Raw genomic sequence first — 57,671 nt, 5'->3', positions numbered from 1 at the left:
CATCGAGGCGCCGCCAGATCTCCGGGACGTCCTCCACCCTGATCCAGTGGTACTGGATGTTCTCCCGGTCGGAGATATCGGCCGTGTCGCGGGCAAATTCGGTGGAGATCTGGCCCAGCGTTCGCAATGCGGCGGTCGAGATCGCCCCACCGTCGCACCGCACCCGCATCATGAAGTACTTGGCCTCGAGCAGATCGGCGTTCTCGTCACCGGTGAACGAGCCGTCGTAGCCCTGCTCTCGCTGGGTGTAGAGGCCCCACCACCGGAAGCGCCCCCGCAGGTCGCTCTTGTCGATGCTGTCGAATCCGCCCTTGGCGTAGACGTTCTCGATGCGTTCCCGCACCTCGAGCGGCGCACCGGCCTTCTTCATCTCCTCGTTGGGGTTCAGTGGCTCGCGATTACCCAGCGCCCACTGGCCCTCATTGCGGGGCGCCTTTGCGGGGCGTGCAGTGGTCATGGGGCAGTTCTCCTTCGGAACATGCCGACTGGAACGCGCGCAACTCACCGTTGATTCCGGCGGCGCAGATCCGGCAGCCAGCAGGTGGTACGGGTGGGCTGGGTCTACGACATCAAGGCAGACAGCAACAGCTGCAAACGCGCTTGAGGTCGATATGACGTCGCACCACCAGCGCTACTCGCGGGCTCGACTTGGCGACGGTCACGGCTGCCATTCTGCCATGGATCCACACCACCGGTGCTACCAGGTCAAATTTCTTCTCACAGTGATTAAAACTACGGGGCGAACCTGGGTTCTTCGGTAAACAAACCAGGGAAGAGCCTGGGAAAACGGCCCGGGTCGGGCCGTCGTGCCAAGATTTGGCATGGCTCCTGTCGAGGTGCCGGTGGAACTGCCGGCCATCCAGCCCACGCCCGGACGACCGTTCGGCCTCTACGTCCACGTCCCGTTCTGCATCACCCGGTGCGGTTACTGCGACTTCAACACCTACACCCCGGCGGAACTGGGCGGTGTCAACCCGGACGCCTGGCTGACGGCGCTGCGCACCGAACTGGAGCGGGCCGCCGTGCGACTCGGTGGGCCGACCGTGGACACGGTGTTCGTCGGCGGCGGTACCCCGTCATTGCTGGGCGGCGCGCGGCTGACGACCCTGCTGGGCATGGTGCGCGACCACTTCACGCTGGCACCGGATGCCGAGATCACCACCGAGGCCAATCCCGAGTCGACGTGGCCGGAGTTTTTCGAGGAGATCCGGGAGGCCGGATACACGCGGGTGTCACTGGGCATGCAGTCGGTGGTGCCCCGGTTGCTGGGCGTGCTGGACCGGGTGCATACGCCCAACCGCTCGGCCGCGGCCGCCCGGGAGGCGCTGGCGCTGGGTTTCGAGCACGTCAGCCTGGACCTGATCTACGGCACCCCCGGAGAATCCGACGACGACCTGCTGCGCTCGGTGGACACGGCGGTCGAGACGGGCGTCGACCACGTGTCGGCCTATGCGCTGGTGGTCGAGGACGGCACCGCGATGGCCAGGCGGGTCCGCAGCGGTGAGCTCGAGCCGCCGGACGACGACGTGCTGGCGCACCGCTACGAGTTGGTCGACGCCCGGCTCTCGGCCGCCGGTATGGGTTGGTACGAGGTGTCCAACTGGGCCCGTCCCGGCGGTGAGTGCCGGCACAATCTGGGCTACTGGGACCGCGGTCAGTGGTGGGGCGCCGGCCCCGGTGCGCACAGCCACGTCGGCGACCTCCGATGGTGGAATGTCAAGCACCCCAACACGTATGGATCCAGAATCGCCGACGGAGCGTTACCCGTGGCCGGTTTCGAGCAATTGGATGCCGACGCCCTGCACACCGAAGAGGTGTTGCTGCAGATCCGGTTGCGCCAGGGTCTGCCGCTGGCCCGGCTCAGTGCCGCCGAACGGGCGCGCGCGGAGGAGGTGGTCGCCGACGGGTTGCTGGAGTCTGACGGCGACCACCTGGTCCTCAGCGACCGGGGCCGGCTGCTTGCCGACGCGGTCGTGCGCACCTTGCTGGACTGACGGACGTCACACGCCGAACCACTGCTCGAAGAGGCGGGCGATCTCGATGTAGAGCGGAATCCCGACGGTGACGTTGTAGGAGAACGTCAGGCCGAGGGACGCGGCCAGCGGCAGCGTCGGACTGGCTTCGGGAATCGCCAGCCGCTGCACCGCCGGGACGGCGATATACGACGCGGCGCCGCACAGCACGGCGAACAGCACGTAGGTGCCGGGCTTGAAGTCGGTGTGGGTGAGCGACGCGTAGCTGCAGGCGACCGCAATCCCAATCGTGGCAAAGAGATTGGGCGCCAGCAGACCGAAGAAGATGAAGCCGGGGCCGGCCGATCGCAGGTCCTTCAGCTTGCGTGACGCCGTCATGCCCATCTCCAGCAGGAACAGGCACAGCACGCCCTGGAAGGCCAGGACGAAGAACCGGTCGTCGTCGGCCACGACCTTCTGCCCCTGCATCCCACTGATCAGTCCGATGACGATGCCACCGATCAGCAGCACCAGTCCGGGGTTGAGGAACACCTCCTGAAACAGTTCGCGAGAGAAGATCGGCATCCTCTTGGCCCGCGGCCGCGGCGGGCTCTGGTCGGGCTCCCAGTCTGGATGGTCCAGTTTCTCCATCGAGAGTTCCCGCTCCAGATCGATCGCGGCCTGCGCCTCCTGATCCAGGCTCTGGCCGGGTGCCGGTTTGGCGGGAGTGCCGGGGCCGATCGCGGCCCTGACCGGCGGGGTGTAGCCGGCTTCGTCGGGCATGTAGCCCGCCGCGTCCAGTCCACGGTGCCGCAGGCGGGCCACCAGGTAGAGGGCGACCAGGCAGCCCGGGATCTCCATGACCGCGAGCATCACCGGCATGTAGGCGTTGAACGCGATGTTGACAGCGGTCAGGACCGCAACGCAGGTGGCGAACGTTCCTGCCGAGTCCGACCCGTAGTAGCCGGCGACGGTGGCCTTATCGACCGCGCGCATGGTGCTGAGCCTGCTCAGCAGCAGATAGGCCAGGCCGCCGATCGCAAAGTTCAGCACGAAGCCGAGCACCATGAAGCCCACGATGACCCCGATGCTGGAGGCGTTGATCTTGGCGAGTTCCTCGCCGCCGTGCCAGCCGATGGCCAGCAGCAGGTACATGGTCAGGCCCTGATAGATCACATAGGGAAACTCGAACCGCACCTTCAGAATCGGAATCAGAAAGCCGAAGTAGAAGAACAGCAGCAAAGGCTTGAACAGGTTATGGGTGAAGTTGTCCCAGAACTCGTGCAGCATTGAGCACCTCTCGAGCGTCCTGCGGCGATTCGAAGGAAGTACTGACCGTCACGGCGACCACGAACATTCCAGATAACGCTGCGAATTTAGCTTGGGCCGCTGGCCGGCCGCCACTCAGAATGTGCGTCTAGCAGCCGTTCTCGGTGCAGTTTTCCTGGTGTTGCGATTACTGAAACACCGGCGTAACGAGCGAAACCCAGAAGTGCGCTGGCTAAGGCGTTTTGGAGCCAATCTGTGTGGATCAGGTACCAATTACCTGTTAATTCGCTGGGAGTTCTGGTGTCGTTTCAGCGAACAGACGACAGGCGCGATGACTTGACATCGATGTCGCGCTTACGGTGGGTCACCGACAGCCATGCCGCCGGCGAGTAATGCGTGGTGGTTTCCTCGAACCCGTCGACGGTGCACACCGTGAGCACGCCGGTCTCCGCATTGAACGTCAAGTTCTCGACGTCGCCTTTGATCTCTTCACCGTCGGTCATCCGGATGACGAACATTGGGACGGTCCTCCCCTTTTAGTGGTGGCCAGTTGACGGCCGCGCCGGGAGACGGGTCCCCCCGCGGATTCCGATGAGATGCTAGGAGCGCACGGAGTTATCGACCCGTCGCACCGGCGGACGTGGGGTAAACGATCGGGAAACGTTTGGTGTGCGCCGATCACCGGGCGCTCCGCGCTCCGGCCTCGTTTGCCGTTCCTGCCAGCAAAAACGGATGCCGGCCGGCCCACGGTCCGGGCTGCCAAGATTTGCGTGAGATGTTAGTTCGGCATGAGGCCTGACGGGCCCCTGAAACGAAATGCACCGGGGGTCGCGCGGTCGGTAGTAGGTTAGGCTACATTTACTTACGTGACGGACGCCGGTGTGCAGACGAGTTCTGTCCTCGCCTCGCTGTGCCTGCCCCTTCCCGCCGGCGTCGAACCCGCCGACCTCGCCGCTGAACTCGCCGCCGTGCTGGTCGAGCCGGATGGCGAGGAGTACCTGCTGTACGAGCACGACGGGCAGTGGGAGCTCGCCGCAGGCGTGCAGGCGATGGTGGAGCTCGACAGCGACGAACTGCGGGTAGTCCGCGACGGCATCACCCGCCGGCAACAGTGGTCGGGGCGCCCGGGGGCCGTTCTCGGGGAAGCCGTCGACCGGCTGTTACTCGAGACCGACCAGGCATTCGGCTGGGTCGCCTTCGAATTCGGTGTCTACCGCTTCGGGCTGCAGACCCGGCTGGCGCCGCACACCCCGCTGGCCCGGGTCTTCTGGCCCCGGCTGCGCATCGTTATCACACGCGAGGACGTTCGGCTCTTCGGCGGCGGCACCCGCGAGCGCGAGGCGGTCGAGGAGTTGCTCAGTGCCGGGGTGCGCGAGTTGCGCGGCGCCCGCCCGGTGGATCTGTCTGCCGATCCGTCCGGCTATCGCAACCGGGTGGCGGTCGCCGTAAGCGAAATCGCCGCCGGCGGCTATCACAAGGTGATCCTGTCTCGCTGCCTGGAAGTGCCTTTCTCCCTTGACTTTCCGGCCACCTACCGGCTCGGCCGCCGGCACAACACGCCGGTGCGCTCGTTCCTGTTGCGGCTCGGCGGAATTCGCGCGCTGGGGTACAGCCCGGAACTCGTCACGTCGGTGCGCGCCGACGGCCTCGTGGTCACCGAGCCGCTGGCCGGGACCCGCGCGCTGGGGCGCGGTGCGGTGCCGGACCGGCAGGCCCGCGACGACCTCGAGTCGGACGCCAAAGAGATTGTCGAGCACGCGATCTCGGTTCGCACCTCGCTGCAGGAGGTCACCGAGATCGCGACACCCGGGACCGCTTCCGTCATCGACTTCATGGCGGTGCGGGAGCGGGGGAGTGTGCAGCACCTCGGTTCCACCATCACCGGACGGCTGGACCCGTCGAGCGACCGGATGGACGCGCTGGAAACACTGTTCCCGGCGGTGACCGCCTCGGGTATTCCCAAAGCCGATGGCGTCGAGGCCATCCTGCGGCTCGACGAAGGTCCGCGGGGGCTGTATTCCGGTGCGGTGGTGAAATTTTCCGCGGATGGTTCGCTCGATGCGGCATTGGCCTTGCGCGCCGCCTACGAACACGACGGCCGCACCTGGCTGCGGGCGGGTGCCGGCATCATCGAGGCCTCCAATCCCGAAAGGGAATTCGAGGAGACATGCGAGAAATTATCGACGCTGGCGCCATACCTGGTGGAAAGTCAGATTTAACGCGGCGTGCATAATACGCCCGGGTGCGACTTGATGTGATGTTCGACACGGGCGTCTATTGCTAATGCATTCGTTCGGGACTTTAGCCACTCCCGGTGGGACTTTCGGCTCTATCTGACGCTGCCGTCGAACGGCGAAGCTTCATTGCGCGGCATTCGGTGTCGCGAAATGAACAGAAAGGGTCGCCGCGGCGTGAAGGCACTCAAGTCGGTGCGGGAATTGCCGGACGTCGACGTGACGTCCGCGGGTCCGGTCACCGTCGCCCAGGCCGAGCGCGTGGCGCAAGCGGTCGGTGAGGTCCTGGCCTCTCACGAGATCACCGGGGGCGCTCGGGTACGCCTCAAGACGGGGATGTGCGGCCGCGGCCCGCTGGTCATGCAGGTGAACCTGTCGGTCGGCGAACTCCCGGCGCGCGTCGCCGCCGTCACCGCCGGCCTCGACGACCTGTCGCCGGCGTTGGAAAGACTTGACCGCCAGATCGTCCGCATGCTGGCGCCGTGGCGGCCGCGCACCTGGCCGGATCCGACACGCAGGATACTGACCGTAGGTTACGACGCCGTCGTCGCCCGCCGCAAACCCGTTGTGCTGCAACGCACGACACCACTGGATGCGGTTGCGGTGATGGACGGCATGGACTACGACGCCCACCTGTTCACCGACTCCGAAACCGGCGAGGACGCACTGGTGTACCGGGCCGGGCCGTCGGGTCTGCGTCTGGCCCGCCAACGGCACGTCTTCCCACCTGGGTGGGCCTGGTCACCGGGCATACCGGGCCCCCGGGTACCGCTGATCGTGAATTCCCGTGCCACACCCACCCTGAGAGAAGCCGACGCGGTACGACGCGCCTGCGAACACACCCTGCCGCTGCTGTTCTACACCGACCGGGACACCGGCCGCGGCCAATTGTTGTATCCCCGCCACGACGGCAACCTCGGCCTGCTGGTGCCGACCAAGTAACCCTGGAGATGCTTGTGACCAAGGAACTGACGAATCTGCAACTGCTGCAAGAACTTGAGCCCGTCGCCGAGCGCCTGCTCAACCGGCACCTGTCGATGTTCAAGGAATGGAGCCCGCACGACTACATCCCCTGGTCCGACGGCAAGAACTATTACGCCCTCGACGGACAGGACTGGGAGCCGGGCCAGAGCCAGCTGTCCGACGTGGCCCAGGTGGCGATGGTGCAGAACCTGCTGACCGAGGACAACCTGCCGTCCTACCACCGCGAGATCACCATGAACTTCAGCCTCGACGGCGCGTGGGGCCAGTGGGTCAACCGGTGGACCGCCGAGGAGAACCGGCACAGCACTGCGCTGCGCGACTACCTGGTGGTGACCCGCGCGGTGGACCCCGTTGAGCTGGAAAAGCTGCGGATGGAGCAGATCACCCGCGGCTTCAGCCCCGGCCAGAACCAGCAGGGCAGCCTGTTCGCGCAGAGCCTGTTCGACTCGGTCATGTACGTCTCGTTCCAGGAACTGGCCACCCGCGTCTCGCACCGCAACACCGGCAAGGCCTGCGACGACACCATCGCCAACCAGCTACTCGCCCGGGTTTCAGCGGACGAGAACCTGCACATGATCTTCTATCGCGATGTCAGCGCAGCCGGTCTGGACATCGCGCCCAACCAGGCGATGAAGTCGGTGCACCGGATTCTGCGCAACTTCAAGATGCCCGGATACACGGTGCCGGAGTTCCGGCGCAAGGCGGTGGTCATCGCGGTCGGCGGCGTCTACGACCCGCGGATTCACCTCGAGGAAGTGGTGATGCCGGTCCTGAAGAAGTGGCGGATCTTCGAACGCGAAGATTTCACCGGCGAAGCGGCGCGAATGCGTGACGATCTCGCGTTGCTGATCAAGGAACTGGAGCAGGCCTCGGAGAAGTTCGAGGAATCCAAGCAGCGCTATCTGGACCGGGAGGCGCGCAAGGCCGAGGGGATCACCGCCGCGCGGGTGCTGAAAACCCAAGGGACGCTGACACTCAGCGGGCACTGACGTCGGGTTCGGCCGCCTTCTCGAGATATTCCGACAGCAGTCGGCTGACCAAAGTCTCGATGTTGGACTCGATCGATGACGCGAGGGTCGCGGTGACGGTCGCGACCGCCTGAGTGCGGAAGCGGACCAGCATGGTGATCAGCTCGGCGACTTCCGCGTCCGCCGGCAGCGCCTCGCCAGGCTTGATCCGGTCCGCGACGTGTTCGAAGCCGGCCCGCACCAGCAGGTCGCTGATCTCGTCGACCTTGGGCAGGATCTGCTCGTGCAGGTCGATGAGCTTGTCGATGCTTATGCCGTAGCCGCGGACTTCGTTGAACGCCTCGATGAGCTTGGGTCGGGTGACGGTGGCCTGCTCGCCGTCGACACGGATGACATGCAGTGCCACCAGCCGATCGAAAGCGGTTGCGTCGTCGACGAGTTGGCGGGCTTGGGCCAGTGGCATGGTCTGTGACTTCTCGGTGGTCCAGGTGCCCACGATTGCGGTTTCCAGGCCCAGGACGTCGCCCAGATTCTTGCCTTCCTCCCACGCGCTGAGCATCTCCCGGACGTGGGCGATGTTGTAGCCGCGATCGAGCATCGAGGTGATCAGGCGGAGCCGGGTCAGGTGAGTGTCGTTGAACAGTGCGATCCGCCCCACCCGCAGCGGCGGCGGCAACAGGCCGCGGTCACGGTAGACCCGGATGTTGCGCGTCGTCGTCCCCGCGAGTCGGGCCAGTTCTTCGATTCGGTACTCGCCGGACGTCGCGGCACCCTGCGGGTGGCGCACCGCGGCGTCGAAAAGCTGTGTGACAGCCGTTTCGACGAAATCACGTGACTGGCGCCGCACGCGCTTCGGGGCACGCCGCACGTTGTGCAGCACGCTGGCGATCGTCCCGGGTTCGGGCCTGGGTGATGTCATGCGCAGACGCGGCGGGTGACCGCGTCGTAATGGCCCAGCCGGAAGTTGCCCATCTGGCGAAGATACTGCGTCGCGGTGCCCGGATACATGGACCCGTTGTACCCGTCTTTGGTGAGATACCAACTACGGCATCCCGACATCCACGTCGTCTTGGTCAGCCGGCGTTGGATGTGCTCGTTGTGGCGGCGCTGCACGTCTTCCCGCACATCGAGATAGCGCAGGTCGTTGTCCAGGATGGTGCTGATACCGCGTACCGCATAGTCGAGCTGGCCTTCGATGTAAACCAGCAGCGAATTGTGGCCGGGACCCGAGTTGGGGCCGGTCATGAAGAACAGGTTCGGGTATCCGTGCGCGTTGATACTCTTGTAAGCCATTGCGCCGTTGGCCCATTCGTCGTTCAGGGACCGGCCACCGAGGCCGCTGACCGGAAACGGCGGCCCGGTGAGGTGGACGTCGTAGCCGGTGGCGAACACGATGCAGTCCAGATGATGTTCGATGCCGTCGCTGGTACGGATCCCGGCCGGGCTCAGCGTCGCGATCGGCCAGTCGATCAGCTTGCAGTTGTCGCGCTGCAGGGCCGGGTAATAGTCGCTGGAGACAAGCATGCGCTTGCATCCCGGTGCGAAGTCGGGCGTCAGCTGGCGGCGCAACCACGGGTCTTTGACCTGGGCCCGGATATGGGCCTGACCCAGCCGGGCCACCACCGAGGTAAGCGGGGTGTTCCACACCATCGCCGTCGCCGTTGCCTCGTGGCCCCAGAACAGCAGTTGCCGGGCAAGTTGTTGGGTGGCAGGGACTTTCGCGAACAATGCCTGCACCGCCGGCGGCGTGGCGACATCCAGCCGCGGCAGCACCCAGCCGGGCGTGCGCTGGAAGACTTTGACGAAGCCGGCCTGCTTCACCAGTTCGGGGATGATCTGAATCGCGCTCGCGCCGGTCCCGATCACGGCCACCCGCTTGCCGGTGAAGTCGTAGTCGGAGTCCCACCGGGCGCTGTGAATCTTGTGTCCCTGGTAACTGTCCAGGCCGCGGATGGCCGGGAAGCTGGCGTCCGACAGCGGGCCGGAGGCGAGCACGACGGTGCGTGCCCGAAAGCGTTTGCGGTTCTTGGTTGTTGCGGTCCACACGCCGGCGTCCTCGTCGAAGCTCAGGCCGGTCACTTCGTGCTTGAACCGGATATGGCGGCGGACGTCGAACTTGTTCGCCATCTCCTCGATGTGCCGGTAGATCTCCGGTGCCGGCGAGTAGGTGCGCGACCACTTCGGGTTCTTGACGAACGAGTAGGAGTACAGCAGCGACGGGACGTCGCAGCTGGCGCCCGGGTACTGCGTGTCCCGCCAGGTCCCGCCGACCCGGTCCGAACGTTCCAGGATGACAACGTCTTCTGGCCCGTTCAGGCCGGCCTCGGCCAATCGGATCGCTGCCCCGAGGCCGGTGAAACCCGCGCCGATGATGAGAGTGGAGTGGATTGCCGCCATGGTCAGGCCGCCGGCTTGTGGGTGAGCTCCCGCGACCAACTCGGCATCGGCCGCAGCAGCGGCTTGGGATAGTAATCCGACAGCCACACCATGGAGTTGGCCAGCAGCTGGTAGGGGTGTCGCGGGTTGACCACCCACGAGGCGTGCCGCTTGAGCAGTTTGTAGGTGGGCACCCGCGGAGTGCGCGTGCCGCGCTCGCCGAGTTGCCTGAAACGGTTGACCGCATTGAACAGTCGCTCCGGCTCCATCCCCATGCCGGCCATCTCATTACGGACCCGGCTGAGCAGCGGCACGTACATGACCATCCCGAGGATCAGACCCGGTGACGCGAAGCGCCCGACGAGCTCGATGGCCAGCCGACGCGCGGTGGCGTGACCGATCATCTCGAGCACCTCGAAATCCACTGCGATGTGCCGGGATTCGTCGTTGTTGATCTTCTCGAACACCTGGTGACACACCGGGTCTTCCACCGTCTCGAGGAGGAACTTCAGTAACGCCCCGTCCAGTGCCACCTCCAGCATGGGAATCACGGTGCCCAGCACGGACAGCGGCATGTCGTCGGCGAAGGTGTCCAGCCACTCGATGGCCAGCCGGATATTGACGTTCGGGGTGGGGACCTCGCCGTCTTCGAGCATGCCCCAGCGCTTCATCAGCGCGAGTTCGGCGTTGGCGTGCCGTTGTTCCTCGGCATGGAAATACCGGTAAATCTCGGCGATGGTCGGGTTGGGCGCCTTCTTGGACAGCGCCGCGAACCCCCGGGCCCCGATGTTCTCGATCCAGCACAGATCGGCCATGAAGGCCTTGAGCTTGGGCCGGAACTCGGGGCGGATGGTTTCGGCCCCGGGCGCATCCCAATCGATGTCGGCGAGCGCCCATTGGCGGTCCTTGATCTTGGCGAGCATGGCTTCCATTTCGATGGCCACAACGTGTCCTTTCAGGTGGACGGGTGCATCAGTGCCCGGCGCGCGACACCAGACCGACCGCGCGCGTATATACGCCCGGTGCAAGGCGTTTGACATTCCAGCCGAGCTTCGCCTCGAGTTGGGGCATGCAGTACAGCTCGCCCCGGTCGTTGGCGTCCAGGCAGATTCGCGCGACCTTCTCGGCGGAGAATCCGGTCCACCGCATCAGTCGGGTGGCCAGCGCGCTGGATTCCTCGCTGATGCGTCCGGCTTGCAGGCCCGATTCGACGATGTTGGTCTTGACGAAGGTCGGGCACAGCACGGTGACTTTGATTCCGGTGCCGGACAATTCGGCTGCCAGCGTCTCGGACAGCGAGAGCACCCCGGCCTTGCTGACGTTGTAGGCGGCCATGCCGGGCGCGGCCCCGAATGCTGCCGCCGAGGCGACGTTGATGATCGCCTTCGGCTGGGACGCAACTGATTCCCGCAGGATGGGGGTGAAGACGTGACAACCGTGAATCGGTCCCCACAGGTTCACGCCGAGGGTGCGCACCCAATCGTCCAGTGGCACATCGCCGATTGGCTCGCCACCGGCACCGACGCCGGCATTGTTGATCACCAGAGTCGGCGCCGCGCCGAACCACTCCTGCGCCTGTTCGGCCAGGGCGTGCACGTCGTCGACCTGGGACACGTCGCAGCGCACGGGCGTGGCTTGGGCACCGTGCGCGGTGAGTTCATCGACCGTCCGCTGGGCGGCTACCTCGTCGATATCGCTGCAGACCACTTTGCCGCCCCGCCGGCCGAGTTCGACCGCGAAGGCGGCGCCGATACCGCTGCCCGCGCCCGTAACGACCGCCAGGGCCCTGTGACTCGGGGTCTTCCGGCCCAGCAGCTTGTCCAATGGTCCCAGCATCATTCGAACGTCCGCTCGGACCGCACCGCGATGTGCGCCATGTGATGGAGTCAATCGCAAATGGTGACATTCGTCAATGGCAGCTTTGTTTGAGCCGATCCTGACGCGCCCGGCCCCGCCGCTCTCGACCTCCTGGCGCGAGCGCCCGCGTGTTGCCGCCGGCACGCCGCGGCGGCCGGCATTTTGGGGACTCTCGCGCGCGTGACGGCGAACCTGCCGTCGCGAGCGCCCGCGTGTTGCCGCCGACACGCGGCGGCAGCCGGCGTTTTGGGGACTCTCGTGCGCGTGACGTCGAACCTGCCGTGGCGAGCGCCCGCGTGTTGCCGCCGGCACGCCGCGGCGGCCGACGTTTTGGGGACTCTCGTGCGCGTGACGTCGAACCTGCCGTGGCGAGCGCCCGCGTGTTGCCGCCGGCACGCCGCAGCGGCCGGCATTTTGGGGACTCTCGCGCATCAAAAGGGTTCTGCGATGCGGGTCGCTGTGACGTTGCAGACATCGTGACAACACACGCCGCTCAAATGTGTTGGACAGGACAGCTCAACATTGCAACCAGTAAGGGACGGCCGATCATGGCAACCAACGGCGATCTGAACCAGCTTCGATTTGCGCTGAACAACGGAAGCGGTGACATCCCTGCGCTCGGGTTCGGGACGTCGCTGTCGGACAACACCAAGACTCGGGATGCCGTCAAGGCTGCGGTTGACGTGGGCTTCCGCCATTTCGATGCCGCTGAACGGTACCGCAACGAAGCCGAAGTGGGTGCGGCCCTCGCGGAGTTGTTGGCTCCCGGCACGGTGCGCCGCGATGAATTGTTTGTGACCACAAAGCTGTGGAACAACAATCATCGGCCGCAGCGGGTCGAACCTGCGCTGCGGGCCAGCCTCGACAGGCTCGGTCTCGACCAGGTGGATCTCTATCTAATGCACACTCCGTTCGCATTCCAGCCCGGCGACGACCAAGACCCGCGCGATCCGGACGGAGCGGTGATCTACGACGACGGGGTCACGCTGGAGGAGACCTGGGCCGCGATGGAATCCCTTGTGGAAAACGGACTTACGCGGGCCATCGGACTCTCGGACATCGACTCGGCAGGCACCCGGCGGATCCTCGAAACCGCGAGAATCAAGCCGGCGGTGGTGGAGGTGGAATCGCATCCTTATCACCCGCAGTGGGAGCTGCATGAATTGTGCGCGAGACACGGGATCATCCTGCTGGCTTTCGCTTCGCTGGGACACGCACTGGAACCACGAGTGCTCGACGATCCTTTAATTGTCGCTATCGCAAACGATTTCGGCAAAACTCCGGCCCAAGTGCTGCTCGCGTGGGGGATCCAACGAGGCACCGCGGTGCTCACCGCTTCCGTGACGCCGACGCGGATCGGCGAGAACTTCGACGTGACCCGGCTACCCGAGAGCGCGATCGCGGAGATCAGCGAACGCCTTGACACCCGCTACCGATTCAACTCGGTGGTGGACGGGGGTGAACCGGGATTTGCCGAGGTGCCTTCGGGTCGCGGGTAGACGCTAAGGGGTGGGCACAGCGGCGGGCGGTCTTTGCCGCAGCGGACGAGCACGCACCAGCGTCGGCCACCAGAACCACGGTCCGAGAATCCTGATGAGGCAAGGCACTACGAACGAACGCACGATCAGCGTGTCGAGCAGCAGGCCGATGCACACCGTGGAACCCATCTGACCGATGGTGCGCAGGTCGCTGCTGAGCATCGCCAGCATGGTGAAAGCGAACACCAGCCCTGCGGACGTGACGACACCGCCGGTGCTGCCGAGCGCGCGGATCAGACCGGTGTTGATCCCGGCGTGGACTTCGTCCTTGACGCGCGCGATCAACAGCAGGTTGTAGTCAGAACCCACCGCCACCAGGATGATGAACGTCAGCGGCAAGATCAGCCAATGCAGATGCAGGCCGATGAGATGCTGCCAGAACAGCACCGAAAGCCCGAATGCGCCGGCGTAGGAGAATGCCACGGTGGCGGGAATAACCAAGGCGGCGAACAGACTTCGCGTGATCACCATCATGATCAAGAAGATCAGTACGAAAGCGGCGATCGCCGCGATGAGCAGATCGTTTGCGGCGTAAGCCTTGATGTCCTTGTCGTTGGATCCCGAGCCGCCGATATAGACCCGCGCGCCGGCCAGCGAGGTCTCTTTGAGGATGGTGGTGATGGCGCCGGGAAACTGGTCGACGTGTTCCACGCCTTCGGGGCCCATGGCATTGCCTTCGTGGGTGACGATGAACCGCGCGGCCTTCCCGTCCGGCGACATCAGCAGCTTCATGCCGGTTTTGACGTCCTCGTTGTCGAACCCTTCCCGGGGAATGTAGAAGAAGTCGTCACTGCGGGCGGCGTCGAAATCCAGGCCGACGTTGACCGAGTCGTTGAACGTCTGATCCGTCTGCATAGCCTGCAGGTCCGCCGAACCGTAGGACTTGACCAGGAGTGCGGCCAACGCCTCGGTGTCATCTGCGGTGAGTTTGAGTTGAGTGATGATCTGCGGCACGATCCGGTCGATCGCCTCGATGGAGGCTTTGGCGGCGTTGATGTCTTCCGCCAGCTTGTCGATGTTGTCGAGCGCGTCGAACACCGATCTGAACGCCCAGCAGACGGGAATGTCGAAGCAGTGCCGTTCCCAGTAGAAGTAACTCTTGATCGGCCGGAAGAAGTCGTCGAGGTTCGAGATCTGCGAGTTCATCTGGTCGGTGATCTGCTGCAGATCCGCGACGGTGAGCGCCGTCTGATGCAGCTGGTCCGACATCTGCTGGAAGAAGTCAATCTCCTTGCGTAACACCGCGACAGAGTGAGTTTGGATCTGGGCCTGTTCGTCGGTGTTGGCGTTCTGCTGCATGCTGAACGGGAGCTGTTGACCGTTCCCGCTGCCCTGGCTGGTGAACAGGTAGGGGATCTTGGCATGTTCCAATGGCCGGCCCATGGGTCTGGTGATGCTTTGCACCATCGCGACTCCCGGCAGTCGGATCAGGCTTCGGGCCACCCGGTCCAGCGAGATGAAATCGGCCGAGTTGCGCATGTCATGGTCCGTCTCGACCATCAGCATTTCGGAGAACAGCTTGCTCTTGGGGAAGTGTCGGTCCGCTGCCGCGAAGCCCAGGTTGGCGGGGGCACCGGCCGGCTGGTACTGGCGGTCGTCGTAGTTCTGCCGGTAGGTCGGCACGAAGACCGCCCCGATCATGACGACGGCGGAACTGGCGGCCAGGATCGGCACTGGCCAACGCACCACGCTCGCCCCGATCCGGCGATACAGGGTGGCCTTTGCCTTCGATTTCGGATCGAAGAGACCGAACAGGCTGCCCACGGTCAAGATGGCCGGCCCCAGCGTCATCGCCATCGCGATGGTGAACAGCATGCTGATGGCTACGGCCGGCCCCATCGTGTGGAAGTAGTTGAGCCGCGCGAAAGTCAGGCAGTAGCAGGCGCCCGCAATGGTCAGCCCCGAGCCGATGACGATGGGCGCGACACCCTTGTAGGCGATGTAGTAGGCGTCCTCCCGGCTTTCGCCGGCTTGTCGTGCCTCGTGATACCGGCCCAGCAAGAAGATGCCGTAGTCAGTCCCCGCCCCCAGCGTCAGCGCGATCACGATGTTCACGGCGAACGATGACAGTTCGATGTAGCCGAAGTGGCCGAGGGTTGAGATGACGCCTTTGGCGACCAGCATCTCGATCAGCACCCCCGCCAGCGGCACCAGCAGGGTGGAGAAGCGGCGGTAGACCAGCAGCAGCATCGCCAGGATCAGGAAGATCGTCACGATGGTGACGTTGTTCAGGCTTGCGTTCGCGATGCTCAGCGTGTCCGACGCGAGCGGAGCAGCGCCGCTGACGTACACCTTGAGCCCGGGTGGGGGCGGGTCCTTCTTGATGATGTCTCGAACGGCGTTGACGGACGCATTGGCTTGTATCTGGCCGATGTCGCCGGCCAGGCGAAGCAATACGTAGGTGCACTTGCCGTCGACGCTTTGCGCTCCCGCGGCCGTGAACGGCTTGCCCCACAGATCCATCACGTATTGCACGTGTGCGGTGTCGCGCTTGAGCCGCAGCATCAAATCGTCGTAGTAGTGGTGGTCCTGATCGCCCAACAGCCGGTCGGCCTCGAACACGACCATGGTCAGGTTGGTCGAGTCGGATTCGTGGAACTTCTCCCCGATATGCAGCAACGCCCGTTGTGAGGGCGCGTAATGCGGAACCATCGGTCCGGCGAGTTCCTCGGCGACCTTCTCCACCTGGGGCACAAAGGTGTTCGTCGTCACGGCGATAAGCGCCCAACAGACGATGATCGGGATAGCAAGGGCGCGAACCATTCTCGGGACGAACGGTCGTTTGGACCGGTGCTCGCTCATGCGGACTTCACTATGCAGAAGACATGGGCATCCTGATGGTCATCGGACTGCTCATTGCGGACGACGCCGTCGACCCGGATCCGGCAGCCGAGCTGACCGCCGTGAACCTGCGCCGAGATACTGCCCGAAACCACGGTGAGCGTGGTCGTTTCGGTGTGTGACCACGGCAACGTCGTGACATCGACGCGATGCGGATGCCCGTCGACATCCGCGTACACCAGCATCCCGCCGTCCCCGACGGAGCCGTACAACTCGTAGGTGAGCTGTTTGGGATTGAAGTCCGGCGGTGCCTGCGGCCCGTTGACGGTGGGGACTGGGGTGGGCTCGGAGAACTGGTGAACCTTCCACATGCCAATCAGGCCGGCACCGACTACGACGACGGCGACCAACGGCATCCAGGCGCGCTGCAACGCGGTCCTGCCAAATGAACGGGGCGTCATCAGGCTGACACCGCCGTCCGCAAACGTCTTTTCAGTCGCCTGCTGCTGAGCATGCGAAGGGCGAGGTTGGTGGACGTCAGCATCGGGATGACCCCGAGGAATGTTCGCTCGGAGGGCCGCGCACCGTGCAGGTGTTCCAGGCTGCCGAACACGTAGAAGCACCCCAGCATGAAGATCATGCCGGGGATGGCCAGCGCCATCGGGGAGCTACGGTCGGCGACAATCTGTTTCGCGTACGTCAATTCATCCTGCGACATCGGTTCGCGTTTGCGCAGTTTGCCCAGGACGACCTTGGAGCTCCCCATCTCTTCGCTCAGCTGAGTCGATTGCCGGTTGCGCAGCTTTCTGACGTACAGCGACGCGACGGTCGCGAGCATCAGCATCAGCGCAAGGGAAATGATCGTCAGTAAGCCGAACAGACCCGGAATCACGTGTTGATCCCTTCCCCTCCGCCAGTGAACTTAGAGAACACTACCGTCTGCTATCGACGATTTCTAGCCGGTGCCGCAATTGCCCGCTCCGCTGACAAGCGGGCGGGTTCCCCTGGTGAGATCTAGGAGCGAGATTTACGGAGTCGTCAACTGGGCGACGATGGCCTTCTTGTCGATCTTGCCGATCGCGGTGGTGGGCAGAGCCGGAAACGCGACGACTTGATCGAGGCGGGCGTGGCTAGCCATCCCGCGGCGCTCCAGATGGCCGTTCAATTCTGCCAATGTCGCCGACTTGCCACTGAAAACAACTGCAGCGCAGATTCTTTCGCCGAGATCCGGATCGGGCAGCGGAACCGCCGCCACCGACCAGACGTCTGGGTGAGTCAGCAACTGCTCTTCGATGTCCTGCGCGCCGATGGTCTCACCGCATCGACAGATGACGTCCTTGATCCGGCCGGTGACCACCAGGTAGCCGTCCTCACGCCGGCGGACCAGATCCCCGCTGCGGTAGAAGCCGTCCGGGTCGAAGCTGCGCTCGTTGTCGCGTTCGGCGCGGAAGTAACCGTTGATCGTGTACGGGCCGCGGACCAACAGCTCACCTTCGCCACCCGGGCGCACCTCCCGGCCGGCGCCATCGACGACGCGCACTTCGTCTGCCGGGCTCAGTGGCCGGCCCTGGGTGTGCTCGAGTATCTCGGGCGGGTCGTCCAAACGGGTGAAGTTCAGCAGCCCCTCTGCCATGCCGAAAACCTGCTGTAGTCCCTGGCACAGCGCTTCGCGCACCTGGCGGGCATCCTCCGGTTCCAGCTTCGAGCCGCCAACCTGCAACAGCCGCAACGATTTCGGCGTCACCGGTTCCCAATCGCAGGCCTGCGCCCACAATTTGGCCAATGCCGGGACCAGGGCGGTGACCGTGACGCCGTGTCGTTCGATCACGGCGAAGGCCGCCTCCGGGCTCGGGTCGTCACCGAATACCACCGTCGCTCCGACGGTCATCGCGCCGAGGATGCCGGGGCACGCCAGCGGAAAGTTGTGCGCCGCCGGCAACGCGGCCAGGTAGGTGTCGGCGCTGGTCATCGCGCACAGCCGGGCGCTGGCGGTGGCGTTGTAGACGTAGTCGTCGTGGGTGCGGGGGATCAGCTTGGGCAGCCCGGTGGTGCCGCCCGACACCAGCAGCAGCGCGGGCGAGGCGGTGTCGACGACCGGGGGAGTCACATCGGGCTGACCGGACAGAGCCGACCAGGGCAGGAACGGGCCTGGATCCCCGTCGACAACAACGTGGCGCAGGCGTGGCCGCGAGGCCTGCAGCGCCGCGGCCAGCTGCCGGTAGTCGAATCCACCCGCGGTGTCCGTGATCACCGCGCCGACCGCATCGCTGATCTGCGCAAAATGAGTCAGTTCCGCTAGTCGGTGGCCGGGCAGGCACATCACCGGAATCGCGCCGGCACGCAGCAGCCCGAACAGTGCGACGGCGAATCGGCATGAGTTGGGCAGCTGCAGCAGCACGCGGTCGCCGGGGCGGATCGGCAGCGCGGCGAACCCGGCGGCCGCCTCATCGGCGAGTCGGTCCAGTTCGGCGTAGGTGAAGCTGTCGGCCGTATCGATTACCGCCGGCCGATCGGGCCAACTCGACGCGGCATCGCGAAGCACCGCGCCCAGGCTCCGGCCGGACCAGTAGCCGGCGGCCCGGTAGGCGGCGGCCCGGTCAGACGGAAATGAGACGAACCCGTCAAGCGAACCAGAGTCACGCGACAACTCGACAGCTCCTCGGGGCGGGGGTGTATGCCCCACGAATATAGGGTAGCGTACACAAAGTTAGGACAGCCTGAGCTAAGCCGGGAGGTGGGGTTGTGGGCGGCGCATCATTCGCCGACGCAGTGACAAGCGGGAGATGCCGCCTCCGTGCCCCAGAATCTCGTCGGGTGCACGATGGGTGAAACCCTCGCGATCATCGGGGCCGGTGCAAAGGCCGTGGCGGTGGCCGCAAAAGCGGCGGCACTGCGCGAAATGGGTGTGGAGACCGCGGACATCGTCGCCATCGAGCGCTCCGGTATCGCTGCCAACTGGGTCGCCGGCGGCGGTTGGACCGACGGCCGGCAGCGGTTGGGCACCAGCCCCGAGAAGGACGTGGGCTTCCCCTACCGCTCGTCGCTGGTACCCGGTCGCGACGCCGAAGTCGACGAGCGGATGATGCGGTGGAGTTGGCAGGCGTATCTGGTCGCGATCGATCAGTTCGTCGGCTGGGTGGACCGGGGCAGGCCCGCGCCCACGCACGACACCTGGGCGCGATACCTGCGCTGGGTTGCCGAAATGGTGGACCTGAAAGTCGTTCGCGGTGAACTGATTCAGATGTCGGTGCAGGGCCAGCGGTGGAAGTTGCACACGCGGGATGCGGCGCTGTCGGCCGGCGCGGTGATGATGACCGGTCCAGGCCAGCCGCAACGATCCATGCTCTCCGGCGACCCGCGGATGCTGTCCATCGCCCAATTCTGGGAGCGCACGTCGCGCCACAACCGGATCGTCGCCGAGAACGTTGCGGTGATCGGTGGCGGCGAGACGGCCGCTTCGATGCTCAATGAGCTTTTCCATCATCGCGTTTCGACGATCACGGCCATCTCGCCGCAGGCCACGCTGTTCACCCGCGGTGAGGGCTTCTTCGAGAACTCGCTGTTCTCCGATCCCACCCACTGGCGCAGTCTGACGCTGCCGGAACGGCGGGACTGCATTGCCCGCACCGATCGCGGGGTGTTCTCCGCGCGGGTGCAGGAGCTACTGCTCGCCGACGAGCGGATCAAGCATTTACGCGGGCGGGTGGCGAAGGTCGTCGACCGTCACGAGCGCATCTGGATCACCCTGCAGACCGACCATTGCGGCGAACTACAGGAGAGCGTGCACGATTTCGACCTCGTCATCGACGGCTCCGGTGCGGACGCGCTGTGGTTCCTGCCGCTGCTGAGCCAGGACGCCGTCGACCTGCTGGAGCTGGAGCTTGGTGGCCCGCTGACCGGGGAACGGATCGAGGAGTCGATCGGTCCCGACCTCGCCGTCGCCGGAGTCACCCCGAGGCTGGTGCTGCCCAATCTGTCCGGACTGAACGAGGGCCCGGGTTTCCCCAATCTGAGCTGCCTGGGGCTGCTGTCCGATCGCGTCCTCGGCGCCGGGGTGGTGGCCGCAAGTCCGCCGGTCGGGAGAAGCGGTGCATACCAACCCGTTTGACGACACGGGCGGGCTGTTCTCGGTGCTGGTCAACGCCGAGGGACAGCACACCCTGTGGCCGGATGCGGTCGAGGTGCCTGCGGGCTGGCGGATGGTCTGCGCCCCGGCTACCCGCGCGGACTGTCTCGACTACGTGCAGCGGAATTGGACCGACATGCGCCCGCGAACCCTGCGCGAGGCGATGCGCTAAGCGTCGAGCTTGGCCAGCAGTTCCGCGATCGTCGCCCCGCCCAGCAGGTCGGCCACCTCCAGGTCGCGATTCAATTCTGCCTTGACGCGGCGCCGAAACTCCAAGGCCTGCAATGAGTCCAGGCCGATAGCCACCATCGGGACCGCAATGTCGATGGTGTCGGCGCTGTCGGCCCCGATCGCTTGCGCCAGCAGGCTCACCAACCGCTGGGAAAGCCCCGCGCCGTTCTCCCGGGGCCGGGCCGGTGGTTCGGCCGGGCGCTGGGCTGCGGAATTCAGTTGGGACAGCAGCGAACCACGACCGCAGGCTTCCAGCACCGACCGTGCGCGATGCAGCTCGAAGGCGGCGACAATCGCGTTCCCCCGCAACCCTGACACGTTCACCGCGAGCGCGTCGGCGGGACGCATAGGGACGACACCGAGACCGGCCAGCATCGCCGATCCGGACTCTTCGAGATGGACTCGCCAGTGACCCCACTGCACCGAAACGCAGTCCAGGCCTTCGGCTCTGAGTTGATACGCCATCGCGTCGAGCATTCGATTGCCGGCGGCGTACAGAGCCAGCCCGCGTCCGCCGACCGAGGCCGAGATCGAAGAGCACAGCACCACCCGGCAGCCCTCGGCGCGGGGGAACGTGTGCAGAACCCGGGCGATGCCCACCACCTTGGCCTGCAGGGCATGGTCGACCGCCGCGGCCGTGATGTCCGGCAGTTCGATGCCGGAATACTCCACCGCGGCATGGATGATCAGATCCGCGGGAGTGGCTTGCTCGGACAAGGCGGATACCGCGGCGGTGTCGTTGACATCGCACGCGACGACCCGGATGTCGATGCCGGTAGCCGAGCGAATGGTCTGCAAGCGTTGTGCCGCGGAAGCGGTTTCGCCGGAACGGTTCAGCAGGGTGATCTCGCGGGCGCCACGGCGGGCGAAGTGCTCGCAGAATTCGAGGCCGAGCTTGCCGGTGCCGCCGACGATGAGGACGTGGCCGGCGGGTTGGTCGTCGGTGCCGGTCACAGGTGCGTCGTGGTCGACCACGCGTTTGGCGTACAGACCGCCGTCGCGCAGCGCGAGTTCGGATTCCTCCGCGGTGTGCAGTGCCGCGACGATGGCCACGGCTTCGGCCGGGCCGGCGGGACCTGCGTCCGGGATGTCGAGGTGGCGGAACCGCGTGCCCGGGTAGGTAGCCCCCACACAACGGAATCCGGCGCTTGCCCCTGCGTGGGCCAGATCGGGTGGCGGGTCCCCGTTGACGACCGCCTCGCCACCAACGGTCACCAGCCAGTAGTCGGTGATACCGGCGACGACCCCGGGCCACCAGCGCCGCTCGGCGAAGAAGGTTGCCACGCTGTGCACCGCTGCCGACGCGCCGCCTTGCGCGGACCGCGGCAGTAGGATGACACATGCATTGAGATCACCTGGGGCGGTGCGAATTTCGTCAGCGCTGAGCACCCGGGCCGTGGCGCCGACATCACCGGCAGCGACGGTCAGCGCCGCGGCGAGGTCCGCGGCGGCGCCGGTGTGATCGATGATGCCGATGGTTCGCGGCGGCACCAGGGAGCGCCGTGACAGCCGCACCCACTTCTCGGCGAGCATTCGCGGCGCCGGCTGATCGAGGTTTTCTTCCGGCGCTACGACGTCCGGCACCACGACGTCCGGCGCCACGACGTTCGGTCCCACGACGGTCGGTCCCAAGACGTCCGGCTCTGCGACGTTCGGCCCGGCGGCGGACGCCTTCCGCGCGGCCGGTGACAAGCCCTGTTCATAGGGCATCCACAGCGCGATCTCGTTCATCGGAGTGTTCGGGAAATCGGGCAACGGCAACGCCGGAGGTCCCTGGCTTTCCGTCGCGAGGCTGTCCCACGGGTAGTTCAGGTCGTGCAGCGCGCAGCGCATCAGATTGCGGGTGAAGTCGGTGAGATCGTTGTCCGTCCTGGTGGACGTACCGACGACCATGCTGTTTCGTCCGGCGTCGTGGGTCAGGTTCTCCTGGATCGCCAGTTGCAATGTCGGGTGTTCGGCCAGCTCGATGTAGGTGTCGATGTCGAACGAGCGTGCGGCGGTCATCGCCTTGTCAAACCGAACGGTGTTGCGCAGGTTCCAGAACCAGTACTGGTCCACCGGCTGCTCGGGTGTGAGGGGGCCGCCGAGAGTGGCACCGAGACAGGCGATGTCACTGTCCGAGAACGTCAGGCTGGACAACTCGCGACCTATACCGGTGCACAGTTCGTCCCGCAGACCGTTGATCAGTCCCGTGTGCGCCGGGTATCGGACGGGGATCATCCGGGCGAAGACATCGCGCGCGGCACACGTGTCCACGATGCTCTGCACCGATTCCCGGTCACCCGAGATCGCATGCATGTTAGGCGAATTCACCGCCGAGACCTGCGCCCAGCCGGCGCAGCGGGCCACCAGGTCCTCGCACGTCTCGCGATCCGTGGCCAGCACCGCCATCGCGTAGTCACCGGCACCCAGCCCGTCGGCGGCGCGCGCCCGCAATGCGATCACGCGGACGGCGTCGGCCAGCGTGATCCGGCCCGAAACGTAGGCGGCGGCAACCTCTCCCTGGCTGTGCCCGATAGTGACGGCAGGCGCTACGCCGAACGAGCGCCACACCGCCGCGAGCCCGGCCATCTGGGTGAACAGCGCGGGCTGGACCGTGCGTGCGTCATCGCTTGCGTCTCCCGGAGCGACAAACTGGTCGTTCAGCAGGTAATCAAGCGGCGACTGCCCGGTCAACTCGGCGAAAACCGCTGCGCAGCGCTCGACTTCGGCGCGGTACGCCGGAACCGAGTCATACCAGCGCCTGCCCATGCCTGGCCGTTGACTGCCCTGTCCGGGAAAGACATACGCGTGACGGCGGGCTGCCGCGGCCGCATCGGCGCGCAGCACCGAGCCGTGCTCGCGGTCGTCGACGATCGCCCGCAGGGCCTCGGTCAATTCCTTGCGATCGCGCACCAGTGCCAGGACGCGGTGTTTGCGGGCGACCCGGGTACGAAACAGCATGGCGGCGATCAGGTGCGGGGCCGCTTCGGGGTGGTCCGCCAGGTAGGCAAGCAGGGCAGCGGCATCGACCGGTATGAGTTCGGGGTTATCCGACGTCAGCAGTACGGGGATGGCGCCGTTGGGGAGCAGATAGCGGGTCACGTTTCGCTCACTTGTCGTTCTGCGCGGGCATCGCGACGATCGCGTGGGCATTGGCGCCGCCGGCGCCGAACGACGACGCGGCGCCGTATCGAACACCGTCCTTGGGTTGCCATTCGGTCAGCTTCGTGGCGAGCCGGATGCCGGTCAGATCCCAGTCCAGCTTCTTGGTGGGGTTGTCCGAGAACAGGGTTGGCGGAATGTAGCCGTGCCGGCCGGCCAGGAGGACCTTGATCAGTCCGAGAATCCCAGCGGCCGCCTGGGCGTGCCCGGCATTGGACTTGATCGAGCCGAGCAGGGCCTCGGATCCGGCCGCGCCGTAGGTCTTGAAGAGCGCCAGCAGTTCCACCGGGTCACCGGCCGGTGTTGCGGTACCGTGCCCTTCGATCATTCCCACGTCGGCGGGATTGATACCGGCCGCATCCAGCGTCTTGCGCACCACTTGTTCTTGCGCGTGCACCCGGGGAACGAGGATCGGTTTCCCCTTGCCGTTGTGATTGGTGCGGGCGGCCAGGATCCGTCCGTAGACCCGGTGACCGAGTTGGCGCGCACGAGATTCCCGTTCCAGCAACAGCATTCCCGCGCCCTCGCCCCAGACGGTGCCGGTCGCGTCCTCGGAATAGGCACGGCAGTGTCCGTCGTCGGACAGGGCGTGCAGCTTGGCGAACTCGAAAAAGGCCGCCGGCGAACCCAACACGCAGACAGCGCCGGCCAGCGCCCACTCGCACTCGTCCATTGTGATCGCGTTGACGGCCAGTTGCAGTGCGGTGAGCGACGATCCGCAGGCCGAGTCGATGCACATGGACGGTCCGGTCAGGCCCAGACCGTGGGAGATGCGCCCGGCTCCACCGAGCTGGCCCATGCCCACGGTGCGGTGGCCGCTGTAGTCATCGGCGACGGCGGTGCGGGTGCCGTACTCGGTCATCGACATTCCGACGTAGCATCCACCGAATTCGCCCTCGACCGAGCCGGGATTGATGCCCGCGTTCTCCAAAGCACGCCACGCGACGCGCATCGCAACCCGCTGCTGGGGATGCATCACCAGCGCTTCGCGGTGCGTGATACCGAAGAACGGGGGATCGAATTGGGCTGCGCCGGTGAGGAATCCACCCGAATCGGGGACCCGGCCCCAGCCGTCTGCCTCGGACACCGACAGCAGATCGTCGATGGGCCAGCCACGATCCCGCGGAAACGGCGACAGCAGTTCGCGGTGGTCGCACAGCGCCTGCCACAACGCGGCGGGGGTGTCGATGCCGCCCGGGGTTTCGACAGCCAGTCCGGCGACGACGACCGGATCGGTCACTGCGTCTGCTCCCGTTGGGCACACGCCGCCAGCAGTTCGGCCACGGCGTCGACGTGATCGTTGATGAAGAAATGCCCGCCGTCGAACATCGTCACCTCGGCACTGTCGGTGTGCTTGCCCCATCCGTACAGATCGCCGAGCGTGACGATCGGGTCCTGGTCACCGCCGAGCGCGTGGATGCGGGCCGCGATCTTCACGTCGTCCGGGCAGGAGTACGCGTCGCAGGCGCGGTAGTCGGCCTTGATGACGGGAAGCGCCAGCCGGATCAGGTCGCTGTTGCCGAACACGGCGGAGTTGGTGCCTTCCAGCGCGGTCAGGTGTTGCAGGATCGACTCGTCATCGGTCGGGTGCGGTGGCTTGGTGACGGCGTTGCCGGGTGCGACCGCTGCCGAGACGTTGAGTTCACGCACGTCGATGCCCCTGGACTCGGCGATCCGTACGAATTCGAACGCGACCCAGCCGCCCATGCTGTGACCGAATGCAACGATCGGACCGGGCCCGCAGTGCTCTGAGGTGGCGAATTCCTCGAACGCGCCCGCCGCGATCTCCGGGAGGGTGCTCAGCGGTGGTTCGCCCGCGCGGTCCTGGCGACCCGGGTACTGAAAGACCAGGACGCGGAAATGCTTGCTCAGCGCCTTCGAGAAGGATCGGTAAGCCGAGGCGCCCGCGCCGGCATGCGGGAAAACCAGCAGTGTCGGGCTCTCGGGTGAACCAGGTTGGTGAAACTGCCTGATCCAACCAAGCGTGCGCGGCATGCCGCCCTACCTCTCCGTCTGCCAACTAAGCGAAGGCTAACATAAGCTACTCGGGCGGGATCAGGCCCGAGGCGCTCAGAGCGAATCCCGCCCCCGCACCAGCAGAGCCGCCCGCTTGTGGGGCAGGTCGATGTCCGTGACGTGCCGGAAGCCCGCCAGTGCGGCGACCCGGATCAGGCGCACGTTGGTGGCGTCCGGCTCGCCGATGACCCGGGTGGCCAGCGGATCCGCATCCAGCTGCCAGGCCGACACCACGCGCAACAGATCCGCGGCCAGCCGGCGCCCGCGGCTGTCGGCGGGGCCCAGTAGCAGGTGGACGCCGGCATCGTGTTCGCGGGCGTCGTAGTACTGCGCCAACGGGTCGAGATCGGCGCGATAGAGCTCCCAGTAGCTCATCGGAACGTCGTCCAGCTCACCCACATACGGGGTCGAATGCGTGCTGAGTTGCTGCTCGCGCAAGTAGGACGCGATCTGTTCGCGGGGCCAGGCCTTGTTCCAGTAGCGCGCGACTTCCGGGTCGTTCATCCACGTGTGCAGGAGGTCGAGGTCGCGGTCCAGATCCAGCGGACGCAGCGAGAAGGTGCCCGGGATCCCGTCCTGCTCGGGTGTGGCGCGCCGGTGCAGAAGATCCAGCGGGTCAACCCCTGTTACTTCCGGCACGGATACGTCCTCTCGCAACGAGCCTCTCGCAACGAACTGGGCGGCACGTTCGCCGGCGATGCCCGCATCCAGCCCCCAACTTAGCGAAGGCTAACATAAGCTACTGGCCGAAGTCCGGGGTTCGCCGCGGCATGTCTACCGAGGTCGAGCGCCCGACCGGGAGGAGGAGTGGAACCAGCCATGGCCGATGCCAGGACCGTGCAGGAACGCCGGCGCGAACTGTTGCGCCAGCGGATCGCCGAAAGTGGTCTAGCGACGGCGGAATCGGCTCCACAGACGGTGATCTCGGCGGGAGAACGCTACGACCTTTCCGCCGGGCAGCGCCGGATGTGGTTCGTGCAGGCCATGAACCCCACCGACGCCACGCTGAACATCTGCGTGGCCTACCGGCTGACCGGTGCGCTGGACGAGGCACGGCTGCGCGCGGCCTTCGCGGATGTCGTTGCGCGCCACGCCATTCTGCGTACCACCTATGGCGTGGACGCCGAGGGCGAGCCGTATCAGATCTTCCGCGACGATGTCGACATTCCGTGGCGGACTCAGGACGTCTCGGGCGAACGACAGGCGCAGCAGATCGAGGCGCTGGCACACAGCGAATTCGGCAGGCCCTTCGACCTCACCAGAGAGTTGCCGCTGCGGATGACGCTGGCGCGGACCGCTCCGGACGAGTTCGTGTTGCTGCTGGTCGCGCACCACATCTGCTGGGACGACGACTGCTGGGCTGTCTTCTTCGGTGAGCTGAGTGCGGCGTACGGCTCCTCCGCCATGGCCACCGGGGAACCGCCGCAGTACGTCGCGGTCGAGGTGCTGAACGAATCCCCGGACTGCGCCGACGCCGATGTCGAGTACTGGCGCAAGTCCCTGTCGCCGGTGCCCGATCCGCTGGAGTTGCCCGGCGCCGCGGCGCCGAATCCATCCACGCGGGCCGGACACCGTGCCGCGGCACTGCCCCCGGACCTGTCGATCCGGCTCGAGGGCGTCGCCCGGGAACATTCCGCCACCCCGTTCATGGTGTTGCTGGCGGCGTACGGCGCCTTAGTGCGGCGCTACACCGGTGCCGCCGACTTCCTCGTTTCGATTCCGGTCACCGGGCGCCGGGCCGCGACCGAGGGGGCGCTCGGCTACTTCGGGAACACCCTGCTGTTGCGCATCCGCGTGCGCCCCGAGGATACGTTCGCGTCCCTGGTCGGCACCGTGCGGGACACCTGCCTGGAAGCCTTCGCCCACCAGTCGGTTGGTCTGGATCGCGTTGTGCGCGAACTGAACCCGGAACGTAGCGCCGGACACGACGGGCTGGACCGACTGGTCCGGCTGGGCTTCAGCATGCGCAAGAGCGTGGCCGGACTCCACTTCGCGGGCGTCAGCACCCGGCAGCTCGAACTGAGCGCGGTGTCCGCTCCGATCCCACTCGCGCTGGCGGTGGTGCTCGACCCGCAGGGCCTGTCCACCGAATTCGAATACCAGACCGATGTGCTGGGCGACGAGCTTGTCGGCCAGTTGCTGCGGCACTATCGGCAACTGCTCACCAGCGCACTGCGGGAGCCCGGACTTCGGGTCGACAGCCTGGAACTGCTGGAGGCTGACGAGCGGGAAGCAATACTGACGCAGTCCCACGGCGTCCTGGTCGCAAGGCCGGCGAGCACCGCTGTCGCCGCGCTGGAGTCGGCCGCAGCGGCCACGCCGGACGCGGTCGCGGTGGTATTCGAGGACACCGAGCTCAGCTATGCGCAACTGCATGCTCGCGCAAACCAATTGGCGCACTGGTTGATCGGAAACGGGATCGGGCCCGACGACATCGTCGGCCTGCGCATGACGACGTCCGTCGACTTCGTCGTGGCCATGCTCGCCGTGCTGAAAGCCGGTGCGGCCTATCTGCCGATCGACCCGGCATTTCCCCCCGAGCGCATCGAATACCTGCTTGCCGACGCCGGGCCCGCGCTGGTTATCAGCCACGAGGATTTCGCAGCGGCCGAACGGGCCGCCGCCGCGCTGTCGAGCGCTGCACCTACCGACACCGACCGGCGCTGCCCGCTGCGTCCGGAGCACCTGGCCTACGTCATCTACACCTCCGGTTCCACCGGACAGCCCAAGGGCGTCGCGGTACCGCATCACGCCATCGCCGAACACATGGCGGGATTCCTCGAAGAATGGAGCCTGACCGCCGCCGACCGGTTGCTGCAGACCTCGTCGGTCAGCTTCGACGCGTCGGTGATGGAGATCTTCGCCCCGTTGTCCATCGGTGCGCGGCTGATCGTGCCGAAAGCCGATGCGTTCAGCGAGGTTTCCTACGTCGCGGATCTGATCAGCCGCCACGGAGTCACGGTGCTGCACATGGTGCCCTCGATGTTGAGCACCCTGTTGTTGCTGCCGCAGGCCAGCCAGTGGCGGCAGTTGCGGCATGTGCCGGTGGGCGGAGAAGCGCTGCCCGGCGAGGTGGCCGACAGGTTCGCCGGTCACTTCGATGCCACGCTGCGCAATCACTACGGTCCGACCGAGGCGGTCATCTGCGCGACCCACATGCCCGTCGCGGGCCGTCAGGGCCCGGGCGTCGTGCCTATCGGCGTGCCGAATCAGAACGTCTACACCTACGTACTCGACCGGGAGTTGCAGCCGGTTCCGGCCGAAGTGGTCGGTGAGTTGTACCTGGGCGGTGCCCAACTGGCCCGCGGATACCTAGGACGTCCCGGGTTGACCGCGCAACGATTCGTCGCCGACCCGTTCAATTCCGGGATGCGGCTGTACCGGACGGGAGATCTGGTCCGGCGCAACTTGGCCGGGAACCTGGAATTCGTCGGCCGGGCCGACGAACAGGTCAAGGTACGCGGCTTCCGGATCGAACTCGGCGAAGTCGAGTCCGTGATCGCCGCGCACCCGGCGGTGCGGCACTGTCTGGTGCTCGCTGAGGAGACCGGGGCCGGGTCGCGGCTGGTTGCCTACCTGGTGCCGGCGGCCGGACCGGACGGTCTTCCAATCGCATTGGACATCAACGATATTCACGTTCATGCCGCGACCATGCTGCCGCAGTACATGGTGCCGACGGCGGCCGCGGTCATCTCGGAGATTCCCCTGACCGTGCACGGCAAGCTGGACAAACGGGCACTGCCCGCACCGACCCCGGTGAACGCTCGCAGTTATCGCGCGCCGGCGACGCCCACGGAACGCCGGGTGTGCTCGATCTTCGGCCACCTCTTCGGGCTGGAGCGGGTAGGCGCCGACGATTCGTTCTTCGATCTTGGTGGCCACTCACTGCTGGCGGCTCGTCTGGTCGCACAGATCCGCGCCGAAATCGGGGTGGACTGCAGCGTTCGCACCGTCTTCGATGCGCCCACCCCAGCCGGTTTGGCGGCCCTGTTGGTCGAGCAGTTCCGTGACGTCTTCGGCATCGACCTCGACGGCATGGACCTCGACGAGGACTTCGGCGCTGAACTGGCTCCCGGGCAGTCGGGCCGCCCGGAACTCGTCGCGACGATCCGCCCCGAACGGCCACCGTTGTCCTACTCCCAGTTGGCCATGTGGTTCCAGCACCGGATGCGGGGACCCAACGACGTCTTCAATCTGGGGCTCACGCTGCGCTTCACCGGTCCGCTGGATATCGCCGCCCTCACCGCGTCACTCAACGACGTGGTGGCCCGGCACGAGGCATTGCGCACCGTTTTCGTTGAGCACGAAGGCATTCCGTATCAGTCGGTGCGCCCCACCCTGAAGCTGGAACTCCCGGTGACCGAGATCGGCGCCGACCGGGCCGACGCGACGACCGCCGACCTGCGCCGCTACCTGTTCGACCTGACGTGCGGCCCGCTGATCCGGCCGACACTGCTGGTGCTCGACCCCGACACACACGTCCTCGTCGTGCTCATCCACCACATCGTCACCGACCACAACTCGCTCGGCGTCATCTACGAAGACCTCGTCACCGCGTACCGGGCGCGGGCGACGGGCCGGGCGCCGCAATGGGACCCGCTGCCGTTGCAGTTCGTCGATTACGCGCTGTGGCAACGAGATACCTTCGATGTGCCGGGCGAGTGGGCGGCGGCCGAATTGGCCCACTGGGGCGAGGCGCTGGCCGGGCTGCCCGCCGAAATCCCGATGGCGGCCGACCACCCGCGTACCCCGGTGGTGGGCCAGCGCGCCGAGGTCGTGACGTTCACGGTGCCGGCGGCGCAGCGTGCTCGGCTGACCCAGTTGGCGGATCACACCGGCGCCAGTGAATTCATGGTCTATCAGGCCGCCCTCGCGGTGCTGCTGCACCGGGTCGGCGGGGGCACGGACATCGCCGTGGGCACTCCGGTCGCATCCCGCGACGACCTCGCGGTGGCGAAGGTGGACGGACCGTTCGCCAACGTGCTGGCGTTGCGCAATGACCTGACGGGCGACCCGAGCCTGCGTGGCATGCTCGCTCGTTGCCGCGCAACGACACTCGACGCGTTGTCCCACCAGGAGCTTCCGATCGACCGGCTGGTTGAAGCGCTCAACCCGCCCCGATCGAGTGCCCGGAACCATCCGTTCTTCCAATGCTCGCTGCATTTCCGCACCGAGGATTGGGCGCAGGCGCCCCGCGAGCTGGCGAGCGGCGCAACGACGGTGGTGCCCATCCCGATGGAGTTCGAGGTCTCGCTGCTCGATCTCGACGTCAGTGTCAGCGTGCAACCCGACGGGGGACTGGAGGTGCGCCTGCTTGCCAGCGCCGATCTGTATGAGCCGCAGACGGTTCGGCATCTGGCCGACGCATTCAATGCGGTGCTCGACGCTTTTGTGACGGCCCCGGACCGGCCGGTCTCGGAGCTGGAGCTGTTGCCGTCCGATGTCATGGACGCACTGCTGGCTCCTCCTGCGCCTGAGCCTGCGCAAACCGCGAAGGCCGTTGGTTCCCCCGAAACCGAACAAGCGTTGATCGGCTTGCTGGAGGAGCTGCTGGAGATCTCCGGTGTGGACCGTGAAGACAACTTCTTCGCGCTCGGCGGGGACAGCGTCATCGCCGTGCAGATGTCGGCGCGAGCCAACGCCGTGGGACTCGCCCTGGCTCCTGCCATGGTGTTCGAGCACCTGACCCTCGCCGAGGTGGCCGGCGCGGTGGACGCGGCTGCCAACCTGGCTGCGGCGCAGGCGGATACCCCGGAGCGGGGCTTCCAGAGCGCGCCGATGAGTGCCTCGGGATTGGACGCCGACGCTCTGGCCGCGCTCAACGCCTCGTGGCAGCAGCAGTAGCGGGGGCCCGTGACTTCCGCCCCACCGCAGATCGAGGATGTTCTGGCGCTCAGTCCATTACAGGAAGGGCTGTTCGCGCTGTCCCGCCTCGCGCAGGACAGCCTCGACATCTACACGATGCAGATCGTCGTCGACATCGACGGCCCGGTGGACGTCGAGCTGTTGCGCCGCAGCGCGGCGGCGATGCTGGTGCGGCACCCGAACCTGCGGGCCGCCTTCTGGGATCGCGACGTGCCCAGACCGGTCCAGATCGTGCCCGCCCACGCGGAGCTGCCCTGGTCTGAACGGGCCGCCGCACCAGAGGAATTCGATGCGATCGCCCGCTCGGAGCGATACCGCCCCTTCGAGCTGAGTCGAGGTCCGGCGCTCCGCGTGGTGCTGCTCACCGTGCCCGGCGAGACCAGGCGCCGGATGATCGTCACCGCCCACCACATCCTGGTGGACGGTTGGGGCCTCGGCGTGTTCTTCACCGAGATGCTCGCGATCTATCAGGCGGGAGGTCGCGCCGACGGTCTCCCCGCCCCGCGCCCGTACCGCGACTACATCGCCTGGCTCGCGACGCAGGACAGGGCGGCGGCCACCGCCGAGTGGGCGAAGTATCTGCACGATGTCTCCGCGCCACTGATGCTGGCCGAAAACACTTCTGCGGCTGGCGTTCCGGAAAAATCGGAGGTGCTGCTGCCGGCCCGCGACACCAGCAGGCTGCGGGACTGGGCGGGACGCAACGGGCTGACGCTCAACACCGCCGTGATGTTCGCCTGGGCGGTCGTGCTCAGCCGGCTGACTGACCGCCGGGACGTCGTTTTCGGCACCGTGGTCTCCGGACGCCCGGAGCAGCTGCCCGGCGTCGAGACGATGGTCGGAATGTTCATCAACACCGTTCCGGTGGCGCACACGGTGCGCGGCACGGTATCGGTGGTTGAGCAATGCGTTGAGCTGCAACGTGATTCGTCGGCGATGCGGGGCATCGGTTACCTGAGTCTGTCGGAATTGCAGCGCGCGCACGGCTCCGGCGCGTTGTTCGACACCCTGTTCGTGTTCGAGAACGCTCCGCTGCAGGACGCCGTCCGGGCGGTGACCACCGCCGACGGTGCACGGTTCTGCCCGGTTGCCGGCGAGAGCCTGACGCACTACCCGTTGACCGTGGTGTCGCATCTGATCGACGACCGATTGATCGTGGTGGTCGAGGTGATCGGGGCAGCGCTGCCGCACCTTTCGGGGGCACAGATCTGCGAGCGCCTGGTCGCGGTGCTGCGCCAACTGCCCGACATCGGCGACCGAACGCCCGAGGCGCTGGATGTCCTGACCGAGGCGGAGCGTGCGGGCGGCGACGGCCATGCGCTGTCGGTGTCGCCACCGGAAGCCACGGTGTGGGAACTGTTCGAACGCCAGGCGCGGGCCGCACCGGAGGCTGTCGCCCTGACCACCAGCGATGGCGGCCGCTGGACCTACGCCGAACTGCACGCCGACGCGGCGCGCCTGGCCGGCGAACTGGGGGAGCGGAGGATCGGCCCGGAAAACGTTGTCGCACTGATGGTGCGCCGCTCGGTGCGATCCATCGTGTCGGTTCTCGGCGTGCTCGGCGCCGGTGCCGCCTACCTCCCGGTGGACGTCAGCCTGCCGGCTGCGCGAGTCGAATCCATGCTGCGTCAGGCGAACCCGGCGTTGGCGATCACCGACGCCGCTGGTTCGGAACTCATCGAAGGCCCGATCCCGAGCCTGGTGCTCGATGATCCGGTGGTGGCCGAACGCATTTCGCAGCGTGCCGCCGCCGCCCCGGTCGTGGCCCGCCATCCCGGGCACAGCGCATACGTCATCTTCACCTCCGGGTCCACCGGTGAGCCGAAGGGAGTCATCGGCACGCACGGCGCGTTGGTCAGCTACTTCGCCGACCACCGCGACCGCGTCTACCGGCCGGCGCGGCAGCGCCTGGGCCGCCCGATGCGCATCGCACATGCCTGGTCCATGAGCTTCGACGCCTCATGGCAGCCCATGGTTGGACTGCTCGACGGACACGGAATCCATCTGTTCGACGCCGAGGAGATGCGCGACGCGGACCGACTCGTGCAGGGGATGGCCGATCATCAGATCGACATGATCGACACGACTCCTTCGATGCTCGTCCAGTTGCGGGCCGCGGGACTGCCGGAGCTCGCGGTGCTGGCACTCGGCGGTGAAGCCATCAACAGCGTGCTGTGGCAGCAGCTTTGTGAGTTGTCGGCCGGTGCCGTGTACAACTGCTACGGGCCCACCGAAGCGACCGTCGAGGCCGTGGTGGCCGGCGTGCGCGAGTACCCGGCTCCGACCATCGGGACGGCCAACGCCGGAACACTCTGCTACGTCCTGGATTCGGCGTTACGCGTCGTTCCACACGGCGTCGTGGGCGAGCTCTACCTGTCGGGCAACCAGCTGACTCGCGGTTACGTCGGTCAGCCGGCCATGACGGCGGCCCGCTTCGTGGCCGACCCGTTCCGGCCCGGACAACGCATGTACCGCACCGGTGACCTGGTGCGCCGCCTGCCGCACCGCGGTCTGGCCTATCTCGGACGCGGCGACAACCAGGTCAAGATCCGCGGCTACCGGGTGGAAATCGGCGAGATCGAAGGCGCACTTCGATCCCAGCCCGGCGTCCACGATGCGGCCGTGTCCGTGGTGCGGCGGGCCGGCGGTGCGACGCTGGTCAGTTTCGTTGTCTGGCAGCAGGATACGCAGGCCGACCCGCACGCACTGCGAACGGCTCTCGCCGAGCAACTGCCGGTGTACATGGTCCCGGCGCGTATCGTGGCGCTTCCCCGGATGCCGGTCAATGCCAACGGCAAATTGGACGGTCACGCACTCGACCGGTTGGCGCACGACGAACTCGCCCAGGGTGCCCGCGGCCCGGTGGCACCGACCACCGACACCGAACGTGTACTGAGCGAGCTGTTCGCAGAACAGTTCAACGGCGTGACACCGCACCTGGACGAAGACTTCTTCGTGCTCGGGCTGGACAGCATCGTCGCAATCGGCCTGGTGCACAAGGCCAGGCGGCGCGGGCTCGCGTTGAGCCCGCGAATGGTGTTCACCGCGCCCACAATTCGTGAGCTGGCCGCCGCGATCGACGCGGCGGACGCAGCGGCCCCGGAGGTTTCCGGGTACGGCCCCGAATACGGTGAAGTGCCGCCGCTTCCGATCGTGACCTGGGTGAACGAGCACGGCAACTACCGGCGCTTCACGAATACCGTTCTGCTGCGGCTACCCGCCGGCATCGATCGCCCGGCGATAGAGCAACTGCTGCAGCTGATACTCGACGGGCACGAGTCGCTGCGATCGATCCTGACCGATACGCCCGACGGTGCTCGTCTGGTCACCCGGGAACCCGGTGTGGTGTCCGCGCCCGGACTGCTCTCGCGGGTCGACGTCCCTACCGGTACCGATGTGGCCACGCTGGTGCGGAGCGCGGCGCGCCGGGCGATAGACGAGATCGATCCGCGCACCGGCGACATGGTCCGAGCGGTGTGGTTCGACGGCGCGGCGGACCACCAGATGCTGCTGTTGACCATCCACCACCTGGTGGTCGACGTGGTGTCCTGGCACATTCTGCTCAGCGACATCTCGGAGGGGTGGCGATCGGTACGCGCGGGTGCCGCACCGAAGGCATTGCCGGAGTTCACTTCCTACCGGCGGTGGTCGGAGTTGATGTGGGACCGTGCGACGGCACCGGAGGTCATCGCCCAACGCGACTATTGGGGTGCGCAGCTGAGCGAGGCCGATCCCGCTCTGGGTGCACGCCGCCCCGACCCGACCCGGGACACCTGGTCGACGCTGCGCGTGAGCAACGTGGTGACGCCGGTGGATGTCAGCGAGCGGCTGGTGGCCACCCTGAGCCGCCATGACCGGATGCGCGAAATCCTTTTATGCGCAGTGACGGTCATGCTGGCCAGCTGGCGACGGCTGCGATCGCAGGATCCGTCCGGCGGCGCACTGATCGCGCTGGACAGTCACGGTCGCGCCGATGCCCTGCTCGACACCGACACCACGAACACCGTGGGCTGGTTCACGTCGGCGTTCCCCGTGCGGCTGGGAACGGGTGCGGCCGCCGTCGATGTCGAGCGGCTCGAGGCGACGCCCGGAGTGGCCCGCACACTGCTGGACTCGGTGACCGCTCACCTCGACGCCGTTCCCTACGACGGTCTGGATTACGGGTTGCTTCGTCACGTCGCTCGCGTCCCGGAGTTGCAGGAGGCGGTCGAGCCCCAGGTGTTGTTCAACTACCTGGGTCGCCTGGACCTCGGCGTGGTGACCGACGAACCGTGGACTCTGATCGACGGACACGAAATCGACGCTTTGCCCGTCGATCCCGAGCCGGAGCTGCCGCTGCGTTTCGCGCTGAACATGAGCCTGCTGGTCCGCGGCACACCGGCCGGTCAGCAACTCGTCAACACCGTCCTGTGGAGCGAAGCTATGTTCACCCCGGCCGAGATCGATCGCCTGACACAGCTGTGGCAGCGCACCCTGGCGGCGCTGGCCGCCGGGCTGGAAGCCACGGCCTGAGAAGGGAGGGTCAGCTCAACGTGCTTGACGGAGAACCGATCACCAGGGACGAGATCAAGGCCACGATCGCGGCCCAACTCGGCTGCCCAGCCGAAGACGTCACAGACCATGATGATCTCATTCAACTGGGACTCAACTCGATCCGCATGATGGCGATGGCCGGCGGCTGGCGTAAGCGCGGTGCCGCCGTCACCTTTGCCGAGCTGGCGGCACACCCCACGGTCGACTCGTGGCACGCCCTGCTCAGCGGACAACCGGCGGACCCCGCCCCGCCGGTCCAAGCCGAACCGGCGCTTGTCGACGACGCCCCGTTCCCGTTGGCTCCGATGCAGCACGCGTACTGGATCGGCCGATCCGACGAGCAGGAACTGGGCGGGGTGGCGGCACATCTGTACGTCGAATTCGACGGCAGCGCAATCGATCCGGTGCGACTCGAGCGGGCGGTGGACGATCTCGTCGCCACCCATGCCATGCTCCGAACCCGGTTCCTGCCGGACGGAACTCAGCAGACGATGCCACGACCGGGCCGCCCGGTGTTTGACGTGGTGGATTTGCGTGGTCAGGGCCGGCCGGCCGCCGACGCCGCGCTGGCAGCCATCCGGGACCGAAAGACGCATCAGCGGTTGGCGATTGACGAGGGCCAGGTCATCGACGTCACATTGACCCGCTACGACGAGGACCGGTGCCGGTTGCACCTGGATGTCGACATGCTCGCCGGTGACGCGATGAGTTACCGCGTGCTGATGTCCGAGCTGGCCGGACTCTATCGCGGGGCCGAGCCGTCGGCTCCCGGATACAGCTATCAGCGCTACCGCATCGAGGCCGAACAGCGCCGGGATGGTGACGGGATGCGGGAGCGGGATCGCCAGTGGTGGCAGCGCCGTCTGCCCGAAATGCCCGGAGCACCCGAACTTCCCGCGGCGCCGGTGAGCGATCGGGGGTCGACCCGGCGCACCGTTCGCTACGATCATTGGCTGACGCCGGAAGCCAAGGGCCGGCTGGTTTCCGGCGCCCACGCTCGCGGTGTCACGCCGGCCGTGGCCCTGGCCGCGGTCTTCGCCGACACCATCGGCGGATGGTCCGCACAGGACCGGTTCCTGCTCAATGTGCCGCTGTTTCATCGCGAATCGGTGCACCCCGACATCGACCGGGTGATAGGGGATTTCACGTCGTCGATCATGCTCGAGGTCGACGTCAGTGAGAACATGTCGGTGGCCGACCGGGCCCGCGCCGTGCAGCGCAGCATGTACGAAAGTGGTTCGCACGCATCCTATTCCGGCCTGGAGGTGCTGCGCGACCTGGGTCGGCAGCGGGGCGAACCGGTGCTGGCGCCGGTGGTCTTCACCAGTGCCCTTGATCTCGGCGAATTGTTCTCGGACACCGTCATCGAGACATTCGGTGAACCGGTGTGGATCATTTCGCAGGGGCCGCAGGTGTTGCTGGACGTCCAGATCACCGAACTGCGCGGCGGGCTGTTGATCAATTGGGACGTCAGGGAGTTCGCGTTTCCTGCAGGCATGGTGGACGCCATGTTCGCCAGGTTCACCGAGGCCGTCGGGCGCCTGACTGACGGTGCGGCGGGCTGGGATGCCGAGGCCGCGGTGCGGCTGCCGTGCGCGCAGGCGAAGGTGCGGGCGGCCGTCAACGCGACGGACGGCCCAGTCAGCGGACGGTGTTTGCATCAGGGCTTTTTCGAGCATGCTGACAAGCACCCCGATGACCCGGCCGTGATGTGGGGGTTCGGCGGAGAGGCCGGCGCCTGGAGTTACCGGGAGTTGTCCGAGAGCTCACTCGCGGTGGCCGGCGCGCTGCGGGCCTGCGGGGTAAGACCCGGCGATGCCGTCGCGATCCAATTACCCAAGGGGCGGGACCAGATCCCGGCCGTGCTCGGGGTGCTCGCCGCTGGCGCGACGTACGTGCCGATCGGCCACGAGCAACCGGATGAGCGCCGGGCCAGGATACTTCAGACCGCCGACGTCGTCGCGGCGCTGACCGTCGAGGGCGCCGACTTCGGTCCGGACATACCGTGTGTCTGCATCGACGCCGCGCGGAATTATCGGGAACCGTTGACCGAGGCGGTTTTACCAGACACCGGCGCCATCGCCTATGTGCTGTTCACGTCCGGGTCGACCGGTATGCCCAAAGGGGTGGAAGTGCCGCACAGCGCAGCGATGAACACCATCGACGCCGTCAACGAGTGGTTCGATGTCGGCGAGACGGATCGGGCGCTTGGGGTCTCTGCCCTGGAGTTCGATCTGTCCGTCTACGACATCTTCGGCATGTTCTCCGTCGGCGGTGCGGTCGCCGTCGTCGACGCCGGCCAGGCGGGTGCCGCCGATGCCTGGGTGGAGATGATTCGCCGACACCAGGTTTCGATCCTCAACTGTGTTCCGGGCATCCTCGACATGATCCTGGCGGCCGGAGCGCGCCGTCTTGGCGAGTCACTGCGGGCGGTGCTGCTCGGCGGTGACTGGGTAGGTGCCGAGTTGGCCCGCCGGCTGCGAAAGGTGGCTCCCGACTGCCGGTTCGCCGGCCTGGGCGGAGCAACGGAGACCGCGATCCACAGCACGGTCTGCGAGGTGGTCGGTGAACCACCGGCGCATTGGGCCACGGTGCCGTTCGGTGTGCCGTTGCGCAACGTCCGGTGTCGGGTGGTGTCGCCGTCCGGCCGCGACTGTCTGGACTGGGTGCCCGGTGAACTCTGGGTGGGCGGTGCGAATGTCGCAGCGGGTTACCGCCACGATCCCCGACGCACGTCGGAACGTTTCGTCGAGCACGACGGCATCCGCTGGTACAAGACGGGCGACACCGCGCGGTACTGGCCGGACGGCACCGTCGAATTTCTCGGCCGCGCCGACCATCAGGTGCAGATCCGCGGCTACCGCGTCGAACTGGGTGAGGTGGAGAACGCACTGCGTAGCATCCCCGGCGTGCACCACGCCGTGGCGGCCGTCGTCGGCGCCAACGCGCCCGTGCTGGTCGCGGCCATCGCGGGTGACCCGGCGGGCGGCCCGGCGGGTGAGAGCACCGGGGACCTCACCGAAGCCGTCGCCGGCCTGCTACCGGGTTACATGATCCCGGCCCGCATCGAGGTGCTCGAGCGAATCCCGTTGACGCCCAACGGCAAACTGGACCGCCGCGCCGTCGTCGCGCTGCTGCAACCACAGCACCCGGACCGGGACACCGCTCCGCGCACCGATCTCGAAACCGCGTTGGCCGACATCGTAGCCGAGGCGCTGGGAGTCGATGATCCGAAAGCCGTTGGTGTGCATGATGATTTCTTTGCCCTCGGGGGCGATTCGGTGCTGGCCACCGCCGTCATCGGGCGGGTCCGTGAGTGGCTGGACATCGATCATGCGGTGGTCACCGATTTCTTCGCCACCCGGACCGTCGCGGGCCTGGCCGCCCGGCTGGAGAACCGGGAGGCGGCGCGGGGCACCCCGCACCGACTGGCCGTGATCGCACGCCACTACCTCGACGTCGCGGCGTTGACCGATGACGAAGTAATGGCGGAGGGTTAGGGAGTTCGCGAGCCGACGATGATGCTGCCGACGCTGCACTCCTGGCGCTCGTCGACCCCGGTGGCGGCAGTGAACGCCGCGGTGTCCGAAAAGCCTTGTGCGCAAACGCCGAGACCCATCGCGGTGGCCGCCAGGTAGATCGTCTGCATCAGAACGCCGACATTCTTGAGGATGGTGGCGTAGGCGATCTGCTCGTAGGTCCACATCACCCGGCCGCCGCGTGCCGCGATGACGAGCAAGACCTGCGGCTCGGCGCCGCCGGACAGGGTCGCCGCGGCCGGCCTGGTCAGCTGGGCGGTGGCCGGCGCGTCAGCGGCGGCGACCGGGTGCAGCGCGTGGTCGAACGAGTCGTAGTGGTACACACCAGGTTCCAGGCCGGTGACGCTGCGCACCACCGGGTAGATCTCCAGTTCGTAGAGGCCCCCGCCGGCCGGGTACGGCCGGGACAGCAGTTCCTCGCCCGCGTCTACCGCCTGGGTACTGCGCGTCCGCGCGGTGCGGTAGAGCAGCTCGCCCAGTTGCCCGGCGGTGATGGGCCGCTCGTCGTCGAATGCCCTTGTGGTGACCCGGTCTTCGATGACGGCCGCCAGCGGCGGGTCCTGCGAGCGCCGGGCGTTCAGGTCGGGGACCGGCAGGACGACCGGTTCACCTGGATAGGGTGTGCGGCGTCCCGGTGGTTGCGGGAAGCGGCCCTTCGCCCATTTCGTCGGACCGAAGTCGTCCCACGTGACGATGCGCTGGCCGAGAGTGCTGCGGCGATGAAACCACAGATCGGGTGCGGCCCAGCTCTGTGCCTCGAACGAGGTCTCGTCGTCGGGGCGGACAAGTGCCCCGGCCCAGTGCAGATCGGCGATGAACTGCGTCACGAGGGGCGCCGGCAGATCGGGACAGTCCGAGGCGCGGCCACCCAGCAGCGGGAGCAGCCGTGGCTGATGGATGCGCACATCACACCAGCCCAGCGGATTCTCCAAAACCAGACCAGCTGAATCACTGTGCAGCACAGCAAATTTCGACATCACCGTGGAGCCGTCGGGGGTCGGTTCGGGGCGCGCCGGCGGCTGACCGAACGGAATCAGCGAGTAGAGATCCGTCCCCTCAGCGCAAGCCGTGACGGTCAGATAGCCGCGGTTGGCCAGGTGGTCGATCAGCGCGTCGATCTCGCGTGCCGCACCCGCCCCGGCCAGCTCCGTCACCGTCGCCGGTCCGAGGTTCAGGGTCTTCAGCGCCGTCATCTGCTGGGCGCTCAGCCGGGCCAGCTTCTCACTGTGCGGAGGCTTCAGCAGCACCGCTCCGGCGCCGGTGGTCATGCAGGTGACGCCGGGGCGAAACGCGAACCTCGTTTCATCCGGGTATCTGCTGGCGAACATTCGGCCCCCGGATTCATAGCTCCCGCACAGCTGCGGCACAGCCGGTGCAATCGAGTCGGCGGCAGCGTGGACGTAACATAGACACGCTACCAAACGAAACATCAGTCACAAGGTGCACAAATACAACACACGCGAGCGGTGCGGCACACCGATGTCCGGAACGCTCAGCGCGAATACGAGGGGGATCCCATGACCATCAAGTCACTGGCCATCGGCGCCGCGGCCGTCGCCGCGATCGGCGCCGCCGCGGCCGGAGCCACGGCGTTCGCCGGCCCGGTCGGCTACCAGGTGCAGCCCGTCGTTTTCGGTGCGCCGCTCCCGCAGGACCCGGCGCCGGCGCCGGCGGGCGTGCCCACCTCCGCCCAACTGACCGGCATCCTCACCAGCCTCGCGGACCCGAATGTGCCGTTCGCCAACAAGAGTGACCTGGTCGAGGGCGGAATCGGCGGCACCGAGGCGCACATCGCCGACCACCAGCTGAAGAAGGCCGCAAAGAACGGCGATCTGCCGTTGTCGTTCAGCGTGGCGAACATCCAGCCGGCCGCGGCCAATTCGGCCACCGCCGACGTGTCGATTTCCGGTCCCAAGCTCTCGCCCCCGGTCACCCAGAGCGTCACCTTCGTCAACCAGGGCAGTTGGGTGCTGTCGCGCGGCTCCGCGATGGACCTCCTGCAGGCCGCCTCGCGCTGACCCGCGTGTGCTCGGCTACCAGTCGAGCTTGGCCAGGCGCTCGGGGTCGGCCAGCACGTCGATCGCGGCGATCCGATGCTCGCGGACCACGAATCCCATCAGCGCGACCGGCCGGCCGGCGACCACGATGACCGCGCCGGCGGCGCCGTTGACGGTCGCGGGGCGCACCTCCCGCTCCGGCCCGGCGTAGCCGTGGGCCAGCTCGGCTACCCGGGCTGCGCCCTGCGCGCGGAAGCCGGGCGCGCCGGCGCCGAAGTCGCCGCGCAACATCACGTCCGGGTGCAGCACCGCGACCAGCCGGTCGAAGTCGCCGCTGCGGCCGGCGGCGAAGAACGCGGCAACGACCTCGCGCTGCGTCGCCAGGTCGCCGTCGGGATCGGGCCTGGATTCCTGGATGCGCCGCCGCGCGCGGCTGGCCAGTTTGCGGGTCGCCTCCGGCGTTCTGTCGACGATCGGCGCGATCTGGTCGAACGGGACCGCGAACGCGTCATGCAGAACGAACGCCAGCCGCTCATCGGGCTGCAGCGTGTCCACCACCACGAACAGCGCCATGCCGACCGCGTCGGCCAGCAGCGCCCGGTGTTCGGGGTCGAACTCGCCGGGTGAGTCGACCAACGGGTCCGGCAAGTGCGCGACCAGCTCTTCGCCGGCCCGCACGCGGCGGGCCCGCAAGGTGTTGAGGCAGATCCGGGCCACCACCGTGGTCAGCCATGCGTCCAGGTTGGCGATGTCTTCGGCCGCGCTGGTGCTCAGTCGCAGCCAGGCTTCCTGAACCGCGTCCTCGGCGTCATCGACGGACCCCAGCATGCGGTAGGCGATGGCGCGCAACTGAGGCCGGGCGCTCTCGAAGCGCTCCGCCAGGGCGGCGGCGTCAGCCACGGCCGGCATCGGGCAGCGCGCAGACCATGCCGTCGGAGAGACCCGATGAACCGATGCCCAGCGCCAGGTTGAACCGGGCCCGCAGGTTGCCCAGGGTGGCGATGTGCGTCAGCGCGACCAGTTGGGCGGTGTTGAAGTGCACGTGCAGCGCGTCGAACAACTCGTCGCTGACCTCGACGGGCGTGCGCGTGATCGCCGTGGCGTAGTCCAGGATGAGTTTCTCGACATCGGAGAAACAGGAGGCGTCCCGGTAATCCGAGAGCGCCAGCAGCTCCTCGTCGGTGAATCCCAGTCCGCGGGCGATCTGCGAGCCGAGGTCGATGCAGAACTCGCAGCGCGCCGTCGTCGCCGACTTCAATTCGGCCAGCGCCCGCTGGCGCGGGCTGAGGATGTCCAGCTTCGCCTCGGCCTGCTCCAGCTTCCCGTAGGCCCTCAGCAGGTGAGGGACGTGCGCATACATGCGCAGCGGCTCCAGCATCGTGGCGGTTTCGCGTCCGGTCATCTGCTTGAAACGGCGCCTGGTGAAAAAGAAGGCAATCCGGGCACCGAGCCCGGCGTCGCGGTCGCTCACTCCGGTGAGTCGGGGTTTCATGGCGTACCTCCCGTGCGTGTCGTCCAGCCCCTTACTTGGATCGACACACCGCAGCCTGAAAACGTGACCGGTTAGTCGGGCCTGTCAGTTGGGAACGGCCATGTCCATGTCGTAGACCCGGGCGTGCAGCACCACCCGGTTACGCAGCGCAGCACGCACCGCACGGTGCAGGCCGTCCTCGAGATAGATGATGCCGCGCCACTTCACCGCGTGCGGGAAAAGGTCTCCATAGAAGGTGGAGTCCTCCGACAGCAGGCGGTCCAGGGCCAGCACGGTCGTGGTGGTGACGAGTTCATCCAGACGGATCTGCTGCGGCGGGATCTGCGACCAGTCCCGGTAGGACAGCCCGTGCTCGGGATACGGCTTGCCCTCGCGCACGCCCTTGAAAATCATCGACAGTCGCTTTCGCCTGGGTTACGGCTCGACGTGCTCCTCGACCGGACCACCTGCAAAGGCTATCTGCCGCGCCCGACCGGTGGGGTGTTAGCCACGGATCGGCCGTTGGCAGGTCAGATCCGGTTGAGACCGTAAAATGAACGCGGCCGGGTACATGGAGATGGGGGTGATGGGCAATGAGTAGCGCGGACGAGCGTCGCTTTCAGGTTTTGCACGCCATCGTCGCCGACTTCGTCGCCACGCACGAACCGATCGGATCCAAGTCGCTGGTGGAGCGCCACAACCTGGGCGTATCCAGCGCGACCATCCGCAACGACATGGCGGTACTCGAGGCCGAGGGTTACATCACTCAGCCGCACACCAGCTCCGGGCGGGTCCCCACCGAGAAGGGCTACCGGGAGTTCGTCGACCGCCTCGACGACGTCAAGCCGCTGTCGTCGGCGGAACGGCGCGCGATTCAGGGCTTCCTGGAATCCGGCGTCGATCTGGACGACGTGCTGCGCCGCGCGGTTCGGTTACTGGCCCAGCTAACCCGCCAGGTGGCCGTGGTTCAGTACCCGACGCTGTCCACATCCACCGTGCGTCACCTGGAAGTCATTGCGCTGACCCCGGCCCGGCTGTTGATGGTGGTCATCACCGACTCCGGCCGCGTGGATCAGCGCATCGTCGAACTCGGCGACGTCATCGAGGACCACCAGCTCTCCCAACTGCGGGAGATGCTCGGTCAGGCGCTGGTGGGCAAGCGGCTCACCGCAGCCTCGGTCGCGGTGGCCGACCTGGCCGGGGGACTGCACGGCGGGGACGGGCTGGGAGATGCCGTCGGTCGCTCGGCGACGGTGTTACTCGAATCGCTGGTCGAGCACACCGAGGAACGCCTGCTGCTGGGCGGCACCGCGAACCTGACCCGCAACGCCGCTGATTTCGGTGGCTCGCTGCGCTCGGTTCTGGAGGCGCTGGAAGAGCAGGTCGTGGTGCTGCGGCTACTTGCGGCCCAGCAGGAGGCGGGCAAGGTCACGGTGCGCATCGGTCATGAGACGGAGGCCGAGCAGATGGTCGGCACCTCGATGGTGTCCACCGCCTACGGCACCAACGACACCGTCTACGGCGGTATGGGTGTGTTGGGACCCACGCGCATGGACTATCCGGGAACTATGGCCAGCGTTGCCGCGGTTGCTATGTATATCGGCGAAGTTCTGGGTGCTCGATGAGCGCGCACCCGCTGCAGAATTTTTGGATGGCCGCCTGACGGGCGGCCACTAACAGCCTAGAAAGGCGAATCGTGGCACGCGATTACTACGGGCTACTCGGCGTCGGCAAAGGCGCCAACGACGCGGAGATCAAACGCGCCTACCGCAAGCTGGCGCGCGAACTGCACCCCGACGTCAATCCCGACGAGGAAGCGCAGGCGCGGTTCAAGGACATCAGCGTCGCGTACGAAGTGCTGAGCGATCCGGAGAAGCGCCGCATCGTCGACCTGGGCGGCGACCCGCTGGAGAACGCTGCCGCCGGCGGCGGCGGGTTCGGCGGCTTCGGCGGTCTCGGTGACGTCTTCGAGGCGTTCTTCGGCGGGGGCGGGGGTTTCGGCGGCGGCGCGGGGCGTGGCCCGATCGGCCGGGTGCGGCCGGGTTCGGACTCCCTGCTGCGGATGCGGCTGGACCTCGAGGAGTGTGCAACCGGGGTCACCAAGCAGGTCACCGTCGACACCGCGGTGTTGTGCGACCGGTGCCAGGGCAAGGGCACCAACGGCGACTCCGCACCCGTGCCCTGTGACACCTGCGCCGGTCGTGGTGAGGTGCAGACCGTCCAGCGTTCGCTGCTGGGTCAGATGCTGACGTCGCGGCCGTGCCCCACCTGCCGCGGCGTCGGCGTGGTGATTCCCGATCCGTGCTACCAATGCATGGGCGACGGGCGGGTGCGTGCCCGCCGCGACATCACCGTCAAGATCCCGGCCGGCGTCGCCGAGGGCATGCGGGTCCGGCTCGCCGCACAGGGTGAGGTGGGCCCCGGCGGTGGACCGGCCGGCGACCTCTACGTCGAGGTGCACGAGCAGGCTCACGACATTTTCGCCCGGGAGGGCGACGACCTGCACTGCACGGTGTCGGTGCCGATGGTCGACGCCGCACTGGGCGTCAGCGTCAGCCTGGACGCCATCCTGGACGGAACCAGCGAGATCGTCATTCCGCCCGGCACGCAGCCCGGCGCGGTGATCACGCTGCGCGGCCGCGGTATGCCGCATCTGCGGTCCAGCAGCCGAGGCGACCTGCACGTGCACGTCGAGGTGGTGGTCCCTACGAGGCTCGACCACCACGACACCGAACTCCTGCGCGAGCTCAAGACCCGCCGCAACCGCGACGTCGCCGAGGTCCGCTCGTCGCATGCCAACAACGGTGGGCTGTTCAGCCGCCTGCGCGAAACCTTCACCGGCCGCTGACCTTTCGGGGCTCGCATGGTAGCCACGCTGTTCTACGTCGGTGCGCTGCCCGACGTCGGCGGGTTGGCCGTGGTGGACGGCGACGAAGGCTTTCACGCGGCCACCGTCCGGCGGATCCGTCCCGGTGAGGAATTGGTGCTCGGTGACGGCGCCGGCGGCCTGGCCCGCTGCCTGGTGGAACAGGCTGGGCGCGAAGGACTTCGGGCCCGTGTGCAAGCCCGCTGGACCCTGCCGGGCAGCACCCCGCCGGTGACCGTCGTGCAGGCCCTGCCCAAATCCGACCGGTCCGAACTCGCCGTCGAATTGGCCACCGAGGCCGGAGCCGACGCATTCGTGGCCTGGCGGGCGGCGCGCTGTGTCGCGATATGGGAAGGCGCGCGCGTCGACAAGGGCCTGCGCCGGTGGCGGGCGGTGGCCCGTTCGGCCGCGCGGCAGTCCCGTCGGGCACACATCCCGCCGGTCGATGGGGTGCTGTCCACCGCGGCGCTGACCGAGCGGGTGCGCGCCGAGGTCGCCGCCGGTGGCTTGGTGCTGGCGCTGCACGAGTCGGCGACCGAGCGTGTTGCCGATATTCCTGTGGCGCAGGCGAACTCGGTGATGCTGGTGGTCGGCCCCGAGGGTGGAATCGCGCCTGCGGAGATCACGGCGCTGATCGGAGCGGGCGCCGTCACGGTGCGCCTGGGACCCACCGTGCTGCGCACCTCGACCGCCGCCGCGGTGGCACTGGGTGCGCTGGGCGTGCTCACCTCGCGCTGGGACGCACCACCACTCGACGGCGAAAGGGACGGTAATGAGTAGCGCCGCGGACGATTTGAGTGTGGTCTTCGACGAGCACGTCGCCAGCGAGTTCGTCGCCAAGGATGTTCAGGCGACCATGGCCACTATGACGGCAGACCCGTTCGTCAATCACGTCCCCACCATGATGGGCGGGGTCGGCGGCGCGGCGGTGGCTGACTTCTACGACAGGTACTTCATCGGGCACTGGCCCGACGACACGACCATCACGCCGGTCTCCCGCACCGTCGGCGCCGACCGAGTGGTCGAAGAGATGGTCATTTCGTTCACCCACGACATCGCGATGCCGACCTTTCTGCCCGGTGTGGCGCCCACCGGTCGCCCGGTGCTGCTGCCGTTGGTGGTGGTGATGGGCTTCGACGGGCCCCGGGTGGCCTACGAGCGGATCTATTGGGATCAGGCTTCGCTGCTGGTGCAGATCGGTCTGCTGGACGGGAGTTCGTTGCCGGTCACCGGCGTCGCCCAGGCGCACAAGGTGCTGAATAAGGATCTCCCGGCAAACACCCTGCTAGCCCGCTGAGAAGCCGGTCGGAGGCGGTAATCCCTGGGAAGCGGTCACCCGACGGCGGTAGACTGAGCCGGTCGTTTCAACCAAGCCCCATACGCCAGAAAGCAGGCAGCAGAAACCACGTGACGCCCCGCGAGACCCGCGCCGCTGAAACTGGTGTAGCCAGGCAGTCCGACGCCCAAGTTCGCAGCAGCATCGATGTTCCGCCCGACCTCGTGGTGGGCCTGCTCGGCAGGGCCGATGAGAATCTGCGCGCCCTGGAACGCGCCCTTAAGGCCAAACTGCATGTACGGGGTAACACGGTCAGCCTGTCCGGTGAGCCGGGCGACGTCGCGCTGGCCGAACGGGCCGTCTCCGAACTGGTGGCGATCGTGTCCAGGGGCCAGGCGCTGACGCCCGAGGTGGTGCGGCACAGCGTGGCCATGCTGACCGGTACCGGCAACGAATCGCCGGCCGAGGTGCTCACGCTCGACATCTTGTCCCGCCGCGGCAAGACCATCCGGCCCAAGACGCTCAACCAGAAGCGTTACGTCGACGCGATCGACGCCAACACCATCGTGTTCGGCATCGGCCCGGCCGGTACCGGCAAGACCTATCTGGCCATGGCCAAGGCCGTGCACGCGCTGCAGACCAAGCAGGTCACCCGGATCATCCTGACCCGCCCCGCGGTGGAAGCCGGTGAGCGCCTTGGCTTTCTGCCCGGCACGCTGAGCGAGAAGATCGACCCGTATCTGCGCCCGCTGTATGACGCGCTCTACGACATGATGGACCCCGAGCTGATCCCGAAGCTGATGTCGGCCGGGGTCATCGAGGTGGCGCCGCTGGCCTACATGCGGGGCCGCTCGCTGAACGACGCGTTCATAGTGCTCGACGAGGCACAGAACACCACTGCCGAACAGATGAAGATGTTCCTGACCCGGCTGGGTTTCGGCTCGAAGATGGTGATCACCGGGGACGTCACGCAGATCGATCTGCCCGGCGGCGCGCAATCAGGGCTGCGGGCGGCGGTCGGCATCCTCGAGGACATCGAGGACATCGAGATCGCCGAGCTGACCAGCCAGGACGTCGTCCGGCACCGGCTGGTGTCGGAGATCGTCGACGCCTATGCCCGGTACGAGGAGCCCGGCTCCGGCCTGAACCGGGCGGCTCGGCGGGCATCCGGCAGCCGCAATCGTCGATGATGAGTGCGTGAGCGTCTTATGAGCATCGAGGTATCCAACGAGTCGGGCATCGACGTCTCCGAAACCGAACTGGTCAGCGTCGCGAAATTCGTCATCGCCCGGATGGACGTCAACCCGGCGGCCGAGTTGTCCATGGTGCTGCTGGACACCGCGGCCATGGCCGATCTGCACATGCGCTGGATGGACCTGCCCGGCCCGACGGACGTGATGAGCTTCCCGATGGATGAGCTCGAGCCGGGTGGTCGCCCCGATGCGCCGGAGCCGGGCCCGGCCATGCTGGGCGACATCGTGCTGTGCCCGGAGTTCGCCGCCGAACAGGCCGCCGCGGCAGGCCACAGCCTCGGGCACGAACTGGCGTTGCTCACCATCCACGGTGTGCTGCATCTGCTCGGCTACGACCACGGCGAACCCGACGAAGAGCGGGAGATGTTCGCCCTGCAGGACCGGCTGCTCGAGGAGTGGGTGGCCGACCAGGTCGAGGCGTACCAGCACGACCGGCAGCACGAACGGGACCGCCGGCTGCTGGACAAGTCAAGGTTTTTCGACCAGCCGTGACCAGCTTTTATCAGCTGCTCGGCGTGATCGTGCTGATCGGTCTGGGCGGGTTGTTCGCTGGGCTGGATGCCGCCATCAACACCGTGTCGCTGGCGCGGGTGCACGAGTTGGTCCGCGACGAGCGGCCCGGGGCCAGGTCGTTGCTGAAGGTGATGGCCGACCGGCCGCGCTACATCAACCTGGTGGTGCTGCTGCGCATCGTCTGCGAGATCACCGCGACCGCACTGCTGGCGGTCTATTTTCAGCAGCAACTCAGCGTGGGCTGGGGCCTGTTCTGGGCCGCGGCGATCATGGTGGTCACCAGCTTCGTCGTCATCGGCGTGGGCCCGCGCACCCTCGGCCGCCAGCATGCCTATTCCATCTCGCTGGCGACCGCCCTTCCGCTACAAGCGGTTTCATGGCTGCTGATGCCGATCAGCCGGGTGCTGGTGCTGTTGGGTAACGCGCTCACCCCGGGCCGCGGCTTCCGCAACGGGCCGTTCGCCTCCGAGATCGAGCTGCGCGAAGTCGTCGACCTGGCGCAGCAGCGCGGTGTGGTGGCCGCTGACGAGCGCCGCATGATCGAGTCCGTTTTCGAGCTCGGCGACACCCCGGCGCGGGAGGTGATGGTCCCGCGCACCGAGATGATCTGGATCGAGGGCGACAAGTCACCGAGCCAGGCGATGGCCCTGGCGGTGCGCAGCGGGTATTCCCGGATCCCGGTGATCGGTGAGAACGTCGACGACATTCTCGGTGTCGTCTACCTGAAAGACCTGGTGCGGCACATCTTTTATTCATCCGACCGCGGCCGGGGCAGCACCGTCGCGCAGGTGATGCGGCCGGCGGTGTTCGTGCCGGACTCCAAGCCCCTGGACGCACTGCTGCGCGAGATGCAGCGCGACCGCAACCACATGGCGCTGCTGGTCGACGAGTACGGCGCGATCGCGGGCCTGGTGAGCATCGAGGATGTGCTCGAGGAGATCGTCGGCGAGATCGCCGATGAATATGATCAGGCCGAGACGGCGCCGGTAGAAGAACTGGGGGACAAGCGCTTCCGGGTCTCGGCACGGCTGCCGATCGAGGATGTGGGCGAGCTGTACGGGGTGCAGTTCGACGACGATCTCGACGTCGACACCGTCGGCGGTCTGTTGGCATTGGAACTGGGGCGCGTCCCGCTGCCCGGCGCGGAGGTGGTCTCGCACGGTCTGCGCCTGCAGGCCGAAGGCGGCCGCGATCACCGGGGCCGGGTGCGGATCGGCACGGTGCTGCTGAGTCCGGTGGAAACCGAGGAGGACGAGTGACGCCGAACGTGAACCCACGGCGGGAATTTGCGCCGGAAACTGCCGTGAGATCACGCTCGGCGAAGGACGCGGCGTGAGCGAATTCCGTTCGGGCTTTGTGTGTTTCATTGGCCGTCCCAACACCGGCAAGTCGACGCTGACCAATGCGCTGGTGGGCGCGAAAGTGGCGATCACCTCGATGCGCCCGCAGACCACCCGGCACACCATCCGCGGCATCGTGCACCGCGAAGACTTCCAGATCATCCTCGTCGACACCCCCGGTCTGCACCGGCCTCGCACCCTGCTGGGCAAGCGGCTCAACGACCTGGTTCGCGACACCTACACCGAGGTCGACGTGATCGGGCTGTGCATACCGGCCGACGAGCCGATCGGCCCGGGTGACCGCTGGATCGTCGAGCAGATCCGCGCCCTGGCGCCGAAGACCACCCTGGTGGCGATCGTGACCAAGATCGACAAGGTACCCAGAGACCGGGTGGCCGCCCAGCTGGTCGCGGTCAGCGAGCTGGTCCCCGATGCCGCCGAAATCGTGCCTGTGTCAGCCGTTTCCGGAGACCAGGTCGACGTGCTGATCGACGTCCTTGCGGCCGCGTTGCCGCCCGGCCCGGCGTACTACCCCGACGGTGAGCTCACCGACGAACCCGAAGAGGTACTGATGGCCGAGCTGATCCGCGAGGCCGCGCTCGAGGGGGTGCGCGACGAATTGCCGCACTCGCTGGCGGTGGTCATCGAGGAGGTCAACCCGCGGGAGGACCGTGACGACCTGATCGACGTGCATGCGGTGCTCTTTGTGGAGCGGGACAGCCAGAAGGGCATCGTCATCGGCAAGGGTGGCGCCCGGCTGCGGGAAGTGGGGACCGCGGCCCGCAACCAGATCGAGAAGCTACTCGGGACCAAGGTCTACCTGGACCTGCGGGTCAAGGTCGCCAAGAACTGGCAACGGGATCCCAAACAACTTGGCCGGCTAGGCTTTTAGACGACGTCTGCCGGCCACGGCCGAGCGCGGTAGCCGGCCGGCTCGGGAATGCCCGGTCAGCGTGTCGCCGTCCTGCACGACATCGAAATCCAGGTTCAGCCGCATCGGCCTGCGCACCGATTGCCGCCAGGTGAACCGCGTGCCCGCCTGCTCGGGTGCACTCGAAACATCCTGCAGTGCAACGGTTTCTTCCTTGTAGGTGGCGGTTCCGGTGAGACCCGCCGGACCCTGGGTGAACACGTAGTGCACCTCGAGAGTGCCGATCGGCGTCTTGATCGTCACGTCCCAGTCGCCTTCGATGCTCAACTCAAACCTCCTGTGGTTCCCGGCCGGTATTGCGCCACACGATGCCTCGCCGCTCGTACTCGAAAAGCTCTTCGACGGCATGCGCGATCCGTGGGCCATACCAGCGGTCCAGCAGATGCAGCGCCAGGTCCAGCCCGGACGTCACCCCGCCCGAGGAGACCAGGTCGCCGTCGTCGACCACGCGGGCCGCCACCGCGTTGACCCCGGCCGCGTCCAGCAAGTCCAGGCCCAGGTGATGCGTCACCGCGTGGCGCCCCTCGATCAATCCCGCCATCGCCATGATCACCGACCCCCCGCAGACGGTGGCCATCGTGATCTCCGGATTCTGAAAAGCCTTGGCCAACAACGGGCTCAACTCCGTGCCGGCCGCCCGTGCCAGCAACACCGGGATGGTCTCGACGCCCTCATCGGGGTCACCGGCGATCGGGCCGCTGGCACCGGGCACCAGCACGCAACCCGCCTTATCCGGATCGAGCGCCCCGGTGGCGGGCAGCGTCAGGCCGAGGGTCCCGCTGGGCACGCTGCGAGCACCCTGCGCGGAGACCAGCGACACGGCCAGTTCGCCCCCGACGAATTCGCTGCCTGCGGCCAGTATTTCGAAAGGGCCGATGACATCCAGCGGGTCGAAGCCGTCGTAAAGCACTATCTGCGCCTGCATTCCGGCAATGTTGGTCGTCAGCGGCGTTCTGGACCAGTGGCCGGACAGCCATCATGCGCCGGTATATTGCCAATTCATGCACACCGTCGCCGTCCTTGCCGAACCGGACGTCATCGCGTTCGACCTGGCCATTGCGATAGAGACGTTCGGGCGCGCCCGGTTGGCCGACGGCGGGCCCGGCTACCGCGTGCGGGTCTGCGGTGCGCAACGCGTTGTCCCCGCGGGGCCGATCGGGATCACCACCGACTTCGGCCTTGACGAGCTCACGACCGCGGACACCATCGTCGTGCCCGGACGCAACGACGTCAGCACCCCCGTCGGCGATGATGTCATCGCCACGCTGAAAGACGCTTATAGCAAAGGAATTCGGATAGCGTCGATCTGCAGTGGGGCCTTCACGCTGGCGGCCGCGGGGATACTGGACGGCAGACGGGCGACTACGCACTGGATGGCGGCGGAGTTCTTCGCGGCCGCTTATCCCGCCGTCAGGCTCGACGCCGACGCGCTATACATCGACGAAGGCCAGATTCTCACCTCTGCCGGTGCATCCGCGGGCCTGGACCTGTGCCTGCACATGGTGGCCCGCGACTACGGCTCGGCGGTGGCCGCCGACGCGGCGCGGTTGGCGGTCGCGCCGTTGCACCGGACCGGCGGCCAGGCGCAGTTCATCATCCGCAACCGGCGCGAAGCCAACACCGAACTCGACGCGGTACTGGCCTGGATCGAGAACAACGCGCACCGGCCCCTGACCCTCACCGACCTCGCACGCCACGCTTCCACCAGCGTGCGAACGCTGAACCGCAGCTTCCGGCGCGAGACCGGTCAGACACCCATGCAGTGGGTCAACGGCGTGCGGATCCGGCACGCCCAGGAACTCCTCGAGGCGACCGACGACGGCGTCGAAACCATCGCTCGCCGAGTCGGATTCGCCTCGGCGGCGAACTTCCGTGAGCAGTTTCGCCGCATGACGGGCGTAGCACCACTGAGCTACCGCAGCACCTTCCGCGAGCAAAGGGATGCGGCTGACGGCGTGGCCTGTTAGGGGTAGAACGGGTTCAAGATCGGCGGGATGATCTCATTGCCGGTCACTCCGGTGAGCCGGACGAAGACCTGCGCGGGGATGTTCAGCGCTTGGTAGACGCCTGCCCCGACCCAGGAGACCGCCGGCTGCAAGAAGCTGGGCACCGAGTCGACTATGCCTTGTATCGGGCTGTACACCAGGTACGGGATGGTGGCGGCGACCGTGCGGGCGTCCAGGTTGTAGTTCACGATCGGGTCCGGGTAACCCTGTGCGGCGAAGTCGGCGCTCACCACACTGAACAGGTTGGCGCCGGGATTGACGTAGGTGCCGTCGAAGACGGGGGACGTCAGGGGTGCACCCTGCATGTACGGCTGCGGGGTGATGCCGAACTGGTCGAGAATTGTCGGCGTCGTGCTGACGATCTGCCACGAGTTGTTGATCAGCCCGTTCTGGGCGGGAAGAACAGAACCTGCCTGGTCCCAGATCAGGAATGTCGCTGTCTCCAAAGGTGATTGGAACCCGTGGCCGCGGTTGAACTGGTTGGGATCGATGTGGCCGTGGTCGGTGACCATCAGCACGTCCCACTGCTCGCCGTTGTTGATCTCCCAGTCGGACACCGCCCCGAGCAACCCGCTGCCGGTACCCAAAGTGCCGTTGCCGTAGTGGCCGAGGTTGGTGTCCATGTTGCGCAGGGCCGCGGCGTACTCGGGGGAGCCGCCGCCGTAGGCATGCCCGTTCTCGTCGACGCCGACGAAGTACGAGAAGATGAAATTGCCCTTGGCGGGGTTCGCGGCGGTGATCGCCTGTTGGCTCAACTGGCCAACCTCGTTCTGCGACGCGAACCAGTAGGGGTCGCTCGCTGAGTGCCCGACGAAGGTGATCTTGTCGGCGGGGAACGCGCCGGCACCGGCGATATCGGTGATGACCGGCCAGTTGGCGATGACGGTGGTGTCGATGTTGTTGCCGTAGGCGGCTTCGAGATAGTTGTACACCGTCGGCCAGTCGTTGTACGTCCACGGCGTGAAGACGTTGTTGGTGACGCCGGCCGTCTCGCTCCACACACCGGTTTGGATAGTCGTCCACGAGGGGTTCGAGACGCTGGTGTGCCCGACGATCGTCGACGCCGACGTGACGCCGTCCGACATGAAGTCGCGGAAGTTCACATTGAGCGGGTCGGCCAGCACCCTGCTCAGGTTCGTGCCGTCCGTGCCGATCAGCAGGAAATTTCGATCCGGGGCCAGCATCTGCAGAATATTGGCCTCGTCCGGCGTGACCATGTTGAGGTAAATGCCGGGCTGGCCGGGAGCGCCAGGGTTACCGAAGGGGGACAGCGACCACCCGCCGAGACCACCGGTTCCCGCTGGGACGAATACACCGCCGTAGCCCCCGGTGCCACCTGCTCCGCCGTTACCCCATAACAACCCGCCCGTACCGCCCGCGCCGCCGGTCCCGGTCCGGAAGCCGCCCATACCACCGGCGCCACCGTTGCCGATCAACCCGGCGTTGCCGCCGCGTCCACCGGTCTGGCCTGCCAGTCCGGCCGAGCCGCCCGCGCCGCCGTTGCCCCAGAGAAGTCCACCGTCCCCACCGGCCTGCCCGGTGCCGGGTGTGCCGTTGTACCCGTCACCGATCAGCGGGCGGCCCAGGAAGAGGTTCGTAGGCAAGTTGATCACGTCCAGAACCCCGTCAACGACGGGCTGCAGCGGACCGGCATTGATCAACTCCGCGGCCGCGTAGGCCCCGCCGGCCGCGTTCATCGCCAGCACGAATTGCTCCTGGAACGCTGCCACCTGCTTACTGAGCGCCTGGTAGTCCAGGGCGTGGCCGGAGAACAGCGAGGCGATCGCCGTTGACACCTCGTCCGCGGCGGCAGCCATCACCGTGCTGGTCGGAGCGAACGCGGACAGGTTGGCCGCCTGGATCGACGAGCCGATACCCGCAGCTTCTGCCGCCGCTAACGTCAAGACCTCCGGCGTGGTGATCAGGTACGACATCGTTGTCCTCCAACCCGTCAGATTTCAACCACCGGAACACGGGGCGATGCCCATAATTACACGCTTCCAACACTTCTGACCCAGAGACACAAAAGATTTGTGAACGACATGAATCGGCGGGCCGACTGACGGGGCCAGGCCGCACCTTCACCCGGCCGAGGCGTCCCCGGCCGCAACCTCCAGCAGGCCCTTCTCGCGCACCGCAGCCATGGACAACGTCCGGTAGCCGAACTCGTCGAACAGCACGGTCACCCGTTCGTGGTCGCCACCGATGACCATGCCCGAGCCCCACTGGGAATGCCGCACCGCGGTGCCGACGTCGTGCGCCGGCCGTTCGGTTCTGACGTCATCCAATTGTTCGGCCGCCAGGCACCGGTCGCAGTTGCCGCACGGTTCGTCCAGGTATTCGCCGAAGTAGGAGAGCAGCGAAACCCTTCGGCACGAATAGGTTTCGGCGTAGCCGCGCATCATCTCGACCCGGCTGAGATCGACGCGCTCGCGCAGTTCCACCATCTCCTGGGCAGCTGTGAGCGCGGCGTCGGGCGATACCGCAAGGCGCACGAAGCCGTTCCGGGTGGAGCGCACCGCGCCGGCCTCCTCAAGGATGTTGACCGCGCTCGTCAGCCTGCGCCCGGGGACGGCCAGTGCGGCACGCAGGTCTCTCAATTTCGTCGGCTGCACCGGGTCCAGCACGCCGAATACCGCGCGGAGCAACTGCTCGTCCGGTCGGCCCGCAGTGAAAAAGCGTGCCAGGCCGAGGTCTTCGGGCCGGTAGAAGAGCAGCGCGTGGGCGTCCCCGCCGTCCCGGCCGGCCCGACCGATCTGCTGGTAGTAACTGTCCAGCGAATCCGGAGTCGACGCGTGAGCGACGAACCGCACGTTGGGTTTGTCGATGCCCATGCCGAACGCCGACGTCGCCACCACGACCTCATACGCGTCGTCGCGAAAACCGACGTGTACCTGCTCGCGCTGCGCCGCGGACATGCCCGCGTGGTAGAACGCTGCGGCAATGCCCTTGTCGCGCAGACTTTCCGCATAGGACTCGGCATCTTTGCGGGTGGCGGTGTAGAGCAGGCCGGGACCCTGCAGGGCCGCGACCCAGTCGATCACCGCGGAGCGCTTGTTCTCCTCCTCGAGATACCGTTCGACGATCAGACGCAGGTTGGGTCGGTCGAACCCGGCGACGACGACGTCAGGCCGGTGTAATCCCAGCCGCCCAATGATGTCCCGTCGCACCACGCCCGACGCGGTCGCCGTCAAGGCGGTAATCGGAATCGATTGTCCCAGTTGATGAAACACATCGGCGAGGCGGCGGTAGTCCGGACGGAAGTCGTGGCCCCACGCCGACACGCAGTGCGCTTCGTCGACAACGCACAGCGACAGCCGCACCCGGCGCAGTCTGTCGACGACCTCATCGTTGGCCAACTGTTCGGGAGAGATGAAAACGAAGTCCGCACTGCCGCTATCGATGGCCTGCCACGCCCGGCGGCGCTGGGCGGCTCGCAGTGCGGAGTTTACCGCCACCGCTGTTCCCGCGCCGCTCTCCTCGATGGCGGCGATCTGATCCTTCTGCAGTGCCAACAGTGGCGAGACCACCAGCGTCACGCCGTCGGTCAGCACGGAAGGGATCAGGTAGATAGCCGACTTGCCCGAACCGGTCGGCATGACGGCCAGCAGATCACGACCGTGCAGCACCGCCCGCATCGCGGCGCGCTGGTGATCGGTGAGTTCGTCCCAGCCGAAGTGAGTGCGGGCAACGGCGTCGAGTTCGCTGGTGTCGCCTGCCGATCCGTCCATCGCCGTCAACTACCCCGCCGGGGAATCGCCAAACCCGATGCGGCATCGACGGTTTCAGTTGCGCGGGTCCGGCACGCTGTGCAGCGGGGGAGTGCTGTTGCCGGTGTTCCACCAGACCTTTGGCTGTTTGGCGGCCCAGCCACTGACCGCCTCCAGCTCGGCGGCCAGTGAGATCAGCATGCCTTCGCTGTTGGCCGGGCCCATCAGCTGCACGCCGATCGGCAGTCCGTCGGAGGTGAAACCGGCCGGCACGTTGATCGACGGCCAACCCAGTACGTTCCACGGCCACGCGTACGGGCAGGCGGCGATGACGGCGCGGTCGGTGGCGATGCCGCTCAACCGGTCGAAGGCCCGCGCCAGCGGGGGTGGTTGCGCGGTGGTCGGCGCCAGCACCACGTCGACGATGTTGAAGATCGATCCCACCCGGCGCTGATCGGCGGCCTCGTGGCGGCGCGCGGTGCGCAGGGTCGCCTGGGAGAGCATGTGGCCGGTGCGCATGTTGGACAGGGTGCGGGGGTCCCAGTTGACGTTCTCACCGAGCCGCTCGCCCCAGTCCCACAGCCCGGCCATCGACCGGGCCAGGAAATCCCACGACAGCCGCATGCCGTAGTCCGGGTTGCCCTTGACCACGGTGTGGCCGAGCAGTTCGAGTTGCTCGCCCACCTTCTGGATCGCCGCCAGGATTTCGGGATGCAGCTTGGCCCGGAAGAACGTGTAGGGGATGCCGGTCGACAACGCGATGCGCAACGGACCGGGCGCGATACCGACATAGTCGGACGCCGTGAGCGGAGGTGGCTTGTGCTGGTCGCCCTCGACATTGCCGGAGGCCGCGTCCAGCACGAGTGCTGCGTCGGCGACGGTACGGGCCAGCACA

The 57,671-nt window shown here is 66.8% G+C and carries 45 protein-coding genes (2 of these 45 cut by a window edge); 20 read left to right on the top strand and 25 right to left on the bottom strand.

Translation table 11 applies throughout. The features are described 5' to 3' along the window. On the bottom strand, nucleotides 1–457 hold the 5' end (the start) of the coding sequence (locus C0J29_RS20705) for a nitrite/sulfite reductase (RefSeq protein WP_120793423.1). Its footprint begins 1,214 nt before the window's first position; only the first 457 of its 1,671 coding nucleotides appear in the window; the start codon lies at nucleotides 455–457; its stop codon lies off the left edge, out of view. Between the two features lie 112 nt (nucleotides 458–569). Continuing rightward, entirely contained in the window at nucleotides 570–671 is a 102-nt protein-coding gene (locus tag C0J29_RS34830; RefSeq protein ID WP_369074308.1) for an Ms4527A family Cys-rich leader peptide, read from the bottom strand. A 150-nt stretch (nucleotides 672–821) separates the two neighbouring features. On the opposite strand from C0J29_RS34830, the gene hemW reads away from it, so the two are divergent. Then, nucleotides 822–1,994: a radical SAM family heme chaperone HemW gene (hemW, locus tag C0J29_RS20700; RefSeq protein ID WP_120793422.1), complete on the top strand. Its 1,173-nt coding sequence runs from the start codon at nucleotides 822–824 to the stop codon at nucleotides 1,992–1,994. A gap of 6 nt (nucleotides 1,995–2,000) precedes the next feature. Here hemW and C0J29_RS20695 read toward each other — a convergent pair whose 3' ends face one another. Further along, nucleotides 2,001–3,242 (bottom strand): sodium-dependent bicarbonate transport family permease, encoded by a 1,242-nt coding sequence (locus C0J29_RS20695; protein ID WP_065042530.1) that lies wholly within the window; start codon nucleotides 3,240–3,242, stop codon nucleotides 2,001–2,003. 287 nt (nucleotides 3,243–3,529) lie between these two features. Continuing rightward, nucleotides 3,530–3,739, bottom strand: coding sequence for a hypothetical protein (locus C0J29_RS20690; protein ID WP_065042531.1), 210 nt, complete (start codon nucleotides 3,737–3,739; stop codon nucleotides 3,530–3,532). 348 nt (nucleotides 3,740–4,087) lie between these two features. Here C0J29_RS20690 and C0J29_RS20685 point away from each other — a divergent pair, with 348 nt between their 5' ends. The 3 genes from C0J29_RS20685 to C0J29_RS20675 all read left to right on the top strand — a co-directional run bounded on the left by C0J29_RS20685 (nucleotide 4,088) and on the right by C0J29_RS20675 (nucleotide 7,428). Further along, a complete protein-coding gene (locus C0J29_RS20685; RefSeq protein ID WP_120793421.1) occupies nucleotides 4,088–5,440 on the top strand; it encodes a salicylate synthase in 1,353 nt (450 codons plus the stop codon). Nucleotides 5,441–5,632: 192 nt separating this feature from the next. Then, a complete protein-coding gene (locus C0J29_RS20680) occupies nucleotides 5,633–6,397 on the top strand; it encodes a sigma 54 modulation/S30EA ribosomal C-terminal domain-containing protein (RefSeq protein WP_269456390.1) in 765 nt (254 codons plus the stop codon). A 14-nt stretch (nucleotides 6,398–6,411) separates the two neighbouring features. Beyond that, nucleotides 6,412–7,428 carry an acyl-ACP desaturase gene (locus C0J29_RS20675; RefSeq protein WP_120794865.1) on the top strand — a complete coding sequence of 339 codons (1,017 nt, stop codon included), beginning with the start codon at nucleotides 6,412–6,414 and terminating at the stop codon, nucleotides 7,426–7,428. Here C0J29_RS20675 and C0J29_RS20670 read toward each other — a convergent pair. Genes C0J29_RS20670 through C0J29_RS20655 form a run of 4 tightly spaced genes read right to left on the bottom strand, consistent with a single transcriptional unit; the run spans nucleotide 7,415 to nucleotide 11,619 of the window. Further along, nucleotides 7,415–8,326 (bottom strand): MerR family transcriptional regulator, encoded by a 912-nt coding sequence (locus tag C0J29_RS20670; RefSeq protein ID WP_120793420.1) that lies wholly within the window; start codon nucleotides 8,324–8,326, stop codon nucleotides 7,415–7,417. The two genes, C0J29_RS20675 and C0J29_RS20670, sit on opposite strands and share 14 nt — an antisense overlap. Beyond that, the gene (locus tag C0J29_RS20665) at nucleotides 8,323–9,804 is read right to left on the bottom strand and encodes a flavin-containing monooxygenase (protein ID WP_120793419.1); all 1,482 of its coding nucleotides are present in this window, start codon (nucleotides 9,802–9,804) and stop codon (nucleotides 8,323–8,325) included. The genes C0J29_RS20670 and C0J29_RS20665 overlap by 4 nt, the downstream gene beginning before the upstream one ends. Before the next feature lie 2 nt (nucleotides 9,805–9,806). Continuing rightward, the gene (locus tag C0J29_RS20660) at nucleotides 9,807–10,727 is read right to left on the bottom strand and encodes a ferritin family protein (RefSeq protein ID WP_120793418.1); all 921 of its coding nucleotides are present in this window, start codon (nucleotides 10,725–10,727) and stop codon (nucleotides 9,807–9,809) included. A gap of 28 nt (nucleotides 10,728–10,755) precedes the next feature. Beyond that, entirely contained in the window at nucleotides 10,756–11,619 is an 864-nt protein-coding gene (locus tag C0J29_RS20655) for an SDR family NAD(P)-dependent oxidoreductase (protein ID WP_120794864.1), read from the bottom strand. Between the two features lie 302 nt (nucleotides 11,620–11,921). Here C0J29_RS20655 and C0J29_RS20650 point away from each other — a divergent pair, with 302 nt between their 5' ends. Continuing rightward, nucleotides 11,922–13,139 carry an aldo/keto reductase gene (locus C0J29_RS20650; protein ID WP_208659321.1) on the top strand — a complete coding sequence of 406 codons (1,218 nt, stop codon included), beginning with the start codon at nucleotides 11,922–11,924 and terminating at the stop codon, nucleotides 13,137–13,139. Nucleotides 13,140–13,142: 3 nt separating this feature from the next. Here the strand turns inward: C0J29_RS20650 and C0J29_RS20645 are convergent, their stop codons facing one another. The 4 genes from C0J29_RS20645 to C0J29_RS20630 form a co-directional block, all read right to left on the bottom strand. Further along, complete coding sequence (locus tag C0J29_RS20645) at nucleotides 13,143–15,941, bottom strand: MMPL/RND family transporter (RefSeq protein ID WP_174814910.1); 2,799 nt, start codon at nucleotides 15,939–15,941, stop codon at nucleotides 13,143–13,145. Between the two features lie 35 nt (nucleotides 15,942–15,976). Beyond that, on the bottom strand, nucleotides 15,977–16,420 hold the full coding sequence (locus tag C0J29_RS20640; RefSeq protein WP_082977728.1) for an MmpS family transport accessory protein: 444 nt from the start codon (nucleotides 16,418–16,420) through the stop codon (nucleotides 15,977–15,979). Then, a complete protein-coding gene (locus C0J29_RS20635; RefSeq protein ID WP_120793415.1) occupies nucleotides 16,420–16,851 on the bottom strand; it encodes a hypothetical protein in 432 nt (143 codons plus the stop codon). The genes C0J29_RS20640 and C0J29_RS20635 overlap by 1 nt, the downstream gene beginning before the upstream one ends. A 135-nt stretch (nucleotides 16,852–16,986) precedes the next feature. Then, nucleotides 16,987–18,606 carry a (2,3-dihydroxybenzoyl)adenylate synthase gene (locus tag C0J29_RS20630; protein WP_065042541.1) on the bottom strand — a complete coding sequence of 540 codons (1,620 nt, stop codon included), beginning with the start codon at nucleotides 18,604–18,606 and terminating at the stop codon, nucleotides 16,987–16,989. Nucleotides 18,607–18,780: 174 nt separating this feature from the next. Between C0J29_RS20630 and mbtG the strand changes: the two genes are divergently transcribed. Then, the gene (gene mbtG / locus C0J29_RS20625; RefSeq protein ID WP_065042574.1) at nucleotides 18,781–20,067 is read left to right on the top strand and encodes an NADPH-dependent L-lysine N(6)-monooxygenase MbtG; all 1,287 of its coding nucleotides are present in this window, start codon (nucleotides 18,781–18,783) and stop codon (nucleotides 20,065–20,067) included. Continuing rightward, nucleotides 20,048–20,257, top strand: a complete 210-nt coding sequence (locus C0J29_RS20620; protein ID WP_065042542.1) for an MbtH family protein — start codon at nucleotides 20,048–20,050, stop codon at nucleotides 20,255–20,257. The genes mbtG and C0J29_RS20620 overlap by 20 nt, the downstream gene beginning before the upstream one ends. Here the strand turns inward: C0J29_RS20620 and nbtC are convergent. From nbtC to C0J29_RS20600, 4 genes are all read right to left on the bottom strand, one after another. Further along, entirely contained in the window at nucleotides 20,254–23,451 is a 3,198-nt protein-coding gene (gene nbtC / locus C0J29_RS20615) for a nocobactin polyketide synthase NbtC (RefSeq protein ID WP_120793414.1), read from the bottom strand. The two genes, C0J29_RS20620 and nbtC, sit on opposite strands and share 4 nt — an antisense overlap. After that, a complete protein-coding gene (locus tag C0J29_RS20610; RefSeq protein WP_371872420.1) occupies nucleotides 23,408–24,700 on the bottom strand; it encodes a beta-ketoacyl [acyl carrier protein] synthase domain-containing protein in 1,293 nt (430 codons plus the stop codon). Before C0J29_RS20610 ends, nbtC begins: the two co-directional genes overlap by 44 nt. Continuing rightward, nucleotides 24,697–25,455, bottom strand: coding sequence for a thioesterase II family protein (locus C0J29_RS20605; protein WP_120793412.1), 759 nt, complete (start codon nucleotides 25,453–25,455; stop codon nucleotides 24,697–24,699). Before C0J29_RS20605 ends, C0J29_RS20610 begins: the two co-directional genes overlap by 4 nt. Nucleotides 25,456–25,530: 75 nt before the next feature. Further along, complete coding sequence (locus C0J29_RS20600; protein ID WP_242460499.1) at nucleotides 25,531–26,115, bottom strand: GNAT family N-acetyltransferase; 585 nt, start codon at nucleotides 26,113–26,115, stop codon at nucleotides 25,531–25,533. Nucleotides 26,116–26,295: 180 nt separating this feature from the next. Between C0J29_RS20600 and C0J29_RS20595 the strand changes: the two genes are divergently transcribed. The 3 genes from C0J29_RS20595 to C0J29_RS20585 are packed head-to-tail and all read left to right on the top strand — an operon-like array spanning nucleotide 26,296 to nucleotide 39,374. After that, the gene (locus tag C0J29_RS20595) at nucleotides 26,296–31,320 is read left to right on the top strand and encodes a non-ribosomal peptide synthetase (RefSeq protein ID WP_120793411.1); all 5,025 of its coding nucleotides are present in this window, start codon (nucleotides 26,296–26,298) and stop codon (nucleotides 31,318–31,320) included. A gap of 9 nt (nucleotides 31,321–31,329) precedes the next feature. Then, a complete protein-coding gene (locus C0J29_RS20590; RefSeq protein ID WP_120793410.1) occupies nucleotides 31,330–35,853 on the top strand; it encodes a non-ribosomal peptide synthetase in 4,524 nt (1,507 codons plus the stop codon). A gap of 20 nt (nucleotides 35,854–35,873) precedes the next feature. Further along, nucleotides 35,874–39,374 carry a non-ribosomal peptide synthetase gene (locus tag C0J29_RS20585; protein ID WP_120794862.1) on the top strand — a complete coding sequence of 1,167 codons (3,501 nt, stop codon included), beginning with the start codon at nucleotides 35,874–35,876 and terminating at the stop codon, nucleotides 39,372–39,374. Here the strand turns inward: C0J29_RS20585 and C0J29_RS20580 are convergent. Continuing rightward, entirely contained in the window at nucleotides 39,371–40,741 is a 1,371-nt protein-coding gene (locus C0J29_RS20580; RefSeq protein WP_120793409.1) for a SagB family peptide dehydrogenase, read from the bottom strand. The genes C0J29_RS20585 and C0J29_RS20580 overlap by 4 nt on opposite strands. A gap of 189 nt (nucleotides 40,742–40,930) precedes the next feature. Between C0J29_RS20580 and C0J29_RS20575 the strand changes: the two genes are divergently transcribed. Continuing rightward, nucleotides 40,931–41,431: an MTB12 family secreted protein gene (locus C0J29_RS20575; RefSeq protein ID WP_120794861.1), complete on the top strand. Its 501-nt coding sequence runs from the start codon at nucleotides 40,931–40,933 to the stop codon at nucleotides 41,429–41,431. A gap of 15 nt (nucleotides 41,432–41,446) precedes the next feature. Here C0J29_RS20575 and C0J29_RS20570 read toward each other — a convergent pair whose 3' ends face one another. The 3 genes from C0J29_RS20570 to C0J29_RS20560 all read right to left on the bottom strand — a co-directional run bounded on the left by C0J29_RS20570 (nucleotide 41,447) and on the right by C0J29_RS20560 (nucleotide 43,295). Beyond that, nucleotides 41,447–42,319, bottom strand: a complete 873-nt coding sequence (locus tag C0J29_RS20570; protein ID WP_120793408.1) for a sigma-70 family RNA polymerase sigma factor — start codon at nucleotides 42,317–42,319, stop codon at nucleotides 41,447–41,449. After that, nucleotides 42,303–42,902 (bottom strand): carboxymuconolactone decarboxylase family protein, encoded by a 600-nt coding sequence (locus C0J29_RS20565; protein ID WP_120793407.1) that lies wholly within the window; start codon nucleotides 42,900–42,902, stop codon nucleotides 42,303–42,305. The genes C0J29_RS20570 and C0J29_RS20565 overlap by 17 nt, the downstream gene beginning before the upstream one ends. 84 nt (nucleotides 42,903–42,986) lie before the next feature. Beyond that, the gene (locus C0J29_RS20560; RefSeq protein WP_065042551.1) at nucleotides 42,987–43,295 is read right to left on the bottom strand and encodes a type II toxin-antitoxin system VapB family antitoxin; all 309 of its coding nucleotides are present in this window, start codon (nucleotides 43,293–43,295) and stop codon (nucleotides 42,987–42,989) included. Nucleotides 43,296–43,474: 179 nt separating this feature from the next. On the opposite strand from C0J29_RS20560, the gene hrcA reads away from it, so the two are divergent. From hrcA to era, 8 genes are all read left to right on the top strand, one after another. After that, entirely contained in the window at nucleotides 43,475–44,506 is a 1,032-nt protein-coding gene (hrcA, locus tag C0J29_RS20555; RefSeq protein WP_065042552.1) for a heat-inducible transcriptional repressor HrcA, read from the top strand. Between the two features lie 71 nt (nucleotides 44,507–44,577). Then, nucleotides 44,578–45,729 carry a molecular chaperone DnaJ gene (gene dnaJ, locus C0J29_RS20550; protein ID WP_120793406.1) on the top strand — a complete coding sequence of 384 codons (1,152 nt, stop codon included), beginning with the start codon at nucleotides 44,578–44,580 and terminating at the stop codon, nucleotides 45,727–45,729. 15 nt (nucleotides 45,730–45,744) lie between these two features. Further along, a complete protein-coding gene (locus C0J29_RS20545; protein ID WP_120793405.1) occupies nucleotides 45,745–46,527 on the top strand; it encodes a 16S rRNA (uracil(1498)-N(3))-methyltransferase in 783 nt (260 codons plus the stop codon). Continuing rightward, nucleotides 46,520–47,044 (top strand): nuclear transport factor 2 family protein, encoded by a 525-nt coding sequence (locus C0J29_RS20540; RefSeq protein WP_082994212.1) that lies wholly within the window; start codon nucleotides 46,520–46,522, stop codon nucleotides 47,042–47,044. Before C0J29_RS20545 ends, C0J29_RS20540 begins: the two co-directional genes overlap by 8 nt. A 110-nt stretch (nucleotides 47,045–47,154) precedes the next feature. Beyond that, nucleotides 47,155–48,213 carry a PhoH family protein gene (locus C0J29_RS20535; protein ID WP_065163490.1) on the top strand — a complete coding sequence of 353 codons (1,059 nt, stop codon included), beginning with the start codon at nucleotides 47,155–47,157 and terminating at the stop codon, nucleotides 48,211–48,213. An 18-nt stretch (nucleotides 48,214–48,231) separates the two neighbouring features. Further along, complete coding sequence (gene ybeY / locus C0J29_RS20530) at nucleotides 48,232–48,768, top strand: rRNA maturation RNase YbeY (protein ID WP_065042557.1); 537 nt, start codon at nucleotides 48,232–48,234, stop codon at nucleotides 48,766–48,768. Continuing rightward, on the top strand, nucleotides 48,765–50,048 hold the full coding sequence (locus tag C0J29_RS20525) for a hemolysin family protein (RefSeq protein WP_120793404.1): 1,284 nt from the start codon (nucleotides 48,765–48,767) through the stop codon (nucleotides 50,046–50,048). The genes ybeY and C0J29_RS20525 overlap by 4 nt, the downstream gene beginning before the upstream one ends. A gap of 73 nt (nucleotides 50,049–50,121) precedes the next feature. After that, nucleotides 50,122–51,021, top strand: coding sequence for a GTPase Era (gene era, locus C0J29_RS20520; RefSeq protein WP_065163489.1), 900 nt, complete (start codon nucleotides 50,122–50,124; stop codon nucleotides 51,019–51,021). Here era and C0J29_RS20515 read toward each other — a convergent pair. Together C0J29_RS20515 and C0J29_RS20510 are read right to left on the bottom strand one after the other, a co-directional pair. Further along, on the bottom strand, nucleotides 51,010–51,327 hold the full coding sequence (locus C0J29_RS20515; protein WP_065042560.1) for a hypothetical protein: 318 nt from the start codon (nucleotides 51,325–51,327) through the stop codon (nucleotides 51,010–51,012). The two genes, era and C0J29_RS20515, sit on opposite strands and share 12 nt — an antisense overlap. A gap of 1 nt (nucleotide 51,328) precedes the next feature. Continuing rightward, nucleotides 51,329–51,985 (bottom strand): DJ-1/PfpI family protein, encoded by a 657-nt coding sequence (locus C0J29_RS20510; protein ID WP_065042561.1) that lies wholly within the window; start codon nucleotides 51,983–51,985, stop codon nucleotides 51,329–51,331. Nucleotides 51,986–52,061: 76 nt separating this feature from the next. On the opposite strand from C0J29_RS20510, the gene C0J29_RS20505 reads away from it, so the two are divergent. Continuing rightward, complete coding sequence (locus C0J29_RS20505; RefSeq protein ID WP_120794860.1) at nucleotides 52,062–53,027, top strand: GlxA family transcriptional regulator; 966 nt, start codon at nucleotides 52,062–52,064, stop codon at nucleotides 53,025–53,027. Here the strand turns inward: C0J29_RS20505 and C0J29_RS20500 are convergent. The 3 genes from C0J29_RS20500 to C0J29_RS20490 form a co-directional block, all read right to left on the bottom strand. Continuing rightward, the gene (locus tag C0J29_RS20500) at nucleotides 53,024–55,000 is read right to left on the bottom strand and encodes a PE domain-containing protein (RefSeq protein WP_120793403.1); all 1,977 of its coding nucleotides are present in this window, start codon (nucleotides 54,998–55,000) and stop codon (nucleotides 53,024–53,026) included. The genes C0J29_RS20505 and C0J29_RS20500 overlap by 4 nt on opposite strands. 147 nt (nucleotides 55,001–55,147) lie before the next feature. Then, nucleotides 55,148–56,797 (bottom strand): RecQ family ATP-dependent DNA helicase, encoded by a 1,650-nt coding sequence (locus C0J29_RS20495; protein WP_120793402.1) that lies wholly within the window; start codon nucleotides 56,795–56,797, stop codon nucleotides 55,148–55,150. Between the two features lie 54 nt (nucleotides 56,798–56,851). Beyond that, nucleotides 56,852–57,671: the 3' portion of an amidase gene (locus C0J29_RS20490; protein ID WP_065166017.1), read on the bottom strand. 680 nt of this gene lie beyond the right edge of the window; only the last 820 of its 1,500 coding nucleotides appear in the window; the start codon falls outside the window, past its right edge; the stop codon is at nucleotides 56,852–56,854.

Source organism: Mycobacterium paragordonae (genome assembly GCF_003614435.1).
GTDB classification, from domain to species: Bacteria; Actinomycetota; Actinomycetes; order Mycobacteriales; family Mycobacteriaceae; genus Mycobacterium; species Mycobacterium paragordonae.
Note: the sequence above shows the minus strand (reverse complement) of the source record. Positions and strands in the feature narration are given on the sequence as shown.

Excerpts from the sequence above, each read along its gene's own strand:
- C0J29_RS34830 (WP_369074308.1), bottom strand. The coding sequence starts at position 671 with ATGGCAGCCGTGACCGTCGCCAAGTCGAGCCCGCGAGTAGCGCTGGTG.
- hemW (WP_120793422.1), top strand. The coding sequence starts at position 822 with ATGGCTCCTGTCGAGGTGCCGGTGGAACTGCCGGCCATCCAGCCCACG.
- C0J29_RS20695 (WP_065042530.1), bottom strand. The coding sequence starts at position 3,242 with ATGCTGCACGAGTTCTGGGACAACTTCACCCATAACCTGTTCAAGCCT.
- C0J29_RS20690 (WP_065042531.1), bottom strand. The coding sequence starts at position 3,739 with ATGTTCGTCATCCGGATGACCGACGGTGAAGAGATCAAAGGCGACGTC.
- C0J29_RS20670 (WP_120793420.1), bottom strand. The coding sequence starts at position 8,326 with ATGACATCACCCAGGCCCGAACCCGGGACGATCGCCAGCGTGCTGCAC.
- C0J29_RS20665 (WP_120793419.1), bottom strand. The coding sequence starts at position 9,804 with ATGGCGGCAATCCACTCCACTCTCATCATCGGCGCGGGTTTCACCGGC.
- C0J29_RS20655 (WP_120794864.1), bottom strand. The coding sequence starts at position 11,619 with ATGCTGGGACCATTGGACAAGCTGCTGGGCCGGAAGACCCCGAGTCAC.
- C0J29_RS20645 (WP_174814910.1), bottom strand. The coding sequence starts at position 15,941 with ATGGTTCGCGCCCTTGCTATCCCGATCATCGTCTGTTGGGCGCTTATC.
- C0J29_RS20640 (WP_082977728.1), bottom strand. The coding sequence starts at position 16,420 with ATGACGCCCCGTTCATTTGGCAGGACCGCGTTGCAGCGCGCCTGGATG.
- mbtG (WP_065042574.1), top strand. The coding sequence starts at position 18,781 with ATGGGTGAAACCCTCGCGATCATCGGGGCCGGTGCAAAGGCCGTGGCG.
- nbtC (WP_120793414.1), bottom strand. The coding sequence starts at position 23,451 with ATGCCCACGCGATCGTCGCGATGCCCGCGCAGAACGACAAGTGAGCGA.
- C0J29_RS20605 (WP_120793412.1), bottom strand. The coding sequence starts at position 25,455 with ATGCCGCGCACGCTTGGTTGGATCAGGCAGTTTCACCAACCTGGTTCA.
- C0J29_RS20595 (WP_120793411.1), top strand. The coding sequence starts at position 26,296 with ATGGCCGATGCCAGGACCGTGCAGGAACGCCGGCGCGAACTGTTGCGC.
- C0J29_RS20580 (WP_120793409.1), bottom strand. The coding sequence starts at position 40,741 with ATGTTCGCCAGCAGATACCCGGATGAAACGAGGTTCGCGTTTCGCCCC.
- C0J29_RS20575 (WP_120794861.1), top strand. The coding sequence starts at position 40,931 with ATGACCATCAAGTCACTGGCCATCGGCGCCGCGGCCGTCGCCGCGATC.
- C0J29_RS20570 (WP_120793408.1), bottom strand. The coding sequence starts at position 42,319 with ATGCCGGCCGTGGCTGACGCCGCCGCCCTGGCGGAGCGCTTCGAGAGC.
- C0J29_RS20565 (WP_120793407.1), bottom strand. The coding sequence starts at position 42,902 with ATGAAACCCCGACTCACCGGAGTGAGCGACCGCGACGCCGGGCTCGGT.
- C0J29_RS20560 (WP_065042551.1), bottom strand. The coding sequence starts at position 43,295 with ATGATTTTCAAGGGCGTGCGCGAGGGCAAGCCGTATCCCGAGCACGGG.
- hrcA (WP_065042552.1), top strand. The coding sequence starts at position 43,475 with ATGAGTAGCGCGGACGAGCGTCGCTTTCAGGTTTTGCACGCCATCGTC.
- C0J29_RS20545 (WP_120793405.1), top strand. The coding sequence starts at position 45,745 with ATGGTAGCCACGCTGTTCTACGTCGGTGCGCTGCCCGACGTCGGCGGG.
- C0J29_RS20540 (WP_082994212.1), top strand. The coding sequence starts at position 46,520 with ATGAGTAGCGCCGCGGACGATTTGAGTGTGGTCTTCGACGAGCACGTC.
- ybeY (WP_065042557.1), top strand. The coding sequence starts at position 48,232 with ATGAGCATCGAGGTATCCAACGAGTCGGGCATCGACGTCTCCGAAACC.
- C0J29_RS20510 (WP_065042561.1), bottom strand. The coding sequence starts at position 51,985 with ATGCAGGCGCAGATAGTGCTTTACGACGGCTTCGACCCGCTGGATGTC.
- C0J29_RS20505 (WP_120794860.1), top strand. The coding sequence starts at position 52,062 with ATGCACACCGTCGCCGTCCTTGCCGAACCGGACGTCATCGCGTTCGAC.
- C0J29_RS20500 (WP_120793403.1), bottom strand. The coding sequence starts at position 55,000 with ATGTCGTACCTGATCACCACGCCGGAGGTCTTGACGTTAGCGGCGGCA.
- C0J29_RS20495 (WP_120793402.1), bottom strand. The coding sequence starts at position 56,797 with ATGGACGGATCGGCAGGCGACACCAGCGAACTCGACGCCGTTGCCCGC.